This is a genomic window from Arthrobacter koreensis (assembly GCF_035792275.1).
Lineage (GTDB): Bacteria > Actinomycetota > Actinomycetes > Actinomycetales > Micrococcaceae > Arthrobacter_B > Arthrobacter_B koreensis_A.
The window spans coordinates 111,726-167,442 of the sequence record NZ_JAMWKK010000006.1 but is presented as its reverse complement, the minus strand read 5'-3'; the positions used below and the strand labels follow the sequence as shown (position 1 = coordinate 167,442).

Below are 55,717 nucleotides of genomic sequence, written 5' to 3'. Positions count from 1 at the left end.
CTGCAGGCGTGCCTCGGAGGAGGCGCCGTCGCGGTAGCCGAAGTCGAACAGCCCGGTTCCGACGGCGGTGTCCACCGTGACGGCCGGCTTGCCCCCGGTGGTGGTGTCGAAGCGCAGCCGGCGCAGTGCGGAGGTCTCAGAATCGGCGACCCAGATGCTGCCTTCGGCGTCTTGGGCCAGGCCCGAGGACTGGGCGAACCAGGCAGCGTCGCCGTCGCCGTCGAGCAGTCCTTCCAGGCCGGTTCCGGCCACGATGGACAGTGCGCCGGTGGCGGGATCGAAGGCGAAGATCTGGTGGGTTCCGGCCATGGCGACTACAGCCTGGCCCAGCGCGGTGGACCAGAGCACGTCCCACGGGGAGGAAAGCGAGGTGCCCAGCGGATCGGTTCCCAGGTCCGTCGAGGCGTCAGCAGCCTGGTTCTCGGCGTCCAGCAGCCGCTGGACACCGTTGCCGGCCACCGTGGTGACCGCGCCGGTGGCCAGGTTCACGCCGCGCAGGCGGTGGTTGACGGTGTCGGCCACGAGCACGTCGTAGTCGAGGGTCTCGGCCACGGCTGCGGGCAGCACGGCCAGGCCCTGCGGTTCGTTGAAGCGGGCGGTGCCGGAGTCGCCGTCGCGCCAGCCCTTGGTTCCTTCACCGATGACGCGGCGGACGGTGGTGAGGTCCGCTTCCAGTTCAACGAGCCGGTGGTGCCCCGTGTCCGCAACCAGGAACGTTCCCTCCGGCAGGGCTACCGCCTTGCCCGGGAAACGCAGGTCTCCGGAGGTGGCTTCGGCCGGAACGTAGGGGCCGTTCCCGCGGTGCAGGGTGCCCTTGGCTTCGTGTTCGGCGACCAGCTCGGCGACCAGGGACTCCAGCCCCGCTGCGTGCCCTTCCCCGGAGAGGTGCGCAACGATGTAGCCCTCCGGGTCGATGACCACCAGGGTGGGCCACGCACGGGCCGTGTAAGCCTGCCAGGTGGCAAGTTCCGGGTCGTCGAGGACCGGGTGGTGGATTTCGTAGCGTTCGACGGCGGCAGCCAGGGCCACCGGGTCGGCTTCATGCTCGAACTTGGGCGAGTGGACGCCGACCGTCACCAGGACGTCGGAGTACTTCTCCTCCAGCGGCCGCAGCTCATCCAGCACATGGAGGCAGTTGATGCAGCAGAAGGTCCAGAAGTCCAGCAGGACGATCTTGCCGCGGAGGTCTTCCAGCCCCAGCTGCTTCCCGCCCGTGTTGAGCCAGTTGCGGCCTTCCAGCTCGGAGGCCCGGACGCGGTATCCGGCGCGCACCGTTTCAGTCATCTGCGTTCTCCTTGGTCTGTCCTAGCATCACGTTCGGCCAGCTGGGCGAACATATTGTTGTAAGCCGTAAGTTCAGCATCGTTATTCCGTTCGGCCGCACGGTCTTTGCGTTTTGTTTCACGTGCATCCGTCCGGGACCACTGGAGTGCGACGCCGATTGCCACCAGCACGGTGGGAACTTCACCGATTCCCCACATGATTGCGCCGCCGAGCTGCTGGTCTTCCAGGGCACTCACACCCCAGTCCCGGCCCATATTTCCAAAGTAGGAGGCCTGGATCAGCGAGGTCTGGCCCATCACGGCCACGCCGAAGAAGGCGTGGAACGCCATCGTGGCCAGCAGGATGACCAGCCGCAGGGGGTACGGGGCCCGGCTGGGCAGCGGATCGATGCCGATCATGGTGAGGATGAAGATGTAGCCGGTGAGCAGGAAGTGCAGCACCATCAGCTCATGGCCCACATGCTCCCGCAGCGCGAAACCGAACAGGTCGGAGTAGTAGAAGATCACGATCGAGCCGGCAAAGTTCACCGCAGCGAAAATCGGGTTGGTGATGATCTTTGAATAGCGTGAGTGCACGCCGATCAGGATCCACTCGCGCAGTCCGCGGCTGCCGTCTCGGCGCGGTGTCAGGGCTTTGAGCGCCAGGGTGACGGGCGCGCCGAGGACCAGGAACAGCGGGACCACCATGGTCAGTGCCATGTGTCCGAGCATGTGGGTGCTGAAGAGGACCATGCCGTACACGGCCGGGGCACCGGAGGTGACGTAGGTCAGCGCGATCAGGCCGACGAGCCAGCAGAGCGTGCGTACCAGGGACCACTTGTCGCCCCGGCGGCGCAGCTTGATGACGCCCAGGATGTAGGCGGCGCCGATGGTCACCACGATCGCCACCCAGAGCCAGTCGAAGCGCCATTCCGTGAGGAAGCGTTCCGCGGTGAGTTCCGGCGGCAGGTCGTAGCCGGTGAGGATGCGGGCAGGCGAGGCGTTCGGCGGAAGCTCTTCCGGCCGCGGCGGGGCGGTGCGGGCCAGTGCAGCGGCCACACCGGAGATGGCACCCATGATGAGCAGTTCGACGCCGATCAGCTGCCAGAGTACCCGGCGTGCGCTCATCGAGCGGGGAGAATCCGGCGTCGCGCTTCTGGTGGAGCCGGCGGCAGCCGCCGGGAGCTGCGGAATAATCCAGCGCCGGTGCAGGAACCCGAAGACGCCCAGTACCAGAGTCGCGGCGACCTTGAAGAGCACCAGCGCTCCCCAGCGGGAATCCAGCTGTTCCAGAGAGGTGATGCGCAGTGAGGCATTCACCAGGCCGGAGAGCGATACCAGGATGAACCCGAACCCGGCCAGGGCTGAGAAGCGTCGCAGGACTACCCCGGTGATGTCGCCAAGCTGCCGGGCGATCACCACGAGGACGATGATGCCGCCGATCCATACGCAGACACCGATCAGGTGCAGGCCAATCGAGTTGACAGCGGCACTGTGGTCATCGCCGCCGGCGGCGTGGCCCACCAGTGCCATGGGCAGCAGGCCGCCGATCGACAGGGCCAGCGTCAGGGCAAGGCCGGTCAGAGAGCGGACGCCGAAGGTCAGGGTTGTGACCACGGCGGCAATGATGCTGACGGCCAGCCACGCGCGGCCGGTCGCGAAGTCTGTCAGGAAGGAGGCAAGGCCTTCGGTGTAGGACGCGTCCGGGCTCAGCGGCAGTCCCGAGACGTCCGAGTATGTGAAGAGCATGACGGCGATCGCGGCGAGCGTCCACACAGCGGCAGCGCCGGAGGCCAGGTACATGGCCTGGGTGAAGGCAGGGTGTTCGGGGCGGGTTTCCCTCTCACCCTTTCCGAGCCGCGGACCGGCGTGCTTGGGAAGGATAAAGACGGCGAACACCAGTGCTCCGATGACTGCCGCAACGGCACCGTTCTGAATGGCTTTCGCCACGGGCAGTCCCCAGCGGGTCAGCGCGCCGGGGTCGGACAGCTGCGACGCCGCTGCTGCACCGGTGAACAGCAGAGCCACGCCAAGGGCAAGGACCATGACCCCCGCGCCAGCAGCGAGCCAGCCGTTGCGTGCGGGGTGTCCGGGCTCCTGGCCGGCAGGACGGCCCGGCAGGGTGTTCTGGGTCTTGGCAGAGTTTGGCACGCTATCCATTCTCTACCCCTTGTAAAAATTGGGCCAATCACGGCCGCTGTTTGGACCGGAGAACCCGGCGGCTGCCATCCGCCCGGGGCGGACAGCACGAAGGACCGGTACCATCCGGTACCGGCCCTTCGGGAAAAGCGGAAAATACTACTTCTTAGCGACAGCAGCCTTCAGCTTGGAGCCTGCGGTCAGCTTGACGCTGTGGCCGGCCGGGATCTGGATGGTTTCGCCGGTCTGCGGGTTGCGGCCCTGGCGAGCTGCGCGGTCGGTGCGCTCAACAGCAAGCCAGCCCGGGATGGTGATCTTTTCGCCGTTGGCAACGGAAGTGGCGAAGATGTCGAAGACAGCATCGAGCACGCCGTTGACGGCGGTCTGGCTGTTGCCGGACTTCTCTGCGACAGCGGCAACAAGTTCACTGCGGTTCATAGCCAATTTATGTCCTCCTGGACTCTGGTGTTTAGCGCGAGCGGTTCACGGATGCGTAACCGCCTCTGTTCGAAAACTTACCAGCTTGGAAGCCCAAATCACGCTGAAAACCGCGGGTTTTCGCGGATTTTTCGGGTTTTTGGGCAAAATTCGGGCCGTTTTGGATGCAAGGAACTCGCAGGTACGCAAAAAGGGCGGCAACCGAAGAGGTTGCCGCCCTTTTTAGGCGTGGAAAGCGGAGCTTACCAGCTGGACTTCTTGATGCCGGGCAGTTCGCCGGCGTGTGCCATGTCGCGGAAACGCACGCGGGAGATACCGAACTTCTGGAGGGTACCCCGGGGGCGGCCGTCGATCTGGTCACGGTTGCGCAGGCGGACCGGGGAAGCGTTGCGGGGCAGCTTCTGCAGGCCGAGGCGTGCGGCTTCGCGTGCTTCGTCGGTGGCGTTCGGGTCGACCAGGGTCTTCTTCAGTTCGAGGCGCTTGGCAGCGTAGCGCTCAACAACAACCTTGCGCTGCTCGTTGCGGGCAATCTTGGACTTCTTTGCCATTCTTAGCGCTCCTCACGGAATTCGACGTGCTGGCGGATCTTGGGGTCGTACTTCTTCAGGACCATGCGGTCCGGGTCGTTACGACGGTTCTTGCGGGTCACGTAGGTGTACCCGGTGCCGGCGGTCGACTTCAGCTTGATGATCGGACGAACGTCCTTGTCCTTAGCCACTAGAGCTTCACACCCTTCGCGAGGAGTTCGGTGACGACTGCGTCAATGCCGCGGACGTCGATCGTCTTGATGCCGCGGGCCGAAACCTGCAGCGTCACGTTGCGGCGCAGGGACGGAACCCAGTAGCGCTTCTTCTGAATATTCGGGTCGAACCGACGCTTGTTGCGGCGGTGCGAGTGCGAAATGCTGTGACCAAAGCCGGGAACAGCTCCGGTTACCTGGCAGTAAGCTGCCATGATCTCTCCTCCAGTTGTAGTAAATATGACGGTCCTCAAAAAACAAGCACCAGGCGATGCCGCCATGGCACCTGCAATAAAGAGCGTCCCGCCACCAGTTTTGACACCGTTATTACTGCGACTTTCCGGAGGTTGACCTGGCGGGGTGAGATCCAGCCGAAGTGCCTCGCCGCGGGGAAGACGGTGAAGTTCGGGCAGCCATAGCAGTAATCCGCTGCGACAGCCTTCAATTCTAGGTTTATACGGGCGGCCACGCAAATGCCCTGGTCCGTACCCTCGCGGGACGAAACCAGATCATGGGCGCGACTTAACGCCTTCCTATCCTAAACGGTGCATGCGCCTGAGCCAAACCGGCTAATCAGCGGAGGGCTTCTCCAGGGCTCCGGCGGCCGTCACGACCGCGATCCCGGTTTCCGGGTCCTCTTTCGCTCCGTCCAGGTCAGTGGCGCCGCCCACTACTGCACCCGAATCCACCACCATGTTCCGCAGCCGGGCGCCCGTGATGACGCGCACGCCGTCGAGCAGCACACAGCCGTGAACCTCGGCTCCGGGCTCGATCCGGCAGTCCGGTCCCACGACGCTCCGGGAGACTTTCCCATCCACACGGGAGCCGGGTGCCAGCAGGCTGGTTTCAACCTGGGCTGCCGCTCCGACGAATGCCGGCAGCCGGCGCGGGGTGGCGGAGAGGATGGGCCAGGCCGGGTCGTCGAAGACCATGCCGTGTCCGTCCAGCAGGTCCATGTGTGCCTGGTGGTAGCTGTCCGGCGTACCCATGTCCCGCCAGTATCCCTCCAGCCGGTGCTCGATGACCTTCTCCCGTTCCACGAGGTAGGGAAGGAGCTGGTCCCCGTAGTCCTCCAGCTGGCCGTCGCGTTCCATGAGTTCTTCCAGGCTGCGCAGCAGCACTTCGGCGTCGTAGAGGAAGATCTCCGCGGCGATCAGGTCCGACTTCGGCTTTTCGGGTTTGTATTCGAATCCGGTGACGGCGCCGTTCTCCACTTCCAGGACACCGTGTTCGGACGGATCATGATTGATGCGGCAGCTCACCACGGTCAGCGCCGCTCCTGCGGAGGTGTGCGCCGCGATAACGTCGCGGTAGTCCAGCCGGTACAGGTGGTCGGCGCTGAGCACCAGGATCAGGTCCGGATCGTATTCGCGGATGTAGTCCACCTGGCGGTACAGGGCGTCGGCGTTGCCTTCGGCGAACCCCTCCCCCTCCGAACCCTGGTACGGCGGCAGCACGCGCAGCCCGCCGTTGGTGCGGTCCAGGTCCCAGGGGCGGCCGCTGACCAGGTGGTCATTCAGGGACTTCGGTTCGTACTGCTCCACGATCCAGACGTCGCTGAGTCCGGAGTTGTGCAGGTTTGAAAGCGGGATGTCGATCAGCCGGTAGGATCCGCCCACCGGCATGGCCGGCTTGGCACGGGTGTCTGTGAGGCTCCCGAGCCTTCCCCCGGATCCTCCGGCAAGGATGATGGTCAGTATCCGCGGCTGGCGCATTCAGGTTCCTTTGGTCGGGGCACCCGGACGGTCCGAGGCCGGATCGAGCAGGGTCAGGATTTTCGTGCCAACCCGGGTCAGGTCTGCCACGTCCTGGTCATCCAGTGCGTCGAAGACCGCTTCGCGGACTGTTTCAACGTGGCCGGGGGCGAGTTCGACCAGCGCTGCCATGCCCTCGTCCGTGAGTGCCGCCGTCGTCACCCGGGCGTCCGTGGGTGACGGGAAGCGGCGCATCCAGCCGCGCTGCTCGAGTTTCTTCACTACGTGGGAGAGGCGGGAGAGGGAAGCGTTGGAGCGCGAAGCGAGTTCGCTCATGGCCAGCTGCTGTCCCTCGGCCTCCGAAGTCATGGCCAGGACGTGGTAGTCGAAGAGGGTGATCCTCGCCCGGCGGAAAAGGTCGGCGTCGAGGGTTCCCGGCAGCCGCGTGGCCACGGCATAGAGCGCCAGCCATGCGCTGCGCTCCTGCGGGGTAAGCCACCGGCCGGACTGCTGTTCGGTCATGGGGCCATTCTCTCACGTCACTTGAGCCTTCAAGCCTCCCCCGGGAGGCCAGTTGGAGTCCTTATCAAGGCTGTATGGGCCCCCAACTGGCCTCTCGCGGAAGCGGAGGTACGATGGCGCTAGCGGGCAGGCTCGCGGTCGTCCGCGACGCCGGCCGAGTCGAACGGCAGCGAGTCCACATCCAGCAGCGGGTTCTCATCCTGGGTTTCAACGAGTTCGCGCGCTTCGGCCTCCGTGGCGACACTCGGCATGGAGCCGGGCATGGGGCGCCGGGCCGATTCCTTCATGATCCCGATGGCGACGGCACCGACGGCGGAGGTCGCCATCAGGTAGTACGCCGGCATCATGTCATTGTCGGTGAGGGTGATCAGGCCCTGCATGATCAGCGGAGCAGTGCCGCCGAAGATGGCCACGGCAAAGTTGTAGGCGATGCCCATGGCGCCGTAGCGGCTGGCCGTGGGGAAGAGCGCCGGCAGGGCCGAGGCAAGGTTGGCCACGTAGAACGTCACCGGAATGGCCAGCAGGCCAAGGCCGAGCAGGGTGGTCCAGATGGGGCCCTGGTCGATGAGGACGAAGGCCGGGATTGCAAGCACGATGGTGCTTCCGGCCCCCATCCACAGCACCGGCCGGCGGCCGATGCGATCCGAAAGGCGCCCGGTCAGCGGGATGCACAGCGCCATCGCCACCAGCACCGGAATGGTGAGCAGGGTGCCGTGGAGCGGATCGTAGCCCTTCGAATCCGTGAGGTAGGAAGGCATGTAGGACGTCAGGGCGTAGCCGACGGTGTTCGCCGCGGCCACGAGGACCATGGCCAGCACGATCGGACGCCAGTAGGTGCGGAAGATGCCGAAGGTTCCCTGAGCGACGGCATCCTTGTCCAGGTCCTTGCCCGCTGCGGAAGCAGCCTGTTCTTCCTGGGCATCCAGGGTGGCCTGGAAGGCGGGGGACTCTTCGATCTTCAGGCGGAAGTAGATGGCAATTGCGCCAAGCGGTCCGGCGATCAGGAACGGGATCCGCCAGCCCCAGTCGAGCATGGTTTCTTCACTGAGGGTCAGCTGCAGGGCAGAGACTGTCAGCGCGCCGAGGGCAAAGCCCATGTAACTGCCCAGGTCCAGGATGCTGGCAAGGAAGCCGCGGCGCTTGTCCGGAGCGTATTCCGAGACGAAGGTAGTGGCGCCCGCGTACTCGCCGCCGGTGCTGAACCCCTGCAGGAGCTTCATGAGGACCAGCAGCACGGGGGCGGCCATGCCAATCTGGGCATAACCGGGGAGCAGGCCAATGACGAAGGTGGACGCGGCCATCATGATCAGCGTGGCGGCCAGCGTTTTCTGCCGGCCGATCCGGTCGCCAATGCGTCCGAAGACGACGCCGCCCAGCGGGCGGGCGATGAAGGTCGCCGCGAACACGCCCAGGCTGAAGAGCAGCTGGGCAGCGGGGTCGGCGTCGGAAAGGAACACGGCACCCATGGTGACGGCCAGGTAGCCGTACACGCCGATGTCGAACCATTCCATGGTGTTGCCGACGACGGTGCCTCCGACGGCTTTCTTCATCATTGAGTGGTCAACGACGTTGACGTCTTCCACCTCAAGGCGGCGCCGGCGAAGCGGGTTGCGCTTCGGCTTACGGGCCGCGGCGCCCGGGAGTGAACCGGGCGGAGCGGTGCTCGAATCAGGTGCTTCCTGCTGCATTTGGGCCTTTTTCTCTAGAGGTCATCTGCGTAGGGCAATTGCATCCCTGCGCCGGCTCCCAGCCGGCAGACCCATAAGTGTAGAAAAGAAGACCCGCATTCCCGAATCGTAAGGGTGCTTATCCATCGATGCGCGCAAGGCCGGGCGGATAGTTGCCAGCAATCATGCGGAATTCGGCATTTATTATGAAGTACGTCACATTGGACGGATTTGGGGCGCGTCGGAGGCGTATTCCGCCCGTGCCGGGACGCGGCTACCCCTGCGGAGTGAGCTGCACCGGAGAGGGAAAACGGGCGCTCAGGTTGTCGCCGGAGGACACCCCTCGCAGGCGCCGGCTGACCCAGGGGCCGAGGTACTCTCGGGCCCAGCGCGCATCGTGCTTTAGCCGCTGGATGCGGTCGCGCGCAGGAAGGGTGTCCAGCTCGGGAACATCCAGCGCATCCGTGGCACGCAGTACTTCAAGGACCTTCTTCGCCGTGAGGATGTGCCCTGCCGGGGACATGTGCAGCCGGTCCACGTCCCAGTACCGCTCGTCCTGCAGGACCTTGAGGCGCCAGTAGTCCACCAGGACCGCTCCGTGGGCGTCTGCGGCCTCACGCACCAGTTCGTTGTACAGTGCGGTGCGGCCCCTGGTCCGGCCGAAAATCGGCGACTGGCCGGAATCGAAACCGGTGAACACCAGCACCGCCGCGCCGGACGCACGCAGGCGGCCGATCGCGGAATCATAGGCCTGGACTATGGCGTCAATGTCCACTTTGGGGCGCAGGATGTCGTTGCCGCCGGCATAGATGCTCACGAGCGTTGGCTCCAGCGCCAGGGCAGGCTCAATCTGCTCGTCGGTGACCTGGCGGAGTTTCTTTCCGCGGATGGCCAGGTTGGCGTATCCCCAGGAGGGGTCCGCCAGAGCGAGCTGCTCCGCGACGCGGTCTGCCCAGCCGCGGACGCCGTTGGGGCGGGCAGGATCCCAGTCCCCCACGCCTTCAGTAAACGAATCTCCAAGGGCCACGTATCGCTGCGAGAAAGTCACCCCCACAGCCTACAAGCCCTTCTACACCCCGCCGGCCGGGCGGCAGTCTAGACTCAGACCCGGAACACTCCCGTCGATCGAAGGGCACCATGTCCAGCCAGTCCCAGACGCAGAACGCGCCCGAACCGGGCACGCGCGCCCCCGGACGGCGCGCCGCCGTCGTCATCAATCCCACGAAGAAGACAGATGTGGACATCCGCGCCCTGGTGGATGAAGTCTGCGCCGGCGAAGGCTGGGAAGCCCCGCTGTGGCTGGAGACCGAGGCAGATGACCCGGGCCATGGAATGGCGCGGAAGGCGCTGGAGGAAGGCGCCGACGTCGTTATCGCCGCGGGCGGCGACGGAACCGTGCGCTGCGTGGCCGCCGAGCTGGCCGGCACCGACACTCCCCTGGGGCTGCTGCCGCTGGGCACCGGCAACCTGCTGGCCCGGAACCTGGACGTGCCGGTCGATGACCCGGAAGGCGCCGCGCGCACGGCACTGACCGGGACCGAACGGCGCATCGACGTGGTCCACGTGAAGGTGGACGAGGCCGTGGACAGCGAGATCTTCCTGGTCATGGCCGGGCTGGGATACGACGCCGTGATGATGGGCGACACGAATACTGCCCTCAAGGACCGCGTGGGATGGCTGGCGTATGTGGACGCCGGCATCCGGAACCTTCCCGGCAAACCCGTGAAGACCATGATTTCGATCGACGGCGGCAAGCCCTTCTCCCGCCGCCTGCGCAGCGTGATGGGCGGGAACTGCGGCAAGATCGTTGGCGGCCTGGAAGTCTTCCCCGGCGCGAAGATCGACGACGGCCTGCTGGACATCATGACCATGGCGCCCAAGGGAAGCCTGGGCTGGCTGTCGGTCGTTGCCGGGCTGCTGCGCCGCGGCAAGGGCCGGGGAACCGCGGTGGAGTATTTCCAGTGCCGCAGTGCGGACATCTGGGCCGACACGCCGCAGGATTTCGAGATGGACGGCGACCACCTGGGCAGCGCCACGCGGCTCTCCCTGCGGGTTGATCCCAGCGCCCTGCGGATCCGGATGCCGCACGGGAAGAAGGACCCGGCGATCCTGACCAATCCGGAGCCCTAGCCTCTTTGCCGTTAAGTGCGTCAGCCCCCGGTCTTCCGGGGGCTGACTGCGTTCGGGCTAGAGCCAGGTCATGGGGTCGATGTACTCGCCGTTGATGAGGACTTCAAAGTGCAGGTGCGGGCCGGTGGAGTTTCCGGTGCTTCCCACGCCGCCAATAACCTCTCCTTCACCAACGGGCTGGCCGGGTGCGACCCAAATGTCATTCAGGTGGTTGTAGGTGGTCTGGACTCCGCCGCCGTGGTCCACCACGATCCGCAGTCCGCCGCCGCCGGTGGTGTGCCAGCCGGCTTCGACGACCGTTCCGGCCCGGGCAGAACGGACTTCTGCGCCGAGTGCGCCGCGGAAGTCGGTGCCGGTGTGCCATTCCTGGCCATAGCCGGTCATCGGGTTGATCCGCCAGCCGAACGGCGAGGTGATCACCATGCCATCCACCGGAACGGAGGGCTTGGCCGGAGGCGCTTCGATGACGGGGGCGGTGGAGCCGGTGCCTCCTTCAGCGGGGGCCGCGGCGGCAGGCTGTTCCTGCGGTTCCGGCAGCGGTTGGGTGTTGACCAGCTGACGCTCGGTGACGGTTTCAGGCGCGGTGACGGTCGCCGCGTTGGCCACGCCGAAGACCATGCCGCTGAGCAGCAGCGAGGCACCGGTTCCCAGTGCAGCTGTCTTGCGGGCGGGGGTGCTGTATTTCCGGGCCTGCCGCAGCAGGTCCTGAAGCTGTGGGGGAAGGGAGAGTTTCAGGTGTTCCGTGTCCGGAACGGCGTGCTTGCCGGTCTTCTGGTACCGGGCCGCCGTTTCAGTGACGTACCGGCGAAGAGCGCCAGCCAAATCACGGGCAGTTTCGTTTACTTTGGGGGTCACTCATACTCCACTGTGGATAGACAACAGTTCTGTCGGTACTGGGTATGCCTCATCCGGGCGTGCGACAGCCCGGCGAAAGTGGAAGTGATTTCCTCCAGTTTAACGAAGCATGCTTCGACAACGGAGCTTTTGTGCGCAACTGAACAGCAGCGCGTGTCAGGTCCTACAGCGCTGCCCGCTGTGCTGGTTCACAGTGGAAAAGAAGGCGGAGCGCCGCCTAGGAAGCTTCGGCGCGTCCCTGCCGCCAGTAACCCATAAAGGCCACCTGCTTGCGGTCGATGCCTGCGTCGCGGACGAGGTAGCGGCGCAGCCCGCGCACCACGGCGGCTTCGCCCGCGATCCAGGCGTAGAACGGCAGCGCTCCGGCAGGGGTATGGGGGCTGGGCGAGTTCTCCACCACCTCGGGGGTGAGCCGTGCAGGGGTCTCCCAGAGGATCACGGAGTCGATGTCCACGTCCTCCAGCTCCTGCCGGCGGGCGGGAACTGGTGCAGCCGCAGCAGTGCGCTCCACGGTGGCGTAGCCCGGAACGGCGACAGCTTCCCTGACTGCAGCTTCAAGCGCTTCGCCATGTGCCCGCCCGTTGCGGGGAAGCCAGGAAATGCGCACCCGGGAGGGTGTCGAAAGCTCCTGGATGTCCGCGGCGTCAGGGACTTCCAGGAGGGCATGTCCGGTGAAGTCTTCGGGCAGGTTCTCCAGGATCGAGGCAATGGCAGGGACGGCAGTTTCGTCTCCGGCGAGGAGCACGTGCTGCGCAAGTCCCGGGCGCCACTCGATGCCGCCGTAGGACTCTGCCGTGACGCAGTGCACAGCATTGGGTCCGATAACCGTGACACGGTCTCCGGGCCGGGCAGCGGCTGCCCAGGTCGATGCCGGACCGCCCACGCCGTCGCCGTCGAAGTGCAGGACGAAGTCGACGTCGATCTCCGGTTCCGGTGAGGAGCAGCGTGAGGCACGGACGGTGTAGGTGCGCATGGATCCGCGTGCGTCGGCGTCCATGGCCAGCCAGTTCCGGTACCACCCTGCGTCATCGCAGTCGATCGGCGGAAGCTGTGCCCGGGTTCCATCCGCTGTCTGCGGCGGAATGACCACCTTGATCCGCAGGTCGTCAGTGCTGCCCTGCACACCGAATTCACGCAGGCACTCCCCGCCGAAGGTGATGCGCTGGAAGTTGGCGCTGAGCCGCTTGACGTTCCGGACCTCGACGTCGAAGGCCAGCACAGCGGCATTCGCGCCCTGGCGCCGTGCCGGGGCAGCTGCCGCTGCCGTCGAGGTGGTGCGGATAGCGGTCATGAAGCTGCCTCCATCGGGTTGCGGGTCTCAAGGCTGGAATCGTGCGGGTTGGGCAGGTAGCCCACGGCTGGTGTCCTGACGGCCGCAGCAGGGCGGGAGTGGTGCCGGCCCACCGGGACCACCATGGGGGTTCCGGCGACGGGATCGGGGATGACGGCGGCTTCCAGGCCGAAGACCTCCTGGACCAGGGCCTCGGTCACCACCTCGGCCGGTGCGCCCTGGGCGGCGATCCGGCCGTCCTTCATGGCGATCAGGTGGTCTGCGTAGCGTGCAGCGAGATTCAGGTCGTGGAGCACGATCACCACGGTGGTGCCGGCGCGCCGGTTCAGGTCCGTGACCAGGTCCAGGACCTCCACCTGGTGCGTGACGTCCAGGAAGGTGGTGGGTTCGTCCAGGAGCAGGATGTCCGTCTGCTGGGCCAGGGCCATGGCAATCCAGACCCGCTGGCGCTGGCCGCCGGACAGCTCATCGATGTCGCGGCCGGCCAGTTCCAGCGTGCCGGTGGCTTCCAGCGCGGCGGCGACGGCGTCGTCGTCCTTTGCGTTCCACTGGCGGAACCAGCCCTGGTGGGGATAGCGGCCGCGGCCCACGAGATCTGCCACGGTAATACCGTCGGGTGCGTTGGGAGTCTGCGGGAGCAGGCCGAGGGTGCGGGCCACTTCACGGCTGGGCATCGAGTTGATGTCCCGGCCGTTTAGTTCCACGGCGCCGGAGACCGGCTTGAGCAGCCGGGCCAGGCCGCGCAGCAGGGTGGACTTGCCGCACGCGTTGGCGCCGACGATCACGGTAATCCGGCCTGCTGGCAGTTCAACGCTGAGACCGTCAACTACTGTCCGGTCTGCGTAGGAGAGCACCAGGTCCCGTGCCTCGAGCTTGTTCTGCATGCTTTAGCCTCCTCGGCCTACACGGTTGGAGCTGACGAGCAGCCACAGCAGGAACGGCGCCCCCAGCGCGCCGGTTACGACGCCGACGGGCAGGGCGCCCGGAAGCACGTTGCCGGCAACGAAGTCAGCAGCCAGCATGATCAGCGCACCGGTGAGTCCGGCGGCGGCCAGCGAGGCGCGGCCGCCGATCAGCCGGCGGGAAATGGGCCCGGCCAGGAAGGCGACGAAGGCAACCGGTCCGGCTGCGGCCGTGGCGACTGCTGCCAGCGCGACGCCGGTAAACAGCAGTCCCGCGCGCGTTCCCTCCACCGGCAGGCCGAGGCCCGCAGCGAAGTCGTCGCCGAGTTCCAGCACCCGCAGGCGCCGGCCCAGCAGGACTGCGGCGGGAAGCAGCACCGCGAGGGCCAGGGCCACGATGCCGGCCCGTTCCCATGTTGCCGAGTTCAGGGACCCGGTCAGCCAGACCAGGGACTCGGCAGCGGTGCGCACATCCGTGCGCGTGAGCAGGAAGTTCACCAGCGCCTGGAGCACGGCGGCGAAGCCGATTCCCATCAGCACCAGCCGGGCACCGGAGGCCCCGCCCTTCCGGCTCAGCAGGTGCAGGGAGACCGCGATGACGCAGGCTCCGGCAAGCGCTGCCAGGGAGACACCGGCGCCCGTGGCGCCAAAGGCCACCATGGCGGTAACTGCCGCTGCGCTGGCACCGTAGCTGATGCCGACAATGTCCGGGCTGGCCAGCGGGTTGCGCAGCATGGTCTGGAAGAGGTGGCCGGAGACGCCGAAGGCCGCGCCGATCAGCACGGCGGTCACGGCACGCGGCAGTTTGCTCTCCATCACGATGAAGGAGGCGCCGGGAATCCTCTCCCCCGCCAGGATGCGCACGAAGTCGGGGATGGTCACGGTGTAGCTGCCCAGCAGCACACCGGCGAAGAACAGCACCACGACGCCGGCCGCCAGGGAAGCGAGCACCACGCGCCGGCGCCGCCCGCTGCGGCGCCGGACCTCGCGAACCGATGCGGCGGCGGAACCGTTCTCCTGGAGCAGGGGTGCGGCGCTCACAGCTCGGCCAGCTTCCGGCGGCGGATGATGGCAATGAAGACCGGTGCGCCGATGACCGCGGTCATGATGCCGACCGGCACCTCGCCCGGCGGGAGAATGAGGCGTCCGACGACGTCGGCCACCAGCAGCAGAACGGGCGCCAGCACGGCGGAGAGCACCAGGATCCAGCGGTAGTCCGGGCCGGCCAGGCCGCGCACCAGGTGCGGGATCACCAGGCCGAGGAACGCGATGGGGCCCGCAGCGGCGGTGGCGGCCCCGCAGAGCAGCACCACGCCCACCGCCATGACTCCGCGCGAAAGGGCAACGTTCTGGCCCAGTCCGCGCGCGACGTCGTCACCCAGGCTCAGGCCGTTCAGGGCCCGGCCGGAAGCGAGCAGGATCACGGCCCCCGCGGCGAGGAAGGGAATCAGGGGAAGCAGGACGTCCCAGCCGCGCCCGGAGACGGTGCCGACCTGCCAGAAACGGAAGGTGTTCAGCGTCTGCTGGCTGGAGACCAGCACGGCCGACAGCAGGCTGGTCAGCCCGGCGGTCAGCGCAGCACCGGCCAGCGCCAGCTTCACCGGTGTTGCCCCCTCCCGGCCCAGCGACGCGACCGCATAGACGACCAGCGCCGCCAGCGCGGTGCCGGCCAGCGCGAACCACACGTACCCGGTGAAGGAGGTGATGCCAAAAACGTACATGGCCGTGACTACTGCGAATGCCGCTCCGGCGTTCAGGCCCATGATTCCGGGGTCTGCCAGCGGGTTGCGCGTCATGCCCTGCAGCGCGGTTCCGGCCAGTCCGAGGGCGGCGCCGATGAGGAGCGCTGCCACGGTGCGCGGGAGCCGGCTGAGGACGACGGCGTGGTCTCCGTTGGCGGGATCAGCGCTGGTCAGCGCCTGCCAGACGCTCTCCAGGGAGAGCGGCCTGGCACCAAGGGCCACGGAGGCGAAAGCAGCGGCGGCCAGGATGGTCAGCGACACTGCCAGCAGGATCACGGGAGAAATCCGGCGGCCGTTCCGGAAGGAGGGCCGGGGGCCGGAAACGGGGGTGCGAACCACGGCCGTTGAGGACACGGCGGCACCTCCTGAAGCCAGCGGTATTTGACTTAAGTAAGGCTAACCTACGGCTGGTCAGATTAAGAAACAGTTCTGTGCCGTATTACTCCCGCCGAGAGGCCAGTTGCGGCTGTTATCAGCCTCCATAGGAGCCGTAACTGGCCTCTCGCGTGGTGGGAGTGTGCACGGCTGGTTGGAAAAAGCCGCTACTCGGCGCCGTGGCCCGGGGTAACTTCCTCGCCCGGGCGGACAGGACCGGGAGCTGTTCCGTTGCCGAACGGACGGCCGCCGAGTGCCTCACGGCCGTGCGGAGTCAGCCAGACGGAGTTATCCGGGCCCTTGGGCACGATCCCGGTGGGATTAATGTCTTCGTGCACGATGTAGTAGTGCTGCTTGATCTGCACAAAGTCCACGGTGTCGCCGAAGCCGGGAGTCTGGAACAGGTCCCGGGCATAGCCCCACAGGTTCGGCATTTCACTGAGCTTGTTCCGGTTGCACTTGAAGTGGCCGTGGTAGACGGCGTCGAACCGGACCAGGGTGGTGAACAGCCGGACGTCGGCTTCGGTGATGGTGTCCCCGATCAGGTAGCGCTGCTTCGAGAGCCTGTCTTCCAGCCAGTCCATGGCAGTCCACAACCGGTCGTACGCGGCGTCGTAGGCTTCCTGCGAGCCGGCAAAACCGCAGCGGTACACACCGTTGTTCACCTCGGTGAAGACGCGCTTGTTAACCTCGCGCATCTCCTCGAGGTGCTCGGCAGGCCACAGGTCCGGGGCGCCGTCGCGGTGGAACTCGGTCCACTCGCTGCTGAAGTCCTCAGTGATCTGCGGGAAATTGTTGGTCACCACGGCGCCCGTGGGGATGTCGACGACGGCGGGAACGGTGATGCCGCGGCTGTAACCGGGAGTGCGGCGGAAGAAGGCCTCCTGCAGGCGCTCAATGCCCAGCACCGGATCCTTGCCGTCCGGATCGAGGTCGAAGGTCCAGCTCCGGGAGTCGTGCGTCGGCCCGGGGGTGCCCAGCGAGATGGCGTCCTCCAGTCCCAGCAGGCGGCGGACAATGATGGTGCGGTTGGCCCACGGGCAGGCGCGGGCAGCGATCAGCCGGTAGCGGCCGGCCTCGACCGGATAGCCGTCCCGTCCGTCGCGGGTGATGCGGGTTTCAATGTAGTTGGTGTCCCGGGTGTACTCCTGCCCCCCGGACACATAGGACCCCTTGGTGCTGTAGTCGGCACCTGTTGCTGCCTGTTCCGATGTCTTCGCCATGATCACTCCGTCGTTCAGCTCCGAGTACCTGCTCTGCCCTCCAGCCTAGCGCCCTGCCAGCGGCGGCAGTTGAGCTGTAGAGTCGTGGACCAACAGCACTGCGGAGCGGAACCGTGGGTTCGAAGAACGAAGGGACTTTCTTGATGCGTGTAGCCGTCCTCGGAGCCACTGGAAATGTGGGGACCGCCGTCCTGCGCCGGCTGCAGGCTGCCCGGGCTGAGCACCCCGGCGGCCTGGAGATCATCGGAGTCGCCCGGCGGATTCCGTCCCAGCCCACTGGACCCTATGAGGGCGTTCAGTGGCACAGCATCGATGTCGCTTCCCGGGCAGGCGCCGAAGAACTCACTGAGGTGCTGCGCGGCGTGGACGCCGTGATCCACCTGGTGTGGGCCATCCAGCCGAACCGGGATGAAGCGGAGCTGCACCGGATCAACGTCCGCGGCACGCAGAACATGCTGGCGGCCGCCGCCGAGGCCGGAGTCAGGCAGGTTGTCTGCGCTTCATCCGTGGGTGCCTATTCCCCTGCACCCAAGGACCGGCTGACCGATGAGTCCTGGCCGGCCCGCGGCATCGCCACCTCGCACTACAGCCGGCACAAGGGCGAGCAGGAAGAACTGCTGGATGACTTCGAGCGGCACTACCCGGAAATCCGGGTGGCGCGGCTGCGTCCGGGACTCATCTTCCAGTCCGACGCCGGCAGCGAGATTGGCCGGTATTTCCTCGGTCCGCTGGTTCCCCGGTCCATCCTGAACAAGCTGAGCCTGCCGATCATCCCGCTGCCTGCGGAATTCTCCTTCCAGGTGGTTCACGCGGATGACATCGCCGACGCGTACTGGCGGGTGGTGGACCAGCGGGCGGAGGGCGCCTTCAACATCGCCGCGGATCCCGTGTTCACGCCCGAAATCCTGGCGGGAATGCTGGGCGCACGCCGGATCATCAACATCCCGGTCGGAGTTATCCGGGCAATCGTGGGCCTCACCTGGGCTGCCCGGCTGCAGGCTACGGACCCGGGCTGGATCGACATGGCTGCCGGCGCCCCGCTCATGGACACCACCCGGGCCCGTGAGGTACTGGGCTGGCAGCCGAAGCGCAGTTCCCTGCGCGCATTCCAGGATGTACTGGACGGACTGAGCGAGCAGGCCGGCGTGCCGGCGTCGCCGCTGCTGGGTCCCGGCCGCTAGCAGCTTTGCTTCGGCGGCCCCTGACGGGGCCGCTGCCAGGCCTGCCGGCAGGCGGCGGCCCGCGGGCGTCTAGTAGCGTGGATCCAATGGTTTCCCCTCACCCTGCCCCGCTGCCCCCGCCGTCCAAACCTGAGCGTCCCGTCCGCTCCGGTGTTACCCACGCCGGCCGTGGAGCCCTCATCGGCCTGGTGGAACTCGTCCCCGGAGTCTCCGGCGGCACAGTTGCCCTGGTCCTCGGTGTCTTCGACCGGCTGATCGCGTCGGCGAACCACTTCATCAGCGGGGCCGTGCACCTGGTCATCCGGCGGGACCGGGCCGGCGCTGTCCGCAAGGCCTCTGGCGTGGAGTGGAACCTGCTGCTCCCGCTGGTTGCCGGAATGTTCCTCGCCCTGATCTTCCTGTCCGGGCCGCTGCATTCCTTCGTGGAGGGCCAGCCGGAGATCGCCAGTGCGTTGTTCTTCGGCATGGTGGCCGCCAGCCTCGTTGTCCCGATCAGCATGGCCCGTGCGGCAGCCCCGGCCGGGCCGGCGACTGCTGCGGGCAGGCTCGCAGGCCCAGCAGTGGTGCTGGTGACAGCGGCAGCCGCCTTTGTGCTGCTGGGCGTTCCGGCCCTGCAGATCGAGAACCACTCCTGGTGGGTTCTGGTCCTCAGCGGCGCGATCGCCGTCTGCGCCCTGGCCCTGCCGGGTCTTTCAGGGTCCTTCCTGCTGCTGACCTTCGGCATGTACGAGCCCACCCTCGAAGCCGTAAGCAACCGGGATCTGGGATACCTCGCCTTCTTCACCGCCGGAGCGGTCATTGGCCTGGGATCATTTGTCCGGCTGCTGCATTACCTGCTGCGGGTCCACCGCCGGGCAGTCCTGCTGGTAGCGACCGGGCTCATCCTCGGTTCCATCCGGGCCCTGTGGCCCTGGCAGGAGAACAGCGCGCTGCTTCCGCCTGACGATGCGTGGCTTCTGCCGCTCGCAGCCTCCCTCACGGGTGCCGCGGTGGTCCTGCTCCTGTGGTTCGCCCAGTCCCGAGCTGAGGCGAAGTCCATCACCGCATAGCCGACCGGCAAGGCTCCGGTCCGCTGCGGCGGGCCGGGAAACCCGGCTACAGGTCGTCGTCGTAATCCTTGCCCGCATGCTGCTGGCGCAGCTCGCGGCCCTGCTGGACGTCCTTCTCTTCCTGTTCCGCCCGCTTGTCGCTCTGGCGGGTGTCCCGCGGCGGCAGCTGAATCGAGTGCTCCGCCTGGATTCCTGCCTGCAGCTCCCGCCCGCGTTCCACCTCGGCGTCGAACTCGGCGCCGAAGAGCAGCGAAATGTTGGCCAGCCAGATCCACAGCAGCAGCACGATCACGCCGCCAATGGCACCGTAGGTGGCGTTGTAGCTGCCGAAGTTGCCCACATAGAACGCGAAACCAAGGGTGGCGACGGCAAGCACGATCAGGGCAAGAAACGCACCCATGCTCATCCAGCGGAACTTCGGCTGCTTGACGTTGGGGGTGGCGTAGTAGAGCAGGGCAATCAGGGTCACCGCAAAGAGGACCATTACCGGCCACTTGGCGATGTTCCAGACCAGCAGGGCCTGGCTGCCGAGTCCGATGAAGTTGCCGATCGATTCGGCAATGGGCCCGCTGACCACCAGCATGATGAGCAGGCTCGCTGCCAGCAGGATCATGACCAGAGTGACCAGGAGCTGCAGGGGGCGAAGCTTCCAGATGGGCCGGCCCTCTTCGACCTCATAGATGCGGTTCATGGCCCGCCCGAACGCGCCGACATAGCCGGAGGCAGACCACAGCGCGCCGGCAATACCAACAAACAGGGCCAGGCCTGCGCCGCGGGAGGACGTCAGCTGCTCAATCGGACCTTCCAGAACCGTTACGGCTTCCGCCGGAGCGAAGCCGCGGAGATAGTCGAGCATCGCGTCGGTGGTCGTTTCAGCCTGCCCCACGAGCCCCAGGATGGAGACCATGGCCAGCAGCCCGGGGAACAGGGACAGGACGGTGTAGTAGGTCAGCGCGGCGGCGAGGTCGGTGCACTGGTCCTTGGAGAACTCCCGGGCCGTCTTCTTGAAGATGTACATCCAGCTGGGTTTGGTGACCTCAGCCGGGGTGTCCGGCTTTGACGCCGTTTCGAGCGATGCTCCGTCCTTCTGGTCGGAGTTGTCCTGCTGAGCCATGGGCCCCTCCTGGCGCTGGTCGAGTCCGGGATACCCATCGTATTGCTAAGCAGGCTTATGTCCAAGCAGCCCCGCCGGTCTCACCAGCCCTTGTAGTAATCCTCCAGCTGGGCTTCTTCCTCCGCCGTGAGGGCGCCGTCGTGGTCCATGTCCGGCGAGTCCTCGATCGCTTTGCGGGAGTAGTTCACGTACAGGTCATCCTCGTCCCGGCGGGATCCCTGGAGCGGCACGAAGTACTGGCGGCCTTCGAACAGGCCCAGCGCCACCGTGATCCAGGCCGGCTGGCCCGTGGCCCGGTCCAGGTGGACGTTGCCCACCAGCCCCAGCCGTTCGCCGTCCTTCGCCCAGACGTTTGAGCCCTGCAGTTCGTGGATCACATACTGGTCAACCATGCCGGTGGCTCCTTGTCCGCGTGCTTCACGCAGCTTCGCCGCAACCCGGGCGGCTGCGCCTGGATATCATTCCAGCCCGCCGCACCCCCGCCTTGTCAACACCTAGCGGTCCGCGTGCTCATCCCGGTCTTCCCAGGCGTCCTGTCCGGGACCGGCAAAACTGCGGTTCCGCTCCACCGCGTCAATGCTCCCGGTGAACAGCTGGGACGTGCTCGTGTCCTCCGGGCCGCCGCTGCGCCGCGGCCCGGGACGTGAGGGCTCCCTGGCAGGAGCAGGTTCGCGCAGCTGCTCGAAGCGCTGCCGCGGGAGTGCAGCCGGGTGTTCTTCCTGCAGGAAGGAGACCATGGATTCCCGGACCAGGCAGCGGAGGTCGAAGAGTGTTCCCGAATCCGGTGCTGAAACCAGGATGCGTACCCGGATCAGGCCCTGGACGGCGTCAGTGACCTGCAGGACCCCGGTGCGTCCGTCCCAGAGGTCCGTTCCGGCCAGGATGCGCTTCAGTTCTTCGCGCATTGCTGCCACCGGGGATTCCCAGTCAAGGTCCAGCTCGACTGTGCCCAGGATGGCGGACTGCTTGCGGGTCCAGTTCTCAAACGGCGTGGAGGTGAAGTAGGTGGAGGGCAGGATCAGCCGGCGGTCGTCCCAGATGTGCACCACCACGTAGGTCATGGTGATTTCCTCAATGGTGCCCCACTGCCCCTCCACCACAACGACGTCGTCCACGCGGATCGCGTCCGTGAAGGCGAGCTGGAGACCGGCGAAGACGTTTCCCAGGGTGCTTTGGACGGCAAGGCCGGCGACGATCGAGAGCAGGCCGGCGGAGGCCAGCAGGCCGGCACCGAGGGCACGGACTTCGTCGATGGTCAGGAGCACGCAGGCAACGGCCACGGTGATGATCAGCGCGACGGCGACCCGGCGGCCCAGGATCACCTGGGTCTTCAGCCGCCGCAGCCGCCGGTTGTCCTTGGTGTCAGTGCTGTATTTGGTGAGGATGACTGCCTCGACAATCAGCAGGGCAACGACGGCGAGCCAGCAGATCGCGGCGATCAGGCTGATCACCAGCACGTAGTCCAGCGTTCCGTACCAGGATTCCGAGCGGGCCGTGGCTCCGAGCGCGATCCGGGCGCCGATCAGGGCCAGGACCAGGCGCAGCGGGTTCCGCCCCAGGGCGGTGACTTCACGGATGTGCGGGACCTTGCGGAAGATCCGGGCGGCTGAGCCGCGGACGATCCGGGCTGCGATCAGGGCAGCTGCCACCGCGAGGAGGACGGCGATCAGCGGGCGGAGCGGATCGATTGCGTCTAGGAATTCCTGCATGATGCCGATCATGGCAAACGCCCCGGGGGGCCTGTCCAATTCTGTGATCCTCAACGCGAAAGCGCCCCTCCGGACGAACCGGAGGAGCGCTTTCGGAATACCGGGGTGTTTACTTGACCTGCGCGGCAGCCTCGCCCAGCATCGGAACGAAGTTGTCCAGGGCGTAGGGGATGCTCAGTACGTTGGCGGCTGAGATGGACAGCGTCAGGGTGTTGTCCGAATCGGCTACCAGCCCACCGTTCTTCACGGCCGGGATCTGGCTCAGCAGCGGATCGGAAACAATTGCATCCTTGGCGGCGTCGTCAGCAACCCAGCTCACGAAGAGGTCTGCTTCGAGCTCATTGGCGCGCTCCGGGGACCAGGTCAGGTAGAACGCATCCGCGGGGGCGTTTTCGTCCACGATCGGCGCCTGGACCATGCCGAGTTCCTTCAGGAACTTGGGCCGGTTGTCACCGGAGGTGTAGATGGAGATCTGGTCTGCTCCGGCCGTGGTGTCCAGGTTGCCGTAGATGAAGCTGGTGCCGGCGAGCTCCGGGTATTCGGCAGCCTTGTCGGCGATGGCCTTTTCGGTGTCTTCGACCAGCTTGGCTGCTTCGTCGCTCTTGCCCAGGGCTTCGCCGATCATCTCGGCGGAGTCCTGCCAGGAGGTGTAGTACGGGGTTTCGGGGTAGGCGACAACCGGAGCGATGGCGCTGAGCTTGTCGTATTCTTCCTCGGTGATGCCGGAATAGGCGGCGAGGATGACGTCCGGCGTGGTGGCCGCGATCTCGTCGAAGTTGATGCCGTCGGTCTCCGAGTACTGAACCGGAGCGTTCTCGGATCCGATAGGTGCCCCCAGTTCCTCCAGCGCGTCATCGATCCACGGCGTGGTGCCGTTTTCGTTGCCGCCCCACTCGTATTCCGGCATGCCAACGGGCACAACGCCCAGGGCCAGTGCCGTATCGGTGTTCACCCAGGAGACGGTAGCGACGCGCTCCGGGACCGACTCAATGGTGGTCTCGCCGAAGGCGTGCTCGATGGTGACGGGGAACTGGTCGCTGGAGCCGGCGGTGCTTCCGGTGCCTGCATCCGAGGACGACCCGGTGGAGCAGGCGGAAAGGGACAGCGCGGCGACGGCGGCGACGGCCGCAAGGCTGCGCATGCGGGACAGGGCCATTTTTGGGCTCCTTGATAGTGCAGTGTGGACGGGGAGGCCGGCACTTTTATCCGGCAAGGTAAGGCTAACCTATGACGGCGGGAAATACGCAAAACAGATGTGCCCTAATGGTCACAATCACGGCCGCGGCCGCAGGAGGCGGCGCAGATCCACCGCCGGATCCGCCAGTGCGGCAGCGTCCACGGGCTTGCCGAGCGCGATCAGCCGGCGGGCCGCCCTGAGTGAATTCCCGGCGTCGACCCCTGCCGCCCCGGCCAGTGTCCCGTTCGGCGCAATCCGGAAGACCACGTATCCGGGGCCGGGCTTTCCACGCTCCACACTTGACCCGTCTGCGGACATGGCGCCTACGGCTTCGGCATGGACGCCGTAGCGGTCGGTCCAGAACCAGGGGACGGCATCTTCCGCAGGCTCCTGGCCCAGGATTCCCGCTGCCGCTGCCTGGCCGGAGCGCACAGCTGCGTCCCAGTGCTCACTGCGCCGCTCCAGGACGTCGCCGGTCCGGCGGCGGACTGCGTCGCCTGCAGCGAAGACGCGGGGGTGGCTGGTTCGCCCTGCACGGTTCACCACAATGCCGTCATCAACCTCCAGCCCGGCGGCCTCCGCGAGTCCGGTGTCCGGGACCATGCCCACCGCGGCCAGCACGGTATCCGCTCTCACGGAGCTGCCGTCTTCCAGCAGCACCGCCAGCGCACCGCCGTCGGCCACGACGTCCACGGGCAGCGCGGTGACCGGCTCAACCCCGGACCGGGCGTGGAGGGAATGCAGGTAGGCGGCAAGTTCCGGCCCCACGGCAGGTACCAGCGGCACAGGAACCGGATCAATGAGTACGACGGCGGTGCCGCCGGCCGCGGCCGTCGCGGCGACTTCGGCCCCGATGAGTCCGGCGCCAATGATGACCAGGCGCTTGCCGGCACCCAGCCGGCCGCGCAATGCATCGGCGTCGGAACGGCTGCGCAGGGTGTGGAGCAGGCCGGCGCCCGGGAACGGCAGTTCCCGGGCGGTGCCGCCGGTAGCCAGCAGCAGGACATCGGCCTGGATTTCCCCGCCGCCGGCCAGGACCGCCGTCCCGGAATCCGGGTCGATCCGCACCGCGGCTTCGGCAGTTACCTCGACGGAGTTGCTTTCATACCAGGACTCTTCGGCGAGCGCGAGTGATTCGCCCGCTCCCCCGGCGAGGTAGGCCTTGCTAAGCGGCGGCCGGTCATAGGGCGTACCCGCCGGGTCAAGCAGCTGGATGCGCCCGCCGAATCCGCGCCGGCGCAGTTCAGCCGCGGCACTGAAACCCGCGGGCCCGGCTCCGATGACCGCTACGGAGCGGGGCTCGGCGTCGGACATCCGCTAGGATCCGGCGGGGGCTGTGCCCGGGTAGAGAATGACGTCGCCGTCCACGACCTCCACACGGTGCGCAACGGCATCCACCGTGGCAGGAAGGCAGAGGGCAGCCCCGGTCTTGAGGCAGAAGCGGGCGGAGTGGACCGGGCATTCAACTTCCCCGTCCTCGATCCAGCCCTCGGCGAGCGAAGCCTCTTCATGGGTGCACGTGTCGTTCAGGGCATAGAACCCGCCGTCGTCACTGTGGAAGACGGCAATGTCATCGGCAGTCCCGGTGGTGGTTGAGTCCACCGTGATGGCTTCGCCTTCGTCAATGTCAGCTGCTGCAGCTACGCGGATTCCTTCGCTCATGGCTTCCACGTTACCGCGCGCAGCGGCCCCGCCCAGAGCTGCAGGCAACTAGGCACCGGCAGATCCCGCGGTGCCGTACTGGCGGTTGCCCTCCAGTTCCGAAATCAGCGAAATAAGTTCCTGGCGCAGTGCCGGCCGGAGTTCAGCCGTAAGGCTCTGGTCTTCCAGGCGGATTGCCTGTCCCAGCGCTTCGCGGCCGTACTCGGAAATATGCACTGCCCGTTTAGGCGCCTCGGCGCCGTCGCCCACCTCGTAGACGAGTCCCTGGGAGCGCATGCTCACCAGCGTTGTTCCCAGTGTCTGTGCGGTTACCCGGAGCCTGCGCGCCAGTTCTGCCCGGCGCATTGGTCCAAAGTCGCGCAGCACCTTTAAGGCCGTGACCCTTTCCTGGGTCAGTCCCATGGCCCGCAGCCGGTTATCCATCTCCCGGCGCAGCATCCGGGCTGCCGTTGACAGCAGCCGGACGGCTTCCCAATCCCCCTCGTTCTGCATACCTGGTCTCCCCCTGAGATAGCTGTGGCTGGTGTTCCAATTTCCTCAGTGTACTTACTATCCAAACCGCAGTCGGGGGGTGCCTGTCAAGCTCGGCGTCCGTCAGGCGCCGGCAAAGCTCCGGAATCGGTCCACGGACCCGGGCGCGCCGGAAATCTCCACCCGCGCAGCCGATCGGCGGCCCATTGCGTGCAGCGCCAGCTCCGTAACCGGCCCGGTTATGGTCACCGGCGCGTCGCCCCGGCGGACCCTCGCCTGCTCTCCGCCGGGCAGCTGCACCACCACGCCGACGGGACTGCGCAGGTATCCCATACGCGCCATGAGCGGCAGCCGGCGGCGCAGTTCAGCTTCCTCCCCCGCCGGGATCCCGCGGGGCGCTGCCTCTCCGGTTCCCCGCCGGATGTCCTCATGGTGCACAAAGAATTCAAGGAGGTTGACGGCGTCGCCTCCCCAGCGCATCGGCGAGATGCCCTGGGCTCCGGCAGCGAACCGGTCTACCAGCTCCCGGTACCCGGGCTCTGTGCCTGCCTGCGCCGCCAGCGCGTTCAGGCTGTGCTCATGCCCCGGTTTGTCGCGCCGGACGGCATCTCCGACCATCATCCAGGGCCGCTCCTCACGCATGACCAGGTGGGCCAGCAGCCTGCTCACGTTCCACCCCTCGCACAGGGTGGGCGCCTGGGGGTCCGTGCCGTGCAGCGTCCGGACCATTGCCTCGCGTTCGGTTTCCATCCATGCCATGCCCGGTACCCTACATGGCCGCGCGCTGTGGCCATGGGGAGCCCCGGACGGGATTGGCTACCGGCCGGTACCGGTTCTCCGGATACCCCTTTACCGGCCAGTAGGAGCGCGTAGCATGGCTGGCACAGCCAGCGGAGGCTGCCTGGGGAGCGGCCCTGACCAGTCCAGAACTTAGGGGAAAACATGAGTTCCACTAATCTGCAGGATGCCCAAAACACCGGCGAGGACGACTCGGTCCGCCGCCTCCGGGAACGCAAGGTCAGCGAGAAAGACGCCCGCGAAGTTGCCGAGGCGTCCCGCATCACCGACGAACAGCGGCCCAGCTTCGCCAAGGGAATTTACCTGGGCGACTTCAACCTCTCACTGATCCGCCCGCATCCGGCGCCCGCTCCGGCGGAAGTGGCACGCTCGGAGAAGTTCCTGGCAGAACTGACCGAATACTGCGCCACCATGGACGGCCAGCTGATCGAGCGCACCGGCCTGATCCCCGACGAGTACCTGGCCGGCCTGGCCGAGCTGGGGGTCTTCGGCCTCAAGATCCCGCAGGAGTACGGCGGCCTGGGGCTTTCGCTTCTCTACTACGGCCGGGCGCTGATGATCCTGGGCACGGTCCATCCGAGCCTCGGCGCCCTGGTTTCGGCGGACCTTTCGATTGGGGTTCCGGAGCCGGTCAAGGTCTTCGGCAGCGAGGAACAGCGCCGGGAATACCTGCCGCGCTGCGCCGCCGGGGCCATCACGGCATTCCTCCTCACCGAACCCGACGTCGGCTCCGATCCGGCGCGCATGCGCACCACCGCTGTTCCTTCCGCCGACGGAAGCGAATACGTGCTGGACGGCGTCAAGCTGTGGACCACCAACGGAGTGATCGCTGAGCTGGTCGTCGTGATGGCCGCGGTGCCGCCGCATGACGGGCAGAAGGGCGGAATCAGCGCGTTCATCGTGGAGATGGACTCCCCCGGGATCAGTGTGGAGAACCGCAACAACTTCATGGGCCTGCGCGGGATCGAAAACGGGGTGACCCGCCTGCAGGGCGTCCGTGTCCCCGCGGCCAACCGGGTGGGACGCGAAGGCCAGGGCCTCAAGATCGCGCTGACCACCCTGAACACGGGACGCCTCTCCATCCCGGCGATGTGCGCCGCCGGCGGCAAGTGGTCGCTGAAGATTGCCCGCGGCTGGTCCAATGCGCGGGAACAGTGGGGCCGGCCCATCGGGCGGCATGAGGCGGTGGGGAAGAAACTCGCCTTCATTGCCGCCACTACCTTCGCGCTGGAGTCAGTCTTTGAGCTCTCTGCCGAAATGGCCGACGCCGGCACCAAGGACATCCGGATCGAGGCGGCGCTGGCCAAGCTCTGGGCCAGCGAAATGGCGTACAACATCGCCGACGAACTGGTCCAGGTCCGCGGCGGACGCGGCTTCGAGACGGCAGCCTCCCTGGCCGCACGCGGGGAACGTGCAGTCGCCGCCGAACAGCAGCTGCGCGACCTCCGGATCAACCGGGTCTTCGAGGGGTCCACCGAAATCATGCACCTGCTCATCGCGCGCGAGGCCGTTGATTCCCATTTGAAGGCGGCCGGGGACCTCGCTGTGGCGGACGCTTCGCTGTCCCGGAAGGTGCAGGCCGGAGCAAAGGCGAGCGGTTTCTACGGCAAGTGGCTGCCCACCCTGGCGGTGGGAAACGGCAACGTCCCGACGTCGTACGCGGAGTTCGGGCCGCTGGCCAAGCACCTGCGCTACGCCGAGCGGGCGTCCCGCAAACTCGCGCGCTCCACGTTCTACGGCATGGCCCGCTGGCAGGCCGGACTAGAACACCACCAGGCGTTCCTGGGCAGGATTGTGGACATCGGCGCGGAGCTGTTCGCCATGTCCGCGTCCTGCATGAAGGCAGAGACCATCCGCCGCCGGGACGCAGCGGAAGGCGCCGGGGCCTACGAGCTGGCCGACGCTTTCTGCGCCCAGTCGAGGGTGCGCGTGGATGCCCTCTTCACCGAGCTCTGGAGCAATTCGGATGCCGAGGACCACAGGCTCTCCAAGAAGGTCCTGGACGGGCGCTACACCTGGCTGGAGGAGGGTGTGCTGGACCAGTCCGAAGGAACCGGGCCGTGGATTTCAACGACCGCGTCCGACGGCGAACCCAAAGAGAACCTGCACCGCAAGTACCGTTGAGCGGACCGCGTGCCCCGGAAAAATGACCGGGGCACGCGTGCGTGCTCAGCCGTTCGAGGCTCGCGGAGCTCCGATGCCGGGGTCGATCTGGAATGGCCCGGAGGCCGACGGCCGCACATCGAAGTCGAAGATCGACGTCGGAATGTAAACCGTGGAGCAGGAGTTCGGGATGTCCACGACGCCGGAGAGCCGGCCCTCGATCGGTGCGGCGCCGAGCAGCAGATAGGCCTGCTCCGGGCTGTAGCCGAACTTGGTCAGGTAGTCGATCGCGTGCAGGCATGCCCGCTGGTAGGACAGGTGTGAGTCCAGGTAGCGCTGCTCACCCTCCAGCGTCACCGACGTTCCGGAGAACGCGATCCACTCGCTGAACTGCGGGTCCGTGGTGCCGGGCATGAAGATGGCGTTCTCGTGGACCCCGTAGGTGTCCATGCCGCCCTTGATGATCTCCACGCGCAGGTCGATGAAACCGCCCATCTCAATAGCGCCGCAGAACGTGATTTCGCCGTCGCCCTGGGAAAAGTGCAGGTCCCCCACCGAGAGGTTGGCGCCGTCCACGAACACCGGATAGAAGATCCGTGAGCCTTTGGAGAGGTTCTTGATGTCCTGGTTGCCGCCGTTTTCGCGCGGAGGGGCGGTGCGGGCGGCTTCGGAGCCGACACGGGCCCAGTCCTCCCGCGGCAGCCCGCCCAGGACCGCGTGTTCGGCTTCGGGCGGCAGCGCCAGCGGCGGTACCCGGTGCGGATCCGTGGCAATCAGGTCTCCCTCGCGCTTGTTCCACTTCGCCAGGAGCGCGGCCGACGGGGCGGTTCCCATCAGGCCGGGGTGGATCAGTCCGGTGAAGGAGACACCCGGGACGTGGCGCGAGGTGGCCGTCTGGCCGTTGAAGTCCCAGATCGCCTTGTAGGCATCAGGGAACTGGTCGGTGAGGAATCCGCCGCCGTTCTCCTTCGCGAAGATGCCGGTGTAACCCCAGCCCTGCCCGGCCAGCGGACCGGAGTCCTCCTGCGGAATGGGACCGACGTCCAGGATATCCACCACCAGCAGGTCTCCGGGCTTGGCGCCCTCTACGGCAAAGGGTCCGCTGAGTTTATGCACGTTCAGCAGAGGTGCATTGAGGATGTCCTCGGCGGAATCGTCATTGACAATGGCACCGTCAAACCATTCACGGCAGTCGACCCGGAACGACTCACCCGGCTTTACGACGGCGACCGGAGGGATTTCCGGATGCCAGCGGTTATGCCCCAGCTTTTCCTGGTCTTCGAATTTCCTGGCCGAATCGAGTGGAAACAGGTTTTTTGGCACCATTCCTCCTTGGGGAAACTGGATCACACGGTTTAGTCGGGGCGGGGAAGTTTCTGGTGCAGCGGGTTCCGTGTAATTCCCGCACCGGCCGGCCGCAGCCCGCCGGGCGAGGAAACAACAGCGGGTTCGGATGCCGTGCGCGCCGTGCTTTCAATGAGTTTGTAGGCGCTGGAGGATGACCGTGACAGGTTCGGTGCCGTGAACCGGCGGGGAGCGGGAGTCCCGCATTCGGGGCAGGGTTCAGCCTCCGGGACGCTGGCCATGGGAGCCTGGATTTCAAAGTCCGCGCAGTCCGCGCACCGGTAAGCGTAAAGCGGCATCAGGCACCTTTCCGCGGCTGGTGTTTTATGCCCGGCGAATCCACCGCCGCCGTTTTGTCGGCAGACGGTCAACAGCGCACCAAACAGGCACTGAAATCCGGCCGGCTCGATTGTTCAATACCCTAATGACCGCTTTGGATATAGGTCAATGGGTTTTATTTCCCGGGCGCAGCGCCGGCGGGGAAACAGTCTTGACACCCTTATTCCGCCGGCGCAGACTCGGGCCGTCCGGCCAACGCGGACCCGGGCGCCGACAGCTGAAGCGAGGGACTCCCATGAGCACCTATCCGGTATCCGCCGCGGGCACGCAGCGCCTGGCCGGGAGGCGGGCCGTCATCACCGCCTCCAGCCGCGGCATTGGACTGGCGATCGCCCGGCGCTTCGTGGACGAGGGGGCACGGGTAGTGATCACCGGCCGGGATCCGGCAGCGCTGCAGGAGGCAGCCGCAGGATTTCCGGAGGGGAAGGCCCTGGCCGTGTCCGGCAACGCGGCGGACCCGCTGCACCAGCGTTCGGTGCTGGACGCGGCAGCTGACGGGCTGGGCGGACTGGACGTCCTGGTGAACTGCGCCGGCACCAACCCCGCTTACGGTCCCCTGCTGGACCTGGATCTGGACGCTGCCCGGAAGATCCTGGAGACGAATGTGCTTACCGCCCTGGCCTGGGTGCAGGCAGCCTGCCGGCACCCGGCGGCGGGCTTCCGCCACAGCGGGGCATCGGTCATCAACATGTCGTCGGTGAGCGCACGGACGGCGGCCAGGGGAATCGCCTTTTACGGGATCAGCAAGGCGGCGCTGGAGCACCTCACCCGGTCCCTCGCCGTCGAGCTGGCTCCCGGCGTCCGCGTCAACGCCCTGGCTCCCGCCGTCGTAAAGACCCGCTTCTCCCAGGCCCTGTATGAGGGGCGCGAGGAGAAAGCGGCCGGGGCATACCCGCTCGGGCGGCTGGGAGTGCCGGAGGACGTCGCGGCGGGCGCCGCCTTCCTGGCCTCCGACGACGCCGCCTGGATCACCGGGCAGGTCCTGACCCTGGACGGCGGCCTGCTGGCCGGCGGCTAATGGCGGCGCTGCTGCCGGTCAGGGAACGATGACTGCACGGCCCAGCAGCTGGTTGTTCTTCAGCTTTTCATAGGCGGCCGGTGCGTCATCGAGCGAAAAGACCTCGGTGTGCACGTTGATGTGCCCGCCGCGGGCAAGGTCCAGGACTTCGAACAGCTCGGTGCGCGAACCCCAGTAGGGCGACCGCACGGAGACGTCCCAGGCAGCACCGGACACCAGCCCCACCTTCAGGGTTCCGGCTCCGGCTCCGAGCAGGACGTGGTCGCCCTGCGGGCGGACCATGGCCTGCCCCAGGTCCAGGGTCGCCTGGTTCGCCACGAAGTCGAAGACGGCGTCAACACCCAGCCCGTTGGTGAGGTCGCTGACCATGGTGGCGGCACCGGCCTCGGACGGGAAGGTGTACTGGGCACCGACGTCGCTGGCGAGGTTCAGTTTTGCTTCGTCAATGTCCAGGGCCACCACGGTGGCGCTGGTGAGGGCGCGCAGGATCTGGATGGCCACGTGTCCCAGGCCGCCCACACCAATAACGACGGCGGTGGCACCGGAGTGCAGCTTCTCCAGGGAGCCTTTGATCCCGTGATAGGGCGTCAGTCCGGCATCCGTCAGGGACACGTTCTTCACGGGATCCAGGTCACCCAGGGGCAGCAGGTGCCGCGCACTGTCCACGATCATGTATTCCGCCATGGAGCCCGGAGCACCCAGCCCGGGAGGGGCAATGCCCAGACTCGCGGCATTGCGGCAGTAGTTCTCCTGTCCCGAGGAGCATTCGTAGCAGAGCCCGCAGCCCCACGGACCGTAGACAGCCATCGACTGGCCCTCTTCGATGTACTTCACCCCGTCGCCGATCTTGTCCACGATGCCGGCTCCTTCGTGCCCGAGGGTCAGCGGCAGCCCGTAGACGTACTCCCCTTCGGGAAGGGACATGATGTATTCGTCCGAGTGGCACACTCCGGCGGCCGTGACCTTGAGCCGTACCTGTCCCGGCCCGGGCTCCGGCGTATCGATTTCCACGACTTCGGGGGCTTGGCCAATGCTGCGGTATTGAAGGGCCTTCATGGCATGCTCCTGTCTCCGCACCGGCAGATCCCGCCCGCACGGCTGGATGGATTGGCCTCTTAATCCTTGCACCGTTGGCCTGATAACACAGCCCTGAACGGCAGTGCCGGGCAGCTGGGCGGCCAGCTCAGGAAATGGCTATCCGAAGAGTGCCGCGGCCTTGGTAAGTGTCTGGAAGACCCCGTAGGCGAGGGGAATGCCGACGAGCAGCCAGCTAAAGGTCAGTTTCAGGGTGCTCATCGGGTGCCTTCCTCGAGGGTTTCGGTGGTGCCGGAGTTCCGGGCCGGGGTTTCTTCAGCGGCTTTGGGAGTTTCGCCCTTGGCCGGCTCGTGGTGTTTGGGGGCCACCGGCGTGACCAGGAGATTGGCGATGAACCCTACGATCAGCAGGCCCACCATGGTCAGCAGTGCAGGCTGGTAGGCCTGGGCCGTGAGCTCACCGGGGGTGCCCTGGGCGTCCAGGAACGAGTTGACGATCAGCGGTCCTGCGATGCCGGCGGCGGACCACGCTGTCAGCAGCCGGCCGTGGATGGCGCCCACCTGGAAGGTGCCGAACAGGTCCCGCAGATAGGCGGGAACCGTGGCGAAGCCTCCGCCGTAGAAGGAGAGGATGATGAAGGCCAGCAGGACGTAGAGGATCGTGGATGTGGAGCCGAACAGGGCCAGGAGCACGTAGCAGACGGCGCCCACGCCGAGGTAGACCATGTAGATCCGCTTGCGGCCAATCACGTCCGAGGTGGCGGACCAGACGAAACGGCCGCCCATGTTGCCGATCGAGAGCAGGCCCACGAATCCGCCGGCAACTGCCGCCGTCACCAGTGACGCGCCGTCGGGTTGGCGGGAGAAGTCCTGGATCATGGGCGCTGCCTGTTCCAGAATGCCGATTCCAGCCGTGACGTTGCAGAAGAGGACAATCCAGACCAGCCAGAACTGCCGGGTCCTGATGGCGTTCGACGCCGACACGTTGGCCGTGGTGACAAGGGGTTTGCTGGCCACGGTGGCCGGATCGAACCCCTTGGGCTTCCAGTCATCCGCAGGCACCCGGATGGTCCATGCCCCGTAGAGCATATAGACAAGGTAGACGACGCCGAGGGTCAGGAACAGCTTGCCGACGGCGTCGCCGCTGGCTACCCATCCGGGAGTGCCGGACTCCGGGTCATAAAAGGCCAGCAGCGCGGAGGAGAGCGGACTGGCGATGAGCGCGCCGCCGCCGAAGCCCATGATTGCCATGCCCGTGGCCAGGCCCGGGCGGTCGGGGAACCACTTGATCAGGGTGGAGACCGGGGAGATGTAGCCGATGCCCAGTCCAATGCCGCCCAGGAATCCGTACCCGATGTAGACCAGCCACAGCTGTCCGGTGAAGATGCCCAGGGCGCCGACCATAAACCCGCCGGACCAGAACAGGGCCGAGACGAACATGGCTTTCCGCGGACCGTTGCGGTCCACCCAGGTTCCCATCACCGCGGCGGAGAGTCCGAGCATCACGATGGCGACGGAGAAGATCACGCCGATCTGGGTGAGGCTGGCATCGAAGTACTCCACGAGGGCGGTTTTGTAGACGCTCGTGGCGTATGCCTGTCCGATGCACAGGTGAACGGCGAGGGCCGCGGGAGGTATGAGCCATCGGTTGAATCCGGGCGGGGCAATAATGCGGTCGCGGTCCAGCCAGCTCATCTTGATCTCCCAATCTCACCCAGCAAGTCATTGGCCGGCCGGTGCCGCCAGGACGGCACCGGCCTGTGCGCCCCAGCCTTGTCGATTTCCCTGCGTCAGGGGCTACCGACACGCCGTGAAACGCGGATCACATGTGGCCAGGCGCCGCAACCTACCGGCGGGTAACTAATTTTCAAAAACCCTTGCTTTGTTACCAATCAGTAAGTTAGATGTAACCGACATCACATTCCTACTGCTCGGTAACCCCGGTTCGTGACACTGCATGACACGCGGGAAATGCCCGGCAGCGCACCACGAAGGCGGAGCCCACAGGCGTTCTCCCGCCATCCAAGCGGTCTCAAGACCGAAGTTGAATCAGAAAAGGGATATTCAATGACGAGTTCCACGTCCGGCCGGTCCACTAACCGGCCGCACACCATTCTGACCGGCCTGCTGGCCGTGTTCCTGGTCTTGCTGCTGGCCTTCTTTGTGCTCTTCACCAACCAGGTAGCCAACGGCGCCACCCAGCTCTCCGAGGGGGCCGAGCGGGCATCCGCCGGTGCCGGAGACCTGAAGGAAGGCGCGGCTGCCGCGAAAGAGGGCGCAGACAAGGTGGCCGCCGGCAGCGAGAAGGTGGACACCGGGGCCCAGACCCTCGCCCAGGGCATTGGCACGGCCAAGACCGGCGCGACGTCACTGAATGACGGGGCCGCCACCCTGAACGACGGCGCTGCTGCCGCCTCCGAGGGTGCCAGCAAGCTCGCCACCGGTGCCACGAATGCCTACACCGGTGCTTCGACTCTGGCCAACGGCGCGTATTCAGCTTCCGAGGGTGCCAACAAGCTGGCCACCGGCGCGACGACCGCCCGTGAAGGTTCCGAAAAGGTTGCCGGGGGCAGCGGCCAACTGGTCGCTGGCGCCGAGCAGCTCACCGCGGGTGCCCAGCAGTTGCAGTCAGAGATGCAGCCGTTGGTTGACGGTTCAGCTCAGTTGGCTGCAGGAGCAGGGGAAGCTGCGCGGGGGATCACTGATCTGGAGACCGGAGCCTCCGGAGTGAACGGCGGTCTGTACCGCGTGTGGGCAGGAATTAATGTGCCCCAGCCCGGTCAGCCCGATAGCGTCGCGGATCAAATCGCAATAGACTACGCGGCCGGCAAGGGCGGCAGGCCTTCGGGAGCCCTCCGTCTTGAAGCTGCCGCCGACAGTCTCTCAAAGTTGGCGGCTTCTCCGCTGGCTGCGTTGCTGCCACCGGGAACCGACCTGGCTCAGAGCGCAGCTGACTTGGAACTTGCCGCCGCCAAACTCGAAGGACTGCAGCAGCTTGTCATGAGTGTCAATGCAGGTCTAAACGGTGATCCCGGCTCCCCGCAGTACACAACTTCCTTTGGCACAGTCGTCAACCAAGGAGGGATTATTTATGGTGCTGATGCGGTGGCCGGCGGTTTGACCACCCTGAACGAGAAGGCGCCCGCGCTGGCCAGCGGTGCCGAGGCGATCGCTGCCGGCGCGCCCAAGCTCCAGGCCGGTGCAGGACAGCTGGCTGCAGGCGGGGCCGAACTGATCTCCGGTGCAAAGACGCTGCAGGCGGGCGCCCAGTCCCTGACCGGGGGCCTCGTCACCCTCGAGAACGGCGCCTACACCCTCTCCGAAGGCAACGCCAAGCTCGCCAACGGTGCAGGAACCCTGACCACCGGTCTGGGAACGCTCGAAGCCGGCGCCTACTCGCTCTCCGAAGGCAACGCCAAGCTGGCAGACGGCTCCGGCCGCCTGCTCTCCGGCTCGGATTCCCTGAACGAAGGCATGGTCAAGCTGGATGACGGCGCCAAGACGCTCAAGGACGGCACCACCACGCTGAAGACCGGCGCCGCTGACCTTGCCGAGGGCAACGGCAAACTGGCCGACGGCACCGTGACCCTGGCCGACGGCAACGGTGAAATCTCCGCCGGTGCCGGCACCATGATGGAACGCACCTCAGCCATGACCCCGGGCGAGATCATTACCTCCCCCGCCATCCTGGCGGTCCTGATCCCGGTGGCGCTGCTGCTCATCCCGCTGGCCCTGCTTATCTCGGCCCGCAGCCGCCGCTCACAGCACTAGAGCGGCGCGCGGAGAAGCGCGCACCACCGACGAAGGAAAGGCCGGACACGCCCTGCACGGGCAGTGTCCGGCCTTTCTACTATCCCCGCCCGGAACCGGCGGGCTTGGTCGCTCCGGGACGCGGAACTAAAGTTCAACTATGCAGGAAAACCCGTCCCACCAGCACGCCCCGCAGGATTCCACCCCCGCTGCTCCGCCCCACGAATTCTGGGACGGGTTCTACCGCGAACGCACCCAGGTGTGGAGCGGGAAGCCCAACGCCCTGCTCGTCCGGGAGGTCGAGGGCCTGAACCCGGGCACCGCACTGGAGCTCGGCTGCGGAGAAGGCGCCGACGCCGTGTGGCTGGCCAAACAGGGCTGGGAAGTGACCGGGCTGGACATCTCGGCCGTAGCCCTGGAACGCGCCGCCGCGCACGCGGAAGAAGCCGGCGTCGGGCAGCTGGTCACGCTGGTGGAAGCCGACCTGGCTGAGTGGTCCGCGACGGACCCCGGCACGGATCCCGGCTACGATCTGGTCTGCGCCCAGTACCTGCACTCCCCCACTGAGCTTCCGCGCAACCAGATCTTGCTGCGCGCAGCTGCCGCGGTGGCACCGCGCGGCCGCCTCCTCGTCGTCGGGCACCAGGGTTTTCCGCCGTGGGGCCGGCACCCGGCCCCTGATCCCGCGCTGCCCACCGCGCCGGAGCTCGCCGCGGAACTCGGCCTGGCGGGCCGCGGCTGGATCATCGAGACTGCGGAAGCGATTCCCCGCACTGTCCGGGGCCCGGAAGGCCAGGAAGCCGTGGTGCACGACAACGTGCTGCTCGCGCGCCGGGGCGCCTAGCCCTTTCCTTTTCGAAGCATCTCCGCCACGGCAAACTCCCGCGGCAGCAGGGACAGCGCCACCACCCCGGATCTGGTCACGTGGGAGCCGGTAACCATAAATGACGACGGCGCTGCGCCGTCCTCGAACAGATGCTTTCCGGCGCCGACGACCACCGGAAAAACCAGCAGCCGGAATTCGTCCACCAGCTTGGCGTTGTAGAGGGCGCGGGCCAGCTGATAGCTCCCGTGCACCTGGAGCTCACCGTGGCCCTGCGCCTTCAGCGCGGCGACAGTGCGCACCACATCACCGGAAATGACCTCCGTGTTGTGCCAGGTCGGCTCGATAATTGTGCTGGAGACGACGTACTTCGGCAGGTGGTTCCATGACTCAGCCACAACATCCGACGGGTCGGTGACCAGTTCCCAGTAGGGCTGCATCATCTCGTACGTGTGCCGGCCCAGCAGCAGTGCGTCCGCCTGCCTGATCCACCCGGAGACCAGCCGGTCCATCTCCTCGTCCGCGAGCGGAACCAGCCACCCCCCGCGGTCGAACCCGTTGGACGGGTCCTCATCGAGGCCGCCCGGGCCCTGCATGACGCCGTCGATGCTCAGGAAGGTATTTACGGTCAGCCGCATGGCGGGCACCTCCGGACTCCAGCACGCTGTTCGCCGCGACGCGCGGTTATCCTCAGGCTCGGTCAGCGTGCCGCGGCAGTCAAGGGTAGGTCAGGCAGCCCAGGCGTGCGGCGCCGGACGGCGGGTGCCGGGCAGCGCCACATTTGCCCGCCAGTCCGCAATCCACTCCGGCAGCACCAGGTCCTCCGGCGGGCGGCGGCCCACGGCGTCGAAGATTTCCTCGTTGGTGACCGGACCCTTCCTGGAGAGCATCCGGGTGGCGATGAAGGCACTGGCGTAAATCTCCCCGTCCACCACCATGCGCTGCTCAAAGTAGATGGCGCGGTCGTCGAAGCCGATGATCCTGGTCTCGATGCTGTAGCGCTGCCAGGGCTCGAGCGACTTGCGGAAGCTGATGGTCTCGTTGCTGATGACCGGCCCCCAACCCTTGCTGCGCATCAGCTTCCAGAAACCGCTGCGGATCATCAGGTCGAACCGGCCCAGGTCCATCAGGGAAAGGTACATGCCGTTGTTGACATGGTTCGCGAAGTCCAGGTCGGTGGGCAGCACCCGCATGGGCAGCGACGAGGTCTCGAACAGGTCCAGCTTGGGACGGCGTCGGCGCGCGGTCAGGAGCAGCAGCAGGGTGCGGAAGATCAGGTGCATGCCGTCATATTACCCACGAGTAACATAGGTGCGCGCCAACCCGCGCTGCGTTTCTGCAGCCGGCGGATCGAATACGGGCCGCTACTCGTTACACGGCGGCCGCTGAGGTGTTATGAATCTGCGCATGAGTGAGCAATTTCAGGTAGGCGACCGGGTGCGGTGGAACTCGCGCACGGGTGCCGTTACCGGTGAAGTGACCGAAGTCCACACCACCGATTTCGAGTTCATGGGCCGGCGCCGGCTGTGTTCGGAAGATGACCCGCAGTACAAGGTGCGCAGCGATGCCACCGCCCTGCACGCCGTCCACCGGGCCGATGCGCTGAGGCGCCTGGGCCAGTAGCCCCTGCGCAAAACGACGGCGGCGGCCTCCCCGCCCGGGAAACCGCCGCCGTCGTTATGCTTGCGCGTGCCTAGGCGCGCGTTCCCGTCTTAGCACGGAGCTTGGCCAGGACGTGCTCCTCCGCATCCGGGCCGGCCTTGATGCCGCCGGGAACCCGGAAGAAGAAGATCAGGCCAATGACCCACCAGGCGCCGAAGAGCAGCCAGGGTTCAATCCCCAGCTCGGCGGGCATGCCGGGCATGTAGAGGCTGAACAGGGCGGTGCCCAGGATGGCAGCGGCTATGCCGATCACAATGCCGCCCTTGCCCTTGCCGCCGACGCGCAGCGGCCGGTCCATCTGCGGTTCGCGGCGGCGCAGGATCAGGAATGACACGGCGACCAGGGTGTAGGCGAGCACGATGCTGGGCGCGCCGGAGTCCACCAGCCAGCCGAGCATTTCGGCTCCGCCGAACGGTGCCAGCACGCTGAGGCCGCCGATGAACAGCAGGGCATTGTGCGGTGTGTGGTACTTCGGGTGCAGGCGGCCGAACCACGCCGGCAGCATGCCGGAGCGGGCCAGCGAGTACATCAGGCGCGAGGCACCCATCAGCAGCGAGTTCCAGGAGGTCAGGATGCCGGCGATGCCGCCCGCGATCAGGATCTTGGCCATGAAGTCGGAACCGAACATGGCGCCCACGGCGTCTGCGGTGGCGATGTCGGTACCGGCCAGCTTCGAGGCAGGCATGGCGGAGGACGTGGTGAGGATGACCATCACGTACCAGATGGTCGCCAGGATGACCGAGACGACAACAAGCCGGCCGATCTGCCGGGCCGGAATGTTCACTTCCTCGGCGGACTGCGGAATCACGTCGAAGCCGATGAAGAGGAACGGCACCACAACAAGCACGGCGAAGAAGCCGGTCATGCCCCCGGTGAACCAGGGATCCATGTTGGCGGCGCTGCCGCCGGTGAAGGACCCGAAGATCATTACGACGCCGATCGCCAGCAGGAACAGCACCACGAAGGTCTGCACGATGCCGGCTTCCTTGACGCCGCGGATGTTGATCCAGGTAATGACGACGGCGGCAATGGCGCCTACCAGGGCCCAGGTCAGGTGGACCTCGAACCCGGCAACGGTCCAGAGCGGAATCTGGCTGAGGTCCGGGAAGATGTACTGCACCGTCCGGGGCAGGGCGACGGCTTCGAACGCCACGATCGTGACATAGCCGCCGATGATCGCCCAGGAGCCAATGAAGGACGTGCGCGGACCCATGGCCCGCATGATGTAGTTGTGTTCACCGCCGGCCTTGGGCATTGCGGCGCACAGTTCGGCGTAGGTCAGGCCCACGATCGCCATGATGACGCCGCCGGTCAGCATCGCGAGGATCGCCCCGCCGGTGCCGGCGCTGGAGAGCCAGTCCCCCGTGAGCACGACCCAGCCGAAGCCGATCATGGCGCCGAACCCCAGTGCCAGCACGTCTATGCGGCCCAGGACCTTCTTGAGTGAGGGTTCGGTTCCGGTTTCTGCTGCGGACACGCCGACACCCCCTTTCTGTAGAGCTGTGCCGCATGGGCACCGAAATAAAATTGCCCACTCACGCTACTGGTGCGGTACGGGCATTCCTAATGTTTCGCTCAGTTTTGGGCTGGTCCCGTGAAGCGCTATGCGTCTTCTAGCCTGCGAGGAAGCCGGGTCAGTCCACCGTGTAGATCTCCAGTCGCACCTCATCGGGAAGCCGGACGCCGGTGCCGATCAGGATGCGGCTGGAGAGCCAGGCCCACGCGCCGCCGTCGGGCGCTTCGATCTTTGGGGTGCACCGGAAGTAGATTCGCTCCGGCGCCACAGGCTCACCGCGCAGCAGCGCGGCGATATCCTCCTCGCTGCCCGAGCGCAGTCCGAAGTTGTTCACATAGAGGCGTTCGCCGTCGTCAGTTTCGATCGCGTATTTGGCTTCCAGCTCAGTCAGCGTGGAGGTCCGGAGAAGCTGGAAATCCGCGCCGGCGGGAAGCACAGTGCCGCGCAGCGCAGGTCCTTCGACCTTTCCGCCCAGGATGGGAATGATCCGCCGGAGGCCGGCGGACGTGCGGCCAACCTCAATGGGCTCGCCCACAAGGACCGAAACAGTTGCCAGATATGTAATAGCGGGAGGTGCTGGAGACATGTGCATGAGGCTATCGCCTGCAGCAACCGCGGCGCGATGACTGTTTTTCCGGCATCAGAGGCCGGTTTTATACCGTTGACCTTCTCAACTATTGCTCTGATAGTTGGTCCATGGATGCCTGCCGGCGGCAGGCGCAGACCCACGCTGCAACGGAGGAGCAATGAGTCCCACGGTTACGAACACCGGAGCATCCGGAGTCAGCACCGGCAAGCGGCGGCGCGATCTTGTTGCCGTCAATATCGGCAACACCCTTGAATGGTTCGACTGGAATATCTACGCGATCTTCGCGCCTTTCTTCGCAGCCCAGTTTTTCAAAACGGACAATCCGGTTTCAGCGCTTCTCTCTACGCTGGCCATTTTTGCGGTCGGATTCCTCATGCGCCCGATCGGCGGCTGGCTTTTCGGACGGATCGCCGACGAAAAGGGACGGCGTTTTAGCCTGACGCTGGCCATCGCCCTGGCGGCCTTGGGCAGCCTGGTGATTGCAGTGGCGCCGAACTTCGACGCCATCGGGGTCTTTGCCTCAATCCTCCTTCTCCTGGCACGCCTGGTTCAGGGGCTTTCCCACGGAGGTGAAACCGGATCCGCCTTCACCTACCTCGCCGAAGTGGCCCCGGAAGGGCGGCGCGGGCTGTGGGCTTCCAGCCCGTGGATCGGAGTGGGTGTCGGGTCGATGCTGGCCACCGGACTGGGCGCTGTCCTGACCGCAGTGCTTTCCGAAGAGGACATGGCCAGCTATGGATGGCGTATTCCCTTCGCGATCGGCGCAGTGCTGGGGCTCTACGCCATCTATATCCGGCGCACCATGACCGAGTCCTCCGTCTATGAGGCCAACGCCGCAGCCAAGTCCGACCACCAGACGGGGATCCGCTGGACCCTGCGTCAGCTCGCCGTCAACCGCCGCGGAACCCTGCAGATCGTTGGACTGACAATCAGCGGCGTAGTGGCCTTCTACACCTGGTTCATCTTCGCTCCCGGTTATGCCGTGTCAGTGCACGGCATGAACCCCACATCAGCTTTGGTCGCCGGCCTCTGCGGCCAGGCGGTCTTCCTGCTCGCAATTCCACTGATGGGCGCGGCCTCGGACCGCTGGGGACGCCGTCCGGTCCTGCTGGTGTTCAGTATCGGCTTCTTCCTCGCGGCCATTCCGCTTGAATTCGGACTGGGCTCGAGTCCCTTCTCATTGTTCGGAACCGTTGCGCTGGCATCCATCCTGCTGGCCGCGAACTGCGCACCGCTCGGAGCCGTATTCGCGGAACTTGTTCCCACCCGGCTGCGGGCAACACTGATCGGCATTGCCTACGCGACCTCGGGCGCCGTCTTCGGGGGCACCGCACCGTACCTCAATACCTGGCTCTCGAGCATAGGACTGCATGTGATATTTGTTGTCTACATCATGGTCCTGTGCGCCGTCAGTACGGTGGTCATCGTGACCATGCCCGAGACCCGGAACCGCCGCCTGGACTAGACCCTGGTCCCGGAAGTGCCGCCGGGACCCAGCTTCCAGGCGGTACCGATGAGCCATTTCACCCTGCGCCAGCTGCGCTACTTCTGTGCCATCGCTTCCACCGGGAGCATCAGCGCTGCTGCCGCGAGGGAACATGTCTCGCGGTCGGCCATGGCTGCCGCGCTGGATGAGCTGGAGCGGGTCCTGAAGTCCCAGCTGTGCACCCGGCACAAGTCACACGGCGTGATACTGACGGCCAGCGGACAGTACGTGTTTGAGCAGGCACTGTCCCTGCTGCGGTCGGCGGAGAACCTGGAGGCGGCTGCCGGTGCACGGGAGCTCGCGGGACCACTCGCCGTCGGCTGCTACCCGTCACTGGCACCCACGATCCTCCCGCAGCTGGTGAAACTGTTCGAGCGTCTGCACCCGGACGTGGAACTGAGCATTCATCCCACCGACCAGGAGACCCTGCTGCAGCAGCTGAAGGCCGGGGACCTGGAACTCGCCATCATGTACAACATGCACCTGGACCGCAGGGTGGAGACAGCCCGGCTGTATGACACCGCGATGCACGTGATCCTCGCGGCCGGACACCCCCTCGCTGAAAACGAGGTGGTCCGGGCAAAGGATCTTGAGAACGAACCGATGATCCTCCTCGATGCCCCGCCCAGCGCCGATGACATCCTCTCCTACTTCACTGCCCAGGGCCTCTCACCCACGATTCGGCACCGGACCCGGCACTTCGAACTGGCCCGTTCACTGGTTGCCCAGGGACTTGGGTATTCACTGTTCATTCAGCGTCCGCGGAATCCATCCAGCTACGAAGGCCTGCCGGTACTCGCCCGCGCACTGGACCCCCAGCCGCACCTGGAGCGCGTGTCCGTAGTCTGGCCCACCGGCCGCACACTGTCTGCGAAAGCCCGGCGCTTCATCGAGCTCGCACAGCAAAACGTCGACTCCTACGCTCCGGAAGCCCTGTATCCCAGCCACAGCTGACGCTGGGTCCCGCAGGCTAGGTCAGCCGGTTGAACGCCAGCTGGGCCAGAGCCGCGGCCTGGTCGGCCAGCACTGAGTCGTCGAAGAGCACCCGCGGGGAATGGTTCCACGCAGCAGTCTCCGGATCCACGTCGGGCGGAGTAGCACCCAGGAACAGGAAAGCGCCGGGGATTTTCTGCAGTACCAGGGAGAAATCCTCGGAACCCATCAGGGGGTCGCGGGACTGGATGACGCGTTCCTCGCCGAAGAGTTCCCTCAGCTCCCGGATCGCTTCGAAGGTCCGGGACGGATCGTTCTCGGTCATCGGATACAGGATCTCGAAGCTGACTTCCGCGGTGCAGCCGTGGGCAGCGGCAATGCCGTCCGCGAGCGCCTTGGTCTCCACAATCAGCCGGTCCACGGATTCGGCGGAAAGCGTGCGGACGCTGGCACCGAGGCGGGCCGTGTCCGGAATGACATTGATGGCACGTCCGGCTTCGAGCTGGGTGACGGTCAGGACGATCGGATCAAAGACGGAGAACTTGCGGGTCGCCATCACCTGCAGTGCAGCGGCGATTTCAACCAGGGCCGGCACCGGGTCAAGGGCGTTGTGCGGCTGGGAGCCGTGTCCCCCGGAGCCGTGCACCGTGATCCGCAGCTCGTTGGCTCCGGCCATCAGGGTTCCCGGCCGGGTCCGGAAGACACCCAGCGGACCGGGCCGGACGTGCACACCGTACGCGGCAACAGGCTTTTCCCCTGCCGCCTCCAGCACGCCCTCCTCGATCATCAGCCCTGCACCGCCGTCGCCCTCTTCCCCGGGCTGGAACATAAAGATCACGTTCCCGGAAATGTCCCGCTGCTGTGCCGCAAGCAGCCGCGCGGCTCCGACCAGGCCGGCAACGTGCAGGTCGTGGCCGCAGGCATGCATCGCCCCGTTGGTGGAGGCGTATTCAAGGTCCGTGAGTTCCTCCACCGGCAGGGCGTCCATGTCTCCGCGCAGCAGGACCGAGGGCCCGTCCTCGCCGCCGCGCAGCACAGCCGTCACCGAGCTGAGCGCCTTGCCCGTGGTGATCTCCAGCCCCAGCCCGTCCAGCGCATCCAGGATCTTCTCCTGGGTCCGCGGCAGGTGCAGGCCAACCTCGGGATGACGGTGGATATCCCGGCGCAGGGACACCAATTCCGGCAGCAGGTCCTGGCCCTCAGCAGCAAACATCCTCATCCTCACGGTTTATCCAGCACAGCGGTGAAGGGACTTCGGTCCCTGCGTGGAAGTAAACCACCCCGCGCACACAAAGGCACTTGTCACAGGCCCGGAACCGAAGCCACTCCGCCAATTCGCAGCCTCCCGGCCTCCATCCTGCGGCGGATCCATCCGCAGCGGGTACGGACCTAGACTGTTGGCCATGATCGAAACGCAGCCGCCTGGAACGGACACAGCCGGCCCGGCTTCGCAGGAGCAGGCAACGACGGCGTCCGGAGACACCCGCGGCGGCCTCGCCGGGCGTATCCGGAAGCTCCGGCTCAGCCTCCCGTGGCACTCCGAGGACGACTGGGAACGCCCGGCCCCCGGGCCGGACGGGTACCGACGCGACGTCATCGGCGTCGCCGTCGCCCTGCTTCTCAGCGCCGTGATGCTGGAGTTCATGCGCGGGTTCGCTTTCGGCGGGGAAGACTCCGCCAATGCGTGGGTGCAGCATCTGGTGCAGGCGTCCATCTTCGTGATCCTGCTCTTCCGCCGCCGTTTCCCCATCGCCACGATGCTGCTCGGTTCCACTGCGTTCATCGTCGTAGGCGTCACGTTCCCGCCAATCAGCCAGACACTCGGTTTCCAGGCCGCCTACTTCGCTTCCCTCTACAGTGCCGCCGCCTGGGCACGCAACCGCCGCGTACTGTGGCTCGCGGTCACGGTGGTAGTCACCGCAATGTTCCTGTGGATCGTCCTGGGCTTCACGCTTTCCAACAGCTATGACGAAATCCTGAAAACGTTCAGCCTCGATTCCAATGAGCCCATGGGCCTCTTCCCGCCCGTGACCTCCTACGTGCTGTACTCGTTTATGCTCAACGCCGCGTACTTCGGCGGGGCGCTGATGTTCGGCATGAACTCCTGGCGCAGTGCCCACCAGCGCGAGCAGCTCGCCGAACAGGCCGTCCAGCTCGAAGCCCAGGCCGCTGACCTGGCCCGCAAGGCCGTCATTGAGGAGCGGCTGCGCATCGCCCGGGAACTGCACGACGTCGTGGCTCACCACATCTCGGTGATCGGCATCCAGGCCGGCGCTGCCCGCCGGGTCCTGGAAAAGAAGCCCGACGCCGCCGCCGGGGCGCTGCAGACCATTGAAGCTTCCAGCCGCGATGCCGTCGCGGAAATGCGTTCACTGCTAGGCGTCCTGCGCTCTTCCGATGCCGAAACGGACGGACCGGTCCAGCGCCAGCCGGAACCCGGGCTGGACGAGATTCCCCAGCTCCTGGAGGACTACCGCCACAACGGCCTGGACGTGAAGTTCCACCGCGCCGAGCACGAACCAGGCGTGCTGGAGAACCTCTCCGCACCGCTCGCGCTCTCCGTCTACCGCACCATCCAGGAATCCCTGGCGAACATCCGGCGCCATTCCACCGCCGGCAGCGCCGTCGTTGCCCTGCGCAGCGGGAGCACACCGGCAGGTCCTGATTCACCGGCCCTGCGCTGGGTGGAAGTTGAGACGGTCGACGACGGCCGTCCGCGCCAGGGCACGGGCGGCACCGGTTACGGGCTGCGCGGCATCCGCGAACGGGCGGCCCTGCACGGCGGGATTACTGACATTGGCCCGCGCGACGGCGGCGGGTGGCGGGTGCGCGTGCGCTTTACGCTGCGCTGACACCTGCTTGCCCCGCCCGGCGGCCTAGCCGATAGGGTGATTCCGGGGGACGGCACCGGGCCGGCCATGATCTTTGAGGAATGAATGGAACCGATCCGTGTTCTGCTTGCCGACGACCAGGCGCTGGTACGCGCCGGCTTCGCCATGATGCTCTCCGTCGAGGATGAGATCGAAGTGGTGGGTGAAGTGGCCAACGGGCAGGAGGCCGTGGACTTCGCCTCGGCCAATGACGTGGACATCATCCTGATGGACGTGCAGATGCCCGTGCTGGACGGTATCCGGGCCACCGAGCAGATCGTGGCGGCAGACCGGGCCAAGGTCATCATCCTCACCACCTTCGAACGCGACGACTACCTCTTCGACGCCATCCAGGCCGGAGCCAGCGGGTTCCTGCTCAAAAACGCCGACCCCGATGACCTGGTTGGCGCAGTCCATTCGGTTGCCTGCGGGCACGCGCTGCTCGCCCCGGAGGTAACCGTGCGGGTGATCGAGCGCTTCGCCCGCCAGCTGGAGGCCGAACGGAACACCGCCGCGGCACCTGCCGGCCCCGCCGCCGGACCCCAGCCCGACCCCGCCCAGCAGCGCCTCCTCGCTTCCCTGACCACCCGCGAACGGGAGGTGCTGGAGCTGGTGGCGGCCGGACTCAGCAACGCCGAAATCGCATCCCGCATGTTCGTTGCGGAGGCTACCGTCAAGACACATGTTTCCAACCTGCTGGGCAAGGTCCAGGTACGTGACCGGGTGCAGGCGGTGGTTTTCGCCTACGAATCCGGACTCATTCTTCCGGGTGAGTCCGGGCGCGAGGCGTAGGCCGCAGCTTCCGCCTGACGGCCGATCCGCCGTCGTGCTCCCTTCCCTAGGCTTGAGGCAGTTACTTTCGAACAACTGTCCGGCTCGCCGGGAAAAGGAGCAGTACCCCCATGCTGCAGGTCCGCAATCTCACCCGAAGGTTCGGTGACAAAACCGCCGTCGACTCGGTGACCTTTGACATCCCTTCGGGCCAAATGACCGGTTTCGTCGGCGCCAACGGTGCCGGCAAGACCACCACCATGCGCATGATCATGGGCGTGCTCAGCACCACGTCCGGCGAGATCCTGCTGGACGGCGCTCCCCTGGACGCCGAAACGCGCTCCAGCTTCGGCTACATGCCCGAAGAACGCGGCCTTTACCCCAAGCAGCCGATCCTGGACCAGCTGGTGTACCTGGGCCAGCTGCACCGGATGAGCTCGGCTGATGCCCGGAAGGGCGCCGTCGAACTGCTGGAGCGCTTTGGGCTGGGCGGACGCACCAAGGACAAACTGGAGTCCCTCTCGCTGGGCAACCAGCAGCGGGTGCAGATCGCCGCATCCCTGCTGCACAAGCCCACAGTGCTGATCCTGGACGAACCGTTCTCCGGCCTGGACCCGGTTGCCGTGGATTCAATGGTGGAACTGCTGCGCGAACGCACGTCCGCCGGAGTTCCGGTGCTCTTCTCCAGCCACCAGCTGGACCTCGTGGACCGGCTCTGCGACAACATGGTTGTGCTGCAGCAGGGCAAGGTGATTGCCTCCGGCACCGGTGACGACCTGCGTGCCAAAGCGGTCAACCGGCACCGCCTCACTATCTCCCCGGATGCCGGCTGGGTGCGCGATGAACCGGGCGTGCGGGTCCTGGACGTTGCCGGCCCCACTGCCATCCTCCAGTTCGACGACGACGACGCGCGCCAGCGCCTGCTGGCCACCGCCCTGACCCGGGGTTCCGTTGAGGAATTCGCCCCGATCCGTCCGTCCCTGAGCGAAATCTACCGTGAGGTCACCGCAGCATGAGCACCGTATCCCGGCCCACCCCGGCGTGGGCGATCGTCACCCTCCGCGAGGTCATGGTCAAGGCCCGCGACCGCAGCTACCTCATCTCCACGCTCGTCACGCTGGTGCTGATCGTCGGCGTCGTCGTCTTCAATGCCTACATGAGCAGCAAGGCGGAGGAGTACACCGTTGCGGTCTCCGATTCCGCCGCCACCACTGTCGTTGACGCGGCGAATGAAGCCGGCCAGGCCGACGGCGGCAACACCAGTTTCCAGGCGGTGGAAGCCTCCGGCGCCGACGCGGCCGAGGAACTGGTCAGCAGTGAAGAGGCCGACGCCGCGCTGACCCGCGAGGCAGACGGCCAATGGATCCTGACCGGCAACGAAGAACTGTCCACCGGTCTGCAGCAGGGCATCGCCGAGGCCCTGCGTGCCTACGCTCTCCAGATCAATGCCGCAGAGGCGGGAACAACACCGGAAGCTCTGCTGGAAGGCAGCGAATTCGAGACCGCCCTGCTGAACGGCAACGCTGAAAACCAGTTCGTTGCCCAGTTCACCGGGTTCGTGTTCGGCTTACTGTTCTACATGGCCGCGATCGTGTTCGGCATGGCGATCGCTACCTCCGTCCTGGAGGAAAAGCAGAACCGCGTGGTGGAAATCCTCGCCACCGCCATTCCGATCCGCCAGCTGCTGTACGGCAAGGTCGCCGGCAACACCATCCTGGCCATGATCCAGCTGGCCCTCTACGCCGGAGCGGCACTGCTCGCCCTGACCTTCACCGGAACCGCGGACTCGGTCAGCACCATCATCCCGGCGTCGGGCTGGTTCCTGGTCTTCTTCCTGGTGGGCTTCCTGATCCTGGCCTCCCTGTGGGCCATGCTCGGCTCCATGGCATCCCGGTCCGAGGACCTGAACAACAGCTCCGGTCCGGTGCTGACCGTGATCATCGCGGCGCTGTTCGCCGGGCTCTTCGCCAAGGGCCAGCTCCTGGTGGTGGCCTCCTTTGTTCCGGTCATTTCCACCGTGGCGATGCCGGTGCGGATGCTCGGCGGGGAGGTGCCGCTGTGGCAGACCTTCGTGTCCCTGGCCATTGCCCTGGCCGCTGCGTATGCGCTGCTGCGCTTCGGCGAGAAGATCTACCGCCGGGCAGTGATGCAGGGCGGCGGTGCGCTGACCTTGCGCAAGGCGATGAAGCTGGAGCAGTAGCCGCTCCCCGCCTCATCCCCCCCTGCCACCCATCGAGAGGCCAGTTACGGCTGGTTTGAGCGGGTGAAGTCATATGGTCGTTGCAACGTTCTGATTGATGGAGCGTTTGATGGTCAAGGTCTTTGCCTCACATGTCCGAACGGATTTTGTGGACTTGGTGTGTTCGGGTGTCCCTGTTGGCGAAGCGGCTCGCCGGCTGGGTGTGTCACGCACCGGTGGCAGGAGGTGGTGGGCCCAGTCTGGTCAGATGAAAGTACATGACGGCAGGGTCGGTGGTTTGCTGGACCGGGCTCCGGACGGGACCGGGCCGGGCCGTGCACTGAGTCTGGCTGAGCGGGGAATGATCCAGATGGGCCGGCGTTCGGGTCTCTCCTATGCCCGGATCGGGGAGCTGACCGGGCGGGACAGATCGGTGATTTGGCGGGAAGTGCAGCGCAACAGCGGCGCTGACGGGGTGTATTACGCCTCAGCGGCCCATGCCAAAGCGCACCAGGCCAGGCGCCGGCCCAAACCGTTGAAGCTCGCCCAGGCCGAGGGTCTTGGCGAGCTGATCGCCCTGTTCATGGACGACGGGTGGAGTCCGCGGCTGATCTCCTCCATGCTGGCGTTTTATTTCCCGGATGATCAGACTATGCAGGTGAGCCACGAGACGATTTACCGGGCCCTTTACGTTCAGGCCCGCGGGACCCTGCGCACCGATCTGGCCCGGAAACTGAGCCTGAAACGCAAAGCCCGCGTCCCGCACAGTGCTGACCGGCACCGCAACAGCCCCTACAAAGACGCGTTCAGGATCAGTCAGCGTCCGGCCGAGGTAGAGGATCGTGCGGTGCCCGGACACTGGGAAGGAGACCTGATTATCGGGGCGAACTCCACCGCGATCGGAACTCTGGTCGAGCGCAGCACCCGGTTCACGATCCTGCTGCACCTGCCCGGGGACCACAGCGCCGAGACGGTGGCAGCAGCGATGATCGATCAGATGGGCAGGCTCCCGGAGCACCTGCGCCTGTCGATCACCTGGGACCGCGGAACCGAGCTGGCGCACTACACCCGGATCCAGACCGCACTGGATACGAAGGTTTACTTCTGCGACCCGCACTCACCCTGGCAGCGCGGAACGAACGAGAACACTAACCGGCTGCTGAGGTTCTGGTTCGAGAAAGGCAGCGACCTCTCCGCCCACACCCAGAACGATCTGGACCGCATCGCAGCAAAGCTCAACCGCAGACCCAGACCAACCCTGGACATGGACACCCCAGCCAACCGGCTGAACATGCTGCTGCAACCAGCAGCCTAACCCCCAGCGTTGCACCCACCACTTGACTTCACCGCGCTCATACGAGCCGTAACTGGCCTCTCGGCGGCGGGCTACGCGTCCTTGAGGTCGATTCCCTTGGTCTCGGGCATCAGCCAGACGGCGACGGCGGTGCAGCCGCAGAGGACCATGATGTAGACGCTGGACATCCAGCCCACATTCCACTCGATCAGCTGCGCGTTCAGGTACGGAGCCGTGCCGCCGAAGACGGCCACGGAGACCGAGTAGGCGAACCCGATCCCCTGGGTCCGCACGCGGGTGGGGAAGTTCTCCGACAGGGTTGCCGAGAGCAGGGCACCGGGAATCGCGACGACGACGAGCGCCAGCGAAGACGCCGCCAGCAGGGTCCACGGGGCGGAACTGATCAGGCCCATGAGCGGCAGCTGCAGCAGGATCATCAGGGCGGCGAAGGCGAGCATCAGCGGCCGCCGGCCCACCGAATCCGAGAGCCTGCCCCAGAACGGCAGGGAAATCAGGGCAATCAGCTGTGCGATGACGGACATCCAGTACGCCGATGCGGCAGGCATGTCCTGCTGCGTGATCGCGTACGTACTGGCGTAGGACGTCCAGGTGTAGTGCGCCGCCGTGATGCCCGAGGTCATGGCAATCATGAGGAGGACGGCCCGGACAATCTGCCAGCGCGGCAGCGGCGCCGGTGCCTCCGCACCGGCAGCAGCGGCGTCGTCGAACACCTCGCTTTCCAGCATGCCCTTGCGCAGGTACAGGGCGGCGAGCGCCAGGAAGGCACCAAGGATGAACGGAATCCGCCAGCCCCACTCAGCAACGGCGCTCTCCCCCAGCACCGCGGTGACCGAACCGCCCACGGTGTAGGCCAGGATTGAGCCGGCGAAGATCGCCACGAACACGATGCTGCCCCACATGCCGCGGCGGTGGTGAGGTGCGATCTCGGCGATGTAGGTATTGGCAGTGGCCGACTCGCCGCCGTGCGCGAAGCCCTGGCCGATCCGCGCCGCGAGCAGGATGACCGAGGCCCAGACGCCGACCGTCTCGTAGCTGGGCATCAGGCCGATCACCAGGGATCCGCCGGCCATCATGAGCATGGTGGTGATCAGGACGAACTTGCGGCCTCTGCGGTCGGCGACCCGGCCGAACACGATCCCGCCCAGCGGGCGCATCAGGAAGCCGACGGCGAACACGGCGAGCGTGGACAGCAGTGCGGAAACCGGGTCGTCCGGGTTGAACATGGCAGCGGCGATGAACGGGGCGAACACCGCGTAGGCGCTCCACTCATACCACTCCAGGATGTTGCCGGCCGTGGTCGCCAGCAGCGACTTTTTCTTTCCCGCGGCGGCTGACGCCGGGTTCGCCGGAAGGGCGGCAGAAGACTGTGCAGACATGATGGCTCCTTTGCCAGTGTTGCATCGGGGTGAGTCGAGCGGGTTGGTCGCATCCCCTCGGAAGGCCAGTTACGGCTCGTTTGGGGCCTCAAAAGAGCCGTAAGTGGCCTTTCGAGGGCGGGGTGGAGGGTGGGACGGGAGGCTAGCTCCGCCGGAGGGTTTCGGCGGCGGTTTCCAGCAGCAGCGGAACACCCTCCTTGAGGGTGGGCCCGAAGGTGTCGCCGGGTCGCTCTCCCTTGAGGTACCGCGTGTAGATGGCCTCGCAGAAAATGGCCGACTTCCACAGCGCCAGCGCCTGGTACCAGGGCAGGTCGGTGACATCGAGGCCGGTCCGGTCCGCGTACCCGGACACCAGCGCCTCCCGGCTCCAGTACCCGGGTTGCCGGGTCACCGAAGTCAGGTCCATCACCGTGGACTCGGCGCCGGGTTCGGCGTAAGTCGCAACGAGGTAGCCAAGGTCCGCCAGCGGGTCGCCCAGGGTGGCCATCTCCCAGTCCAGGATCCCCGTCACCGTGGCCGGCTGCTGCCGCCCGAACATCAGGTTCCCCAGCCGGTAGTCGCCGTGCACCACCGAGGCACGCTGTGACGCCGGCACACCTGCGCCCAGATCCTTCGCCACCTGCGCCACCAGCGGCACGTCCCGCAGGGTGTTCGCTTCCCAGAGCCCGGCGAAGCGCTTTACCTGCCGCTCCAGGTAACCGTCCGCCCGGCCCAGCCCGGAGAGCTCCGGCCCGGTCACGTCCACGCTGTGCAGCCGGGCCAGGGTTTCGACGACGGCGCGGCTGACATCTCCGCGCCGCTTAGGGGTGTCCAAATGTTCCGGTGCGGATCCGGTGATCACGTGTCCGTCCAGGTAGGACATGACGTAGAACGGCACACCCAGCAGGGTTTCATCGCTGCAGACCGCCAGGATCTGCGGCACCGGGATGCCTTCGCCGGACAGCAGCTGCTGGACCCGGGCTTCCCGGACCATGTCATGGGTGGACCGGGGAAGCGGCGGACGTGGTCCGCGGCGCAGCACGAACGATTCCCCTCCGCGGGTGATCCGGTAGGTGATGTTGGACTGCCCGTCGCCGATGCGTTCCCACGCCAGCTCCCCCTCGCCCAGCCCGTGCTCATCCAGGAACCCGGTAACGGCGTCGAGCACCAGCAGCGGCGGACGCTCGAGTGCGGCAGCCTCGGACGAGGCCGCCACCACTTCGGTCCCGTCTGGCCGGGTCTGCAGGCCGCTCACTGTTCCTGCTCCCCGCGTACGACGGCGTTCCCCTGGTAGGGCGCGCCGGCCTCCACTTCCTTCCGCCGCCGGGCAGAGGCCCGCCGGGCGATGGCCCATTTGTGGGTTTCGTTCGAGCCGTCGTAGATCCGGAACGGCCGGACCTCGTTGAGGTACTGGGCCAGCGGCAGCCCGTCGGAGACGCCGTCCCCGCCGCAGAGCTGCACGCAGCGGTCGATCACCCGGTACACGGCCTCGGAGCAGTGCACCTTTGCCACGGAGGACATCGCGGAACCGGCTTTCGGATCAGCAGCCAGCATCTGCGCAGTGCGCGTGATGATGGCAGCCGACGTTTCGATGTCGATCACGCTCTGCGCAATCAGTTCCTGGGCCAGTCCCAGGTCACTGAGCCTGGCACCGAAGATCTCCCGGCGGCTGGTGCGGTCCAGCGCAATGTCCAGCGAGCGCCGTGCCAGGCCGAGCCAGCGCATGCAGTGTGTAAGCCGGGCGGGGCCGAGCCGGACCTGCGCGTATTTGAAGCCCAGTCCCGGTTCGCCCAGCACCGCCGAGTCCGGCACCGCGCAGTTCTCGAAGTACACGTGCGGGTGCCCGCCGCCAATGGTCCGGTCGATGGTGTGGATCAGCTCCCCAACGCGCACGCCCGGGTTGTCCATGTCCACCAGGAACATGGTGGCACCTGGGGGGGCGGCGCCGTCGGCCTCTGTGCGGGCCATGACGATACAGAACCCGGCGCCGAGCGCGCCGGAGGTGAACCGCTTGTGGCCGTTGATGAGCCAGCCGTCCTCGCCCTTCGCCGCGGTGGTCAGCAGCGCGTCGGGGTCCGACCCGGCGCCCGGGTGCGGTTCGGTCATGCCGAAGCAGGAGCGGACGTCCCCGGCTGCCAGCGGCACCAGGTACTGCTGTTTCTGCTCCTGCGTGCCGATGAGTTCGAGCATGTGCATGTTGCCTTCGTCCGGTGCCATGCAGTTCAGGGCCACGGGACCGATCGGCGAATAGCCGGCTTCTTCGAAGATTTCCGGCCAGTCCTGCAGCGGCAGTCCCTGGCCGCCGTATTCCACCGGCACATGCGGTGCGAAGACCCCGGCATCCTTGGCAGCCTGCTGCAGCCGGGCCCGCTCAGACTCGGCCAGCGCTTCTCCCGGAACGGGTTCGGCCGGTATGACTACGTCCCGGATGAACGCGCGGGTGCGCAGACGCAGGTCTTCCACAGCAGCACGGCCGGGTGCGGTGTGCACGGGGGCGCCCATCAGGCGGTGCCTCCGGCAGCCAGCAGGCCGCCGTCGAGCGTCAGGACCTGGCCTGTCACCCACGAGGCATCCGGGGAGACCAGGTAGGTCACGGCGGCAGCAACGTCTTCCGGTGTCCCGAGGCGTCCCAGCGGATAGGCGCCGGTAACGGCTTCCTCCTTGCCTTCATACAGGGCCCGGGAGAAGCGGGTCTTGACCACGGCCGGGGAGACCGCGTTCACCCGGATTTCCGGACCGAGTTCGACGGCGAGGGAGCGGGTCAGGTGCGAAACGGCGGCCTTGCTGATCCCGTACAGGCCGATGCCGGGAGACGGGGTGTCTCCCGAGACGGAGGACAGATTGACCACCGTCCCGCCGCGTTCGCGGAACCCCAGGCCGGTGTGGGCTACGGTGTCCTGCACCCAGGCGAGGGTCCCTATGACGTTGACCTCGAAAATCTTCCGGGCGGCATCCAGGTCCATTTCCACAAGCGGGCCGAAGACCGGGTTGATGCCGGCGTTGTTCACCAGGATGTCCAGCCCGCCGAATTCCGCCGCCACCGTGTTCAGGACATCGGCCCGGTGGACCGGATCATCGGAGGCGCCGGCTACGGCGGTCACGCTGCCGTCCGGGAACTGCGCGGCCGCCTCCTTCAGCGCGTCACTGCGCCGGGCGGTGATGCAGACACGCGCACCGTGGGAGACGAGTTCCCGCGCAATGGCGAGCCCAATCCCGCGGCTCGCGCCGGTGACGACTGCTGTTTTTCCTTGGAGCCCACGGTCAGTTGCCACGGATCATCCTTCCTTTGGGGGTCTCGCGCAGTTCCCGGCGGCGGATCTTGCCGGTCTGCGTCTTGGGCAGGTCATCGATCACGTGCACGGACCGCGGGTATTTGTAGGCGGCCAGGCGTTCCTTCGTGAAGGCAATCAGTTCTTCTTCGGTCGCGGTGCGGCCGGGTTTCAGCGAGACGTAGGCGATCACGGTTTCACCCCGGTAGGCGTCGGGCACTCCGACGACGGCCGCTTCGTACACAGCCGGATGTTCGTAGAGCACGTCCTCCACCTCACGCGGCCAGACCTTGTACCCGGAGACGTTGATCTGGTCCTTCATCCGGTCCACGATGTACACCCAGCCGGACTCGTCCATGGTGGCGACGTCGCCGGTGCGAAGCCTGCCGCCGGGCATGGTCCGGGCCGTCGCTTCCGGGTTGTTCCAGTAGCCGGGGACGATCTGCGGTCCGGAAAGCTCAAGTTCGCCCTGTTCCCCGGGCGGCAGCGGATTTCCAGCGGCATCGATGATGCGGGCCGTCACGTTGGGCAGCGGAAGGCCGATGGACAGGCTGCCGCTGGCCGGGTCCACGGGCGCCTGCACGCCCGGCGGAACGCCGATGACGGCGGACGTCGTTTCGGTCATGCCGAAGATGTTGTGGATGTACGCACCGAAGCGTTCCTGGAACGCCTCCACGGTGGCCGGCGGAATGGGAGCACCGCCGGAGTACAGGGTCTTGGCGGAGGCGAAGTGCGCTTCCGCGGCGTCCTGGACCTGGTAGATGGCGTTGAACACCGTGATGGACCCGGTGGTGCAGGTGACCCGGTGTTCCGCGAAGGCGTCCACCACCACAGCCGGATCGGTGCGGTTCACCATTACCAGCGTGGTGTCCGCGAGCAGCGGGGCGGCGGCATCGATGACGGCGCCGGTGATGTGGAACAGCGGCGCTACGGCCAGCACGGTGTCCCCGGGTTCCAGTCCCATCCAGGCGGAGCACGTCGAGGCAACGTTCAGGATGTTTCCGTGGGTGTTCATCGCGCCCTTGGGCGCTCCCGTGGTTCCGGAGGTGTAAGCCAGCAGGGCGACGTCGTCCTGCGCCAGGACGGGCGTCGCCGGGGCGCGGCCGGCGAATTCAGCGATCCAGGCTGCCATGTCCCCGTCCGACGAGGGCTGCGCCGGTTCCGTGGAGCTGAAGACCCTGGGGTCGCAGCGGCTCTGGTATTCGAGGCCGGAGGTGGTGA

54 protein-coding genes (2 of these 54 only partly in view) are annotated in these 55,717 nt (G+C 66.4%); 15 read left to right on the top strand and 39 right to left on the bottom strand.

All coding sequences use genetic code 11. From position 1 onward, the window contains the following. From NGB94_RS08485 to NGB94_RS08440, 10 genes are all read right to left on the bottom strand, one after another. Window positions 1-1,284, bottom strand: partial view of an NHL domain-containing thioredoxin family protein gene (locus NGB94_RS08485; RefSeq protein ID WP_325790178.1) — the 5' portion only. 630 nt of this gene lie to the left of the window's left edge; the window shows 1,284 of its 1,914 coding nt (coding positions 1-1,284); the start codon lies at window positions 1,282-1,284; the stop codon falls past the left edge of the window. Next, window positions 1,281-3,422, bottom strand: a complete 2,142-nt coding sequence (locus NGB94_RS08480; RefSeq protein WP_418910624.1) for a cytochrome c oxidase assembly protein — start codon at window positions 3,420-3,422, stop codon at window positions 1,281-1,283. The genes NGB94_RS08485 and NGB94_RS08480 overlap by 4 nt, the downstream gene beginning before the upstream one ends. Before the next feature lie 138 nt (window positions 3,423-3,560). Continuing rightward, window positions 3,561-3,845 (bottom strand): HU family DNA-binding protein, encoded by a 285-nt coding sequence (locus tag NGB94_RS08475; RefSeq protein ID WP_055239039.1) that lies wholly within the window; start codon window positions 3,843-3,845, stop codon window positions 3,561-3,563. A gap of 236 nt (window positions 3,846-4,081) precedes the next feature. Next, window positions 4,082-4,387: a 30S ribosomal protein S14 gene (gene rpsN / locus NGB94_RS08470; RefSeq protein WP_055239038.1), complete on the bottom strand. Its 306-nt coding sequence runs from the start codon at window positions 4,385-4,387 to the stop codon at window positions 4,082-4,084. A gap of 2 nt (window positions 4,388-4,389) precedes the next feature. Continuing rightward, window positions 4,390-4,557 (bottom strand): 50S ribosomal protein L33, encoded by a 168-nt coding sequence (gene rpmG, locus NGB94_RS08465; RefSeq protein WP_013602737.1) that lies wholly within the window; start codon window positions 4,555-4,557, stop codon window positions 4,390-4,392. Next, window positions 4,557-4,793, bottom strand: coding sequence for a 50S ribosomal protein L28 (gene rpmB, locus NGB94_RS08460; protein WP_055239037.1), 237 nt, complete (start codon window positions 4,791-4,793; stop codon window positions 4,557-4,559). The genes rpmG and rpmB overlap by 1 nt, the downstream gene beginning before the upstream one ends. 354 nt (window positions 4,794-5,147) lie before the next feature. Continuing rightward, window positions 5,148-6,293, bottom strand: coding sequence for a glucose-1-phosphate adenylyltransferase family protein (locus NGB94_RS08455; RefSeq protein ID WP_325790177.1), 1,146 nt, complete (start codon window positions 6,291-6,293; stop codon window positions 5,148-5,150). Further along, window positions 6,294-6,794: a MarR family winged helix-turn-helix transcriptional regulator gene (locus tag NGB94_RS08450; protein ID WP_325790176.1), complete on the bottom strand. Its 501-nt coding sequence runs from the start codon at window positions 6,792-6,794 to the stop codon at window positions 6,294-6,296. A gap of 119 nt (window positions 6,795-6,913) precedes the next feature. Further along, complete coding sequence (locus NGB94_RS08445; protein ID WP_325790175.1) at window positions 6,914-8,482, bottom strand: MFS transporter; 1,569 nt, start codon at window positions 8,480-8,482, stop codon at window positions 6,914-6,916. Window positions 8,483-8,735: 253 nt separating this feature from the next. Further along, window positions 8,736-9,509, bottom strand: a complete 774-nt coding sequence (locus NGB94_RS08440) for an SGNH/GDSL hydrolase family protein (RefSeq protein WP_325790174.1) — start codon at window positions 9,507-9,509, stop codon at window positions 8,736-8,738. A gap of 89 nt (window positions 9,510-9,598) precedes the next feature. On the opposite strand from NGB94_RS08440, the gene NGB94_RS08435 reads away from it, so the two are divergent. Next, on the top strand, window positions 9,599-10,591 hold the full coding sequence (locus NGB94_RS08435) for a diacylglycerol/lipid kinase family protein (protein ID WP_325790173.1): 993 nt from the start codon (window positions 9,599-9,601) through the stop codon (window positions 10,589-10,591). Between the two features lie 57 nt (window positions 10,592-10,648). On the opposite strand, the gene NGB94_RS08430 is transcribed toward NGB94_RS08435, so the two are convergent. The 6 genes from NGB94_RS08430 to NGB94_RS08405 all read right to left on the bottom strand — a co-directional run bounded on the left by NGB94_RS08430 (window position 10,649) and on the right by NGB94_RS08405 (window position 16,979). Beyond that, on the bottom strand, window positions 10,649-11,446 hold the full coding sequence (locus tag NGB94_RS08430; RefSeq protein WP_325790172.1) for a M23 family metallopeptidase: 798 nt from the start codon (window positions 11,444-11,446) through the stop codon (window positions 10,649-10,651). 217 nt (window positions 11,447-11,663) lie between these two features. After that, the gene (locus NGB94_RS08425; RefSeq protein WP_325790171.1) at window positions 11,664-12,737 is read right to left on the bottom strand and encodes a siderophore-interacting protein; all 1,074 of its coding nucleotides are present in this window, start codon (window positions 12,735-12,737) and stop codon (window positions 11,664-11,666) included. Continuing rightward, on the bottom strand, window positions 12,734-13,621 hold the full coding sequence (locus NGB94_RS08420; RefSeq protein ID WP_325790170.1) for an ABC transporter ATP-binding protein: 888 nt from the start codon (window positions 13,619-13,621) through the stop codon (window positions 12,734-12,736). Before NGB94_RS08420 ends, NGB94_RS08425 begins: the two co-directional genes overlap by 4 nt. Window positions 13,622-13,624: 3 nt before the next feature. Beyond that, the gene (locus NGB94_RS08415; protein WP_325790199.1) at window positions 13,625-14,593 is read right to left on the bottom strand and encodes a FecCD family ABC transporter permease; all 969 of its coding nucleotides are present in this window, start codon (window positions 14,591-14,593) and stop codon (window positions 13,625-13,627) included. A gap of 83 nt (window positions 14,594-14,676) precedes the next feature. After that, the gene (locus tag NGB94_RS08410; protein ID WP_325790198.1) at window positions 14,677-15,666 is read right to left on the bottom strand and encodes an iron ABC transporter permease; all 990 of its coding nucleotides are present in this window, start codon (window positions 15,664-15,666) and stop codon (window positions 14,677-14,679) included. A 257-nt stretch (window positions 15,667-15,923) separates the two neighbouring features. Continuing rightward, window positions 15,924-16,979 carry a glutathione S-transferase family protein gene (locus NGB94_RS08405; RefSeq protein WP_325790169.1) on the bottom strand — a complete coding sequence of 352 codons (1,056 nt, stop codon included), beginning with the start codon at window positions 16,977-16,979 and terminating at the stop codon, window positions 15,924-15,926. Between the two features lie 143 nt (window positions 16,980-17,122). Here NGB94_RS08405 and NGB94_RS08400 point away from each other — a divergent pair, with 143 nt between their 5' ends. After that, window positions 17,123-18,160, top strand: coding sequence for an NAD-dependent epimerase/dehydratase family protein (locus NGB94_RS08400; RefSeq protein WP_325790168.1), 1,038 nt, complete (start codon window positions 17,123-17,125; stop codon window positions 18,158-18,160). A gap of 86 nt (window positions 18,161-18,246) precedes the next feature. Continuing rightward, complete coding sequence (locus NGB94_RS08395; protein ID WP_325790167.1) at window positions 18,247-19,209, top strand: DUF368 domain-containing protein; 963 nt, start codon at window positions 18,247-18,249, stop codon at window positions 19,207-19,209. 46 nt (window positions 19,210-19,255) lie between these two features. On the opposite strand, the gene NGB94_RS08390 is transcribed toward NGB94_RS08395, so the two are convergent. From NGB94_RS08390 to NGB94_RS08355, 8 genes are all read right to left on the bottom strand, one after another. Then, window positions 19,256-20,323, bottom strand: coding sequence for a YihY/virulence factor BrkB family protein (locus NGB94_RS08390; protein WP_325790166.1), 1,068 nt, complete (start codon window positions 20,321-20,323; stop codon window positions 19,256-19,258). Between the two features lie 80 nt (window positions 20,324-20,403). Continuing rightward, window positions 20,404-20,715, bottom strand: coding sequence for a PRC-barrel domain-containing protein (locus NGB94_RS08385; protein ID WP_325790165.1), 312 nt, complete (start codon window positions 20,713-20,715; stop codon window positions 20,404-20,406). Window positions 20,716-20,817: 102 nt separating this feature from the next. After that, window positions 20,818-22,071, bottom strand: a complete 1,254-nt coding sequence (locus tag NGB94_RS08380) for a mechanosensitive ion channel family protein (RefSeq protein ID WP_325790164.1) — start codon at window positions 22,069-22,071, stop codon at window positions 20,818-20,820. Between the two features lie 70 nt (window positions 22,072-22,141). Further along, the gene (locus tag NGB94_RS08375; protein WP_325790163.1) at window positions 22,142-23,188 is read right to left on the bottom strand and encodes an iron-siderophore ABC transporter substrate-binding protein; all 1,047 of its coding nucleotides are present in this window, start codon (window positions 23,186-23,188) and stop codon (window positions 22,142-22,144) included. Window positions 23,189-23,305: 117 nt separating this feature from the next. Beyond that, window positions 23,306-24,523, bottom strand: coding sequence for an NAD(P)/FAD-dependent oxidoreductase (locus tag NGB94_RS08370; protein WP_325790162.1), 1,218 nt, complete (start codon window positions 24,521-24,523; stop codon window positions 23,306-23,308). A gap of 3 nt (window positions 24,524-24,526) precedes the next feature. Beyond that, the gene (locus tag NGB94_RS08365) at window positions 24,527-24,871 is read right to left on the bottom strand and encodes a bifunctional 3-phenylpropionate/cinnamic acid dioxygenase ferredoxin subunit (RefSeq protein WP_325790161.1); all 345 of its coding nucleotides are present in this window, start codon (window positions 24,869-24,871) and stop codon (window positions 24,527-24,529) included. 48 nt (window positions 24,872-24,919) lie between these two features. Next, entirely contained in the window at window positions 24,920-25,363 is a 444-nt protein-coding gene (locus NGB94_RS08360; protein WP_325790160.1) for a MarR family winged helix-turn-helix transcriptional regulator, read from the bottom strand. Window positions 25,364-25,465: 102 nt separating this feature from the next. Then, window positions 25,466-26,101 (bottom strand): TIGR03085 family metal-binding protein, encoded by a 636-nt coding sequence (locus NGB94_RS08355; protein ID WP_325790159.1) that lies wholly within the window; start codon window positions 26,099-26,101, stop codon window positions 25,466-25,468. A 183-nt stretch (window positions 26,102-26,284) separates the two neighbouring features. Between NGB94_RS08355 and NGB94_RS08350 the strand changes: the two genes are divergently transcribed. Next, the gene (locus NGB94_RS08350) at window positions 26,285-28,264 is read left to right on the top strand and encodes an acyl-CoA dehydrogenase family protein (RefSeq protein ID WP_325790158.1); all 1,980 of its coding nucleotides are present in this window, start codon (window positions 26,285-26,287) and stop codon (window positions 28,262-28,264) included. Window positions 28,265-28,309: 45 nt separating this feature from the next. On the opposite strand, the gene fmdA is transcribed toward NGB94_RS08350, so the two are convergent. Together fmdA and NGB94_RS08340 are read right to left on the bottom strand one after the other, a co-directional pair. Continuing rightward, window positions 28,310-29,566, bottom strand: coding sequence for a formamidase (gene fmdA / locus NGB94_RS08345; RefSeq protein WP_325790197.1), 1,257 nt, complete (start codon window positions 29,564-29,566; stop codon window positions 28,310-28,312). Between the two features lie 32 nt (window positions 29,567-29,598). Further along, window positions 29,599-29,886: a zinc ribbon domain-containing protein gene (locus NGB94_RS08340; RefSeq protein ID WP_325790157.1), complete on the bottom strand. Its 288-nt coding sequence runs from the start codon at window positions 29,884-29,886 to the stop codon at window positions 29,599-29,601. 275 nt (window positions 29,887-30,161) lie between these two features. Here NGB94_RS08340 and NGB94_RS08335 point away from each other — a divergent pair, with 275 nt between their 5' ends. After that, entirely contained in the window at window positions 30,162-30,944 is a 783-nt protein-coding gene (locus NGB94_RS08335) for an SDR family oxidoreductase (RefSeq protein ID WP_325790156.1), read from the top strand. Between the two features lie 18 nt (window positions 30,945-30,962). Here the strand turns inward: NGB94_RS08335 and NGB94_RS08330 are convergent, their stop codons facing one another. The 3 genes from NGB94_RS08330 to NGB94_RS08325 all read right to left on the bottom strand — a co-directional run bounded on the left by NGB94_RS08330 (window position 30,963) and on the right by NGB94_RS08325 (window position 33,673). Beyond that, window positions 30,963-32,000 (bottom strand): NAD(P)-dependent alcohol dehydrogenase, encoded by a 1,038-nt coding sequence (locus tag NGB94_RS08330; protein ID WP_325790155.1) that lies wholly within the window; start codon window positions 31,998-32,000, stop codon window positions 30,963-30,965. Between the two features lie 138 nt (window positions 32,001-32,138). After that, window positions 32,139-32,240: an MFS transporter small subunit gene (locus NGB94_RS16785; RefSeq protein WP_194783038.1), complete on the bottom strand. Its 102-nt coding sequence runs from the start codon at window positions 32,238-32,240 to the stop codon at window positions 32,139-32,141. Then, window positions 32,237-33,673 carry an OFA family MFS transporter gene (locus NGB94_RS08325; RefSeq protein ID WP_325790154.1) on the bottom strand — a complete coding sequence of 479 codons (1,437 nt, stop codon included), beginning with the start codon at window positions 33,671-33,673 and terminating at the stop codon, window positions 32,237-32,239. Before NGB94_RS08325 ends, NGB94_RS16785 begins: the two co-directional genes overlap by 4 nt. A 372-nt stretch (window positions 33,674-34,045) precedes the next feature. Here NGB94_RS08325 and NGB94_RS08320 point away from each other — a divergent pair, with 372 nt between their 5' ends. After that, window positions 34,046-35,749 (top strand): hypothetical protein, encoded by a 1,704-nt coding sequence (locus NGB94_RS08320; protein WP_325790153.1) that lies wholly within the window; start codon window positions 34,046-34,048, stop codon window positions 35,747-35,749. Between the two features lie 139 nt (window positions 35,750-35,888). Beyond that, window positions 35,889-36,572: a class I SAM-dependent methyltransferase gene (locus NGB94_RS08315; RefSeq protein WP_325790152.1), complete on the top strand. Its 684-nt coding sequence runs from the start codon at window positions 35,889-35,891 to the stop codon at window positions 36,570-36,572. Here the strand turns inward: NGB94_RS08315 and NGB94_RS08310 are convergent. Continuing rightward, window positions 36,569-37,189 (bottom strand): dihydrofolate reductase family protein, encoded by a 621-nt coding sequence (locus NGB94_RS08310; RefSeq protein WP_325790151.1) that lies wholly within the window; start codon window positions 37,187-37,189, stop codon window positions 36,569-36,571. The genes NGB94_RS08315 and NGB94_RS08310 overlap by 4 nt on opposite strands. Window positions 37,190-37,279: 90 nt before the next feature. After that, window positions 37,280-37,834, bottom strand: a complete 555-nt coding sequence (locus NGB94_RS08305) for a thioesterase family protein (RefSeq protein WP_325790150.1) — start codon at window positions 37,832-37,834, stop codon at window positions 37,280-37,282. Window positions 37,835-37,958: 124 nt separating this feature from the next. Between NGB94_RS08305 and NGB94_RS08300 the strand changes: the two genes are divergently transcribed. Next, window positions 37,959-38,174 carry a DUF2945 domain-containing protein gene (locus NGB94_RS08300; protein ID WP_325790149.1) on the top strand — a complete coding sequence of 72 codons (216 nt, stop codon included), beginning with the start codon at window positions 37,959-37,961 and terminating at the stop codon, window positions 38,172-38,174. 70 nt (window positions 38,175-38,244) lie between these two features. Here the strand turns inward: NGB94_RS08300 and NGB94_RS08295 are convergent, their stop codons facing one another. Then, the gene (locus NGB94_RS08295) at window positions 38,245-39,690 is read right to left on the bottom strand and encodes an APC family permease (protein WP_325790148.1); all 1,446 of its coding nucleotides are present in this window, start codon (window positions 39,688-39,690) and stop codon (window positions 38,245-38,247) included. 157 nt (window positions 39,691-39,847) lie between these two features. Beyond that, a complete protein-coding gene (locus tag NGB94_RS08290; protein WP_325790147.1) occupies window positions 39,848-40,315 on the bottom strand; it encodes a DUF3237 domain-containing protein in 468 nt (155 codons plus the stop codon). 160 nt (window positions 40,316-40,475) lie between these two features. Between NGB94_RS08290 and NGB94_RS08285 the strand changes: the two genes are divergently transcribed. Both NGB94_RS08285 and NGB94_RS08280 read left to right on the top strand, forming a co-directional pair. Beyond that, complete coding sequence (locus NGB94_RS08285) at window positions 40,476-41,783, top strand: MFS transporter (protein WP_325790146.1); 1,308 nt, start codon at window positions 40,476-40,478, stop codon at window positions 41,781-41,783. 48 nt (window positions 41,784-41,831) lie between these two features. Then, window positions 41,832-42,758 (top strand): LysR substrate-binding domain-containing protein, encoded by a 927-nt coding sequence (locus NGB94_RS08280; RefSeq protein ID WP_325790145.1) that lies wholly within the window; start codon window positions 41,832-41,834, stop codon window positions 42,756-42,758. A 16-nt stretch (window positions 42,759-42,774) separates the two neighbouring features. Here the strand turns inward: NGB94_RS08280 and NGB94_RS08275 are convergent, their stop codons facing one another. Further along, window positions 42,775-43,956: a M20 family metallopeptidase gene (locus NGB94_RS08275; protein ID WP_325790144.1), complete on the bottom strand. Its 1,182-nt coding sequence runs from the start codon at window positions 43,954-43,956 to the stop codon at window positions 42,775-42,777. Between the two features lie 184 nt (window positions 43,957-44,140). Here NGB94_RS08275 and NGB94_RS08270 point away from each other — a divergent pair, with 184 nt between their 5' ends. From NGB94_RS08270 to NGB94_RS08250, 5 genes are all read left to right on the top strand, one after another. Beyond that, the gene (locus NGB94_RS08270; RefSeq protein WP_325790143.1) at window positions 44,141-45,589 is read left to right on the top strand and encodes a sensor histidine kinase; all 1,449 of its coding nucleotides are present in this window, start codon (window positions 44,141-44,143) and stop codon (window positions 45,587-45,589) included. 84 nt (window positions 45,590-45,673) lie between these two features. After that, window positions 45,674-46,399 (top strand): response regulator transcription factor, encoded by a 726-nt coding sequence (locus NGB94_RS08265; RefSeq protein WP_325790142.1) that lies wholly within the window; start codon window positions 45,674-45,676, stop codon window positions 46,397-46,399. 110 nt (window positions 46,400-46,509) lie between these two features. After that, entirely contained in the window at window positions 46,510-47,394 is an 885-nt protein-coding gene (locus tag NGB94_RS08260; protein WP_325790141.1) for an ATP-binding cassette domain-containing protein, read from the top strand. Beyond that, window positions 47,391-48,578 carry an ABC transporter permease gene (locus NGB94_RS08255; protein WP_325790140.1) on the top strand — a complete coding sequence of 396 codons (1,188 nt, stop codon included), beginning with the start codon at window positions 47,391-47,393 and terminating at the stop codon, window positions 48,576-48,578. Before NGB94_RS08260 ends, NGB94_RS08255 begins: the two co-directional genes overlap by 4 nt. Before the next feature lie 109 nt (window positions 48,579-48,687). Further along, complete coding sequence (locus tag NGB94_RS08250; protein WP_418910626.1) at window positions 48,688-49,872, top strand: IS30 family transposase; 1,185 nt, start codon at window positions 48,688-48,690, stop codon at window positions 49,870-49,872. Between the two features lie 71 nt (window positions 49,873-49,943). On the opposite strand, the gene NGB94_RS08245 is transcribed toward NGB94_RS08250, so the two are convergent. The 5 genes from NGB94_RS08245 to NGB94_RS08225 all read right to left on the bottom strand — a co-directional run. Continuing rightward, window positions 49,944-51,248: an MFS transporter gene (locus tag NGB94_RS08245; RefSeq protein WP_325790138.1), complete on the bottom strand. Its 1,305-nt coding sequence runs from the start codon at window positions 51,246-51,248 to the stop codon at window positions 49,944-49,946. Window positions 51,249-51,390: 142 nt separating this feature from the next. Next, window positions 51,391-52,482 carry a phosphotransferase family protein gene (locus NGB94_RS08240; RefSeq protein ID WP_325790137.1) on the bottom strand — a complete coding sequence of 364 codons (1,092 nt, stop codon included), beginning with the start codon at window positions 52,480-52,482 and terminating at the stop codon, window positions 51,391-51,393. Further along, window positions 52,479-53,729, bottom strand: a complete 1,251-nt coding sequence (locus NGB94_RS08235; protein WP_325790136.1) for an acyl-CoA dehydrogenase family protein — start codon at window positions 53,727-53,729, stop codon at window positions 52,479-52,481. Before NGB94_RS08235 ends, NGB94_RS08240 begins: the two co-directional genes overlap by 4 nt. Further along, a complete protein-coding gene (locus NGB94_RS08230; RefSeq protein WP_325790135.1) occupies window positions 53,729-54,499 on the bottom strand; it encodes an SDR family oxidoreductase in 771 nt (256 codons plus the stop codon). Before NGB94_RS08230 ends, NGB94_RS08235 begins: the two co-directional genes overlap by 1 nt. Further along, window positions 54,489-55,717, bottom strand: the 3' portion of a protein-coding gene (locus NGB94_RS08225; protein WP_325790134.1) for a class I adenylate-forming enzyme family protein. Its footprint extends 442 nt past the window's final position; 1,229 of the gene's 1,671 nt are visible here — the last part of the coding sequence; its start codon lies beyond the right edge, outside the window; its stop codon occupies window positions 54,489-54,491. Before NGB94_RS08225 ends, NGB94_RS08230 begins: the two co-directional genes overlap by 11 nt.

What these genes read in the sequence shown, in the direction of transcription:
- NGB94_RS08265 (WP_325790142.1), top strand. Translation starts at nt 45,674, where the DNA reads ATGGAACCGATCCGTGTTCTGCTTGCCGACGACCAGGCGCTGGTACGC.
- NGB94_RS08365 (WP_325790161.1), bottom strand. Translation starts at nt 24,871, where the DNA reads ATGAGCGAAGGAATCCGCGTAGCTGCAGCAGCTGACATTGACGAAGGC.
- NGB94_RS08370 (WP_325790162.1), bottom strand. Translation starts at nt 24,523, where the DNA reads ATGTCCGACGCCGAGCCCCGCTCCGTAGCGGTCATCGGAGCCGGGCCC.
- NGB94_RS08375 (WP_325790163.1), bottom strand. Translation starts at nt 23,188, where the DNA reads ATGGCCCTGTCCCGCATGCGCAGCCTTGCGGCCGTCGCCGCCGTCGCC.
- NGB94_RS08455 (WP_325790177.1), bottom strand. Translation starts at nt 6,293, where the DNA reads ATGCGCCAGCCGCGGATACTGACCATCATCCTTGCCGGAGGATCCGGG.
- NGB94_RS08270 (WP_325790143.1), top strand. Translation starts at nt 44,141, where the DNA reads ATGATCGAAACGCAGCCGCCTGGAACGGACACAGCCGGCCCGGCTTCG.
- NGB94_RS08450 (WP_325790176.1), bottom strand. Translation starts at nt 6,794, where the DNA reads ATGACCGAACAGCAGTCCGGCCGGTGGCTTACCCCGCAGGAGCGCAGC.
- NGB94_RS08275 (WP_325790144.1), bottom strand. Translation starts at nt 43,956, where the DNA reads ATGAGGATGTTTGCTGCTGAGGGCCAGGACCTGCTGCCGGAATTGGTG.
- NGB94_RS08305 (WP_325790150.1), bottom strand. Translation starts at nt 37,834, where the DNA reads ATGCACCTGATCTTCCGCACCCTGCTGCTGCTCCTGACCGCGCGCCGA.
- NGB94_RS08235 (WP_325790136.1), bottom strand. Translation starts at nt 53,729, where the DNA reads ATGGGCGCCCCCGTGCACACCGCACCCGGCCGTGCTGCTGTGGAAGAC.
- NGB94_RS08280 (WP_325790145.1), top strand. Translation starts at nt 41,832, where the DNA reads ATGAGCCATTTCACCCTGCGCCAGCTGCGCTACTTCTGTGCCATCGCT.
- NGB94_RS08350 (WP_325790158.1), top strand. Translation starts at nt 26,285, where the DNA reads ATGAGTTCCACTAATCTGCAGGATGCCCAAAACACCGGCGAGGACGAC.
- NGB94_RS08355 (WP_325790159.1), bottom strand. Translation starts at nt 26,101, where the DNA reads ATGGCATGGATGGAAACCGAACGCGAGGCAATGGTCCGGACGCTGCAC.
- NGB94_RS08360 (WP_325790160.1), bottom strand. Translation starts at nt 25,363, where the DNA reads ATGCAGAACGAGGGGGATTGGGAAGCCGTCCGGCTGCTGTCAACGGCA.
- NGB94_RS08330 (WP_325790155.1), bottom strand. Translation starts at nt 32,000, where the DNA reads ATGAAGGCCCTTCAATACCGCAGCATTGGCCAAGCCCCCGAAGTCGTG.
- NGB94_RS08395 (WP_325790167.1), top strand. Translation starts at nt 18,247, where the DNA reads ATGGTTTCCCCTCACCCTGCCCCGCTGCCCCCGCCGTCCAAACCTGAG.
- NGB94_RS08390 (WP_325790166.1), bottom strand. Translation starts at nt 20,323, where the DNA reads ATGGCTCAGCAGGACAACTCCGACCAGAAGGACGGAGCATCGCTCGAA.
- NGB94_RS08245 (WP_325790138.1), bottom strand. Translation starts at nt 51,248, where the DNA reads ATGTCTGCACAGTCTTCTGCCGCCCTTCCGGCGAACCCGGCGTCAGCC.
- NGB94_RS08420 (WP_325790170.1), bottom strand. Translation starts at nt 13,621, where the DNA reads ATGCAGAACAAGCTCGAGGCACGGGACCTGGTGCTCTCCTACGCAGAC.
- NGB94_RS08290 (WP_325790147.1), bottom strand. Translation starts at nt 40,315, where the DNA reads ATGTCTCCAGCACCTCCCGCTATTACATATCTGGCAACTGTTTCGGTC.
- NGB94_RS08250 (WP_418910626.1), top strand. Translation starts at nt 48,688, where the DNA reads ATGGTCAAGGTCTTTGCCTCACATGTCCGAACGGATTTTGTGGACTTG.
- NGB94_RS08310 (WP_325790151.1), bottom strand. Translation starts at nt 37,189, where the DNA reads ATGCGGCTGACCGTAAATACCTTCCTGAGCATCGACGGCGTCATGCAG.
- NGB94_RS08315 (WP_325790152.1), top strand. Translation starts at nt 35,889, where the DNA reads ATGCAGGAAAACCCGTCCCACCAGCACGCCCCGCAGGATTCCACCCCC.
- rpmB (WP_055239037.1), bottom strand. Translation starts at nt 4,793, where the DNA reads ATGGCAGCTTACTGCCAGGTAACCGGAGCTGTTCCCGGCTTTGGTCAC.
- NGB94_RS08300 (WP_325790149.1), top strand. Translation starts at nt 37,959, where the DNA reads ATGAGTGAGCAATTTCAGGTAGGCGACCGGGTGCGGTGGAACTCGCGC.
- NGB94_RS08445 (WP_325790175.1), bottom strand. Translation starts at nt 8,482, where the DNA reads ATGCAGCAGGAAGCACCTGATTCGAGCACCGCTCCGCCCGGTTCACTC.
- NGB94_RS08260 (WP_325790141.1), top strand. Translation starts at nt 46,510, where the DNA reads ATGCTGCAGGTCCGCAATCTCACCCGAAGGTTCGGTGACAAAACCGCC.
- NGB94_RS08255 (WP_325790140.1), top strand. Translation starts at nt 47,391, where the DNA reads ATGAGCACCGTATCCCGGCCCACCCCGGCGTGGGCGATCGTCACCCTC.
- NGB94_RS08340 (WP_325790157.1), bottom strand. Translation starts at nt 29,886, where the DNA reads ATGCCGCTTTACGCTTACCGGTGCGCGGACTGCGCGGACTTTGAAATC.
- NGB94_RS08335 (WP_325790156.1), top strand. Translation starts at nt 30,162, where the DNA reads ATGAGCACCTATCCGGTATCCGCCGCGGGCACGCAGCGCCTGGCCGGG.
- NGB94_RS08285 (WP_325790146.1), top strand. Translation starts at nt 40,476, where the DNA reads ATGAGTCCCACGGTTACGAACACCGGAGCATCCGGAGTCAGCACCGGC.
- NGB94_RS08425 (WP_325790171.1), bottom strand. Translation starts at nt 12,737, where the DNA reads ATGACCGCTATCCGCACCACCTCGACGGCAGCGGCAGCTGCCCCGGCA.
- NGB94_RS08320 (WP_325790153.1), top strand. Translation starts at nt 34,046, where the DNA reads ATGACGAGTTCCACGTCCGGCCGGTCCACTAACCGGCCGCACACCATT.
- NGB94_RS08400 (WP_325790168.1), top strand. Translation starts at nt 17,123, where the DNA reads ATGCGTGTAGCCGTCCTCGGAGCCACTGGAAATGTGGGGACCGCCGTC.
- rpsN (WP_055239038.1), bottom strand. Translation starts at nt 4,387, where the DNA reads ATGGCAAAGAAGTCCAAGATTGCCCGCAACGAGCAGCGCAAGGTTGTT.
- NGB94_RS08405 (WP_325790169.1), bottom strand. Translation starts at nt 16,979, where the DNA reads ATGGCGAAGACATCGGAACAGGCAGCAACAGGTGCCGACTACAGCACC.
- NGB94_RS08435 (WP_325790173.1), top strand. Translation starts at nt 9,599, where the DNA reads ATGTCCAGCCAGTCCCAGACGCAGAACGCGCCCGAACCGGGCACGCGC.
- NGB94_RS08325 (WP_325790154.1), bottom strand. Translation starts at nt 33,673, where the DNA reads ATGAGCTGGCTGGACCGCGACCGCATTATTGCCCCGCCCGGATTCAAC.
- NGB94_RS08480 (WP_418910624.1), bottom strand. Translation starts at nt 3,422, where the DNA reads ATGGATAGCGTGCCAAACTCTGCCAAGACCCAGAACACCCTGCCGGGC.
- NGB94_RS16785 (WP_194783038.1), bottom strand. Translation starts at nt 32,240, where the DNA reads ATGAGCACCCTGAAACTGACCTTTAGCTGGCTGCTCGTCGGCATTCCC.
- NGB94_RS08385 (WP_325790165.1), bottom strand. Translation starts at nt 20,715, where the DNA reads ATGGTTGACCAGTATGTGATCCACGAACTGCAGGGCTCAAACGTCTGG.